The 57,671-nt window shown below is 63.3% G+C and carries 48 protein-coding genes (2 of these 48 running past the window's edge); 16 read left to right on the top strand and 32 right to left on the bottom strand.

Going from position 1 to position 57,671, the window contains the following annotated elements; genetic code table 11:
* Window positions 1-1,375: the 5' portion of a methyl-accepting chemotaxis protein gene (locus ACQKRQ_RS03290; RefSeq protein WP_132377835.1), read on the bottom strand. Its footprint begins 185 nt before the window's first position; 1,375 of the gene's 1,560 nt are visible here — the first part of the coding sequence; it begins with the start codon at window positions 1,373-1,375; the stop codon falls past the left edge of the window.
* A gap of 256 nt (window positions 1,376-1,631) precedes the next feature.
* The gene (locus tag ACQKRQ_RS03285) at window positions 1,632-2,171 is read right to left on the bottom strand and encodes a YbaK/EbsC family protein (protein WP_408175370.1); all 540 of its coding nucleotides are present in this window, start codon (window positions 2,169-2,171) and stop codon (window positions 1,632-1,634) included.
* A gap of 237 nt (window positions 2,172-2,408) precedes the next feature.
* Here ACQKRQ_RS03285 and ACQKRQ_RS03280 point away from each other — a divergent pair, with 237 nt between their 5' ends.
* Both ACQKRQ_RS03280 and ACQKRQ_RS03275 read left to right on the top strand, forming a co-directional pair.
* Window positions 2,409-3,740: a YihY/virulence factor BrkB family protein gene (locus tag ACQKRQ_RS03280; RefSeq protein ID WP_427475007.1), complete on the top strand. Its 1,332-nt coding sequence runs from the start codon at window positions 2,409-2,411 to the stop codon at window positions 3,738-3,740.
* 416 nt (window positions 3,741-4,156) lie between these two features.
* The gene (locus ACQKRQ_RS03275; protein WP_132377839.1) at window positions 4,157-5,338 is read left to right on the top strand and encodes a porin; all 1,182 of its coding nucleotides are present in this window, start codon (window positions 4,157-4,159) and stop codon (window positions 5,336-5,338) included.
* A 228-nt stretch (window positions 5,339-5,566) separates the two neighbouring features.
* Here the strand turns inward: ACQKRQ_RS03275 and ACQKRQ_RS03270 are convergent, their stop codons facing one another.
* The 9 genes from ACQKRQ_RS03270 to ACQKRQ_RS03230 all read right to left on the bottom strand — a co-directional run bounded on the left by ACQKRQ_RS03270 (window position 5,567) and on the right by ACQKRQ_RS03230 (window position 17,405).
* Window positions 5,567-6,439 (bottom strand): proteasome-type protease, encoded by an 873-nt coding sequence (locus ACQKRQ_RS03270; protein ID WP_132377841.1) that lies wholly within the window; start codon window positions 6,437-6,439, stop codon window positions 5,567-5,569.
* Between the two features lie 177 nt (window positions 6,440-6,616).
* Window positions 6,617-7,417: a transglutaminase family protein gene (locus tag ACQKRQ_RS03265; protein WP_427475004.1), complete on the bottom strand. Its 801-nt coding sequence runs from the start codon at window positions 7,415-7,417 to the stop codon at window positions 6,617-6,619.
* Window positions 7,418-7,429: 12 nt separating this feature from the next.
* Window positions 7,430-8,380 carry an alpha-E domain-containing protein gene (locus ACQKRQ_RS03260; RefSeq protein WP_132377845.1) on the bottom strand — a complete coding sequence of 317 codons (951 nt, stop codon included), beginning with the start codon at window positions 8,378-8,380 and terminating at the stop codon, window positions 7,430-7,432.
* A gap of 165 nt (window positions 8,381-8,545) precedes the next feature.
* Window positions 8,546-9,955 carry a circularly permuted type 2 ATP-grasp protein gene (locus ACQKRQ_RS03255; protein ID WP_132377847.1) on the bottom strand — a complete coding sequence of 470 codons (1,410 nt, stop codon included), beginning with the start codon at window positions 9,953-9,955 and terminating at the stop codon, window positions 8,546-8,548.
* Window positions 9,956-10,356: 401 nt separating this feature from the next.
* Window positions 10,357-10,809 carry an HU family DNA-binding protein gene (locus ACQKRQ_RS03250; RefSeq protein WP_007177969.1) on the bottom strand — a complete coding sequence of 151 codons (453 nt, stop codon included), beginning with the start codon at window positions 10,807-10,809 and terminating at the stop codon, window positions 10,357-10,359.
* A gap of 398 nt (window positions 10,810-11,207) precedes the next feature.
* Window positions 11,208-11,954 (bottom strand): tetratricopeptide repeat protein, encoded by a 747-nt coding sequence (locus ACQKRQ_RS03245; protein WP_132377849.1) that lies wholly within the window; start codon window positions 11,952-11,954, stop codon window positions 11,208-11,210.
* The gene (locus tag ACQKRQ_RS03240; RefSeq protein ID WP_427475001.1) at window positions 11,951-14,020 is read right to left on the bottom strand and encodes a bifunctional 2',3'-cyclic-nucleotide 2'-phosphodiesterase/3'-nucleotidase; all 2,070 of its coding nucleotides are present in this window, start codon (window positions 14,018-14,020) and stop codon (window positions 11,951-11,953) included. The genes ACQKRQ_RS03245 and ACQKRQ_RS03240 overlap by 4 nt, the downstream gene beginning before the upstream one ends.
* A gap of 158 nt (window positions 14,021-14,178) precedes the next feature.
* On the bottom strand, window positions 14,179-15,651 hold the full coding sequence (locus tag ACQKRQ_RS03235) for a PLP-dependent aminotransferase family protein (protein WP_427474999.1): 1,473 nt from the start codon (window positions 15,649-15,651) through the stop codon (window positions 14,179-14,181).
* 212 nt (window positions 15,652-15,863) lie between these two features.
* Window positions 15,864-17,405 carry a peptide MFS transporter gene (locus tag ACQKRQ_RS03230; RefSeq protein ID WP_427476066.1) on the bottom strand — a complete coding sequence of 514 codons (1,542 nt, stop codon included), beginning with the start codon at window positions 17,403-17,405 and terminating at the stop codon, window positions 15,864-15,866.
* A 928-nt stretch (window positions 17,406-18,333) separates the two neighbouring features.
* On the opposite strand from ACQKRQ_RS03230, the gene ACQKRQ_RS03225 reads away from it, so the two are divergent.
* From ACQKRQ_RS03225 to ACQKRQ_RS03200, 6 genes are all read left to right on the top strand, one after another.
* Entirely contained in the window at window positions 18,334-18,906 is a 573-nt protein-coding gene (locus ACQKRQ_RS03225) for a helix-turn-helix domain-containing protein (protein ID WP_132377855.1), read from the top strand.
* A gap of 181 nt (window positions 18,907-19,087) precedes the next feature.
* Entirely contained in the window at window positions 19,088-20,704 is a 1,617-nt protein-coding gene (locus tag ACQKRQ_RS03220) for a peptide ABC transporter substrate-binding protein (RefSeq protein WP_408281000.1), read from the top strand.
* A 16-nt stretch (window positions 20,705-20,720) separates the two neighbouring features.
* On the top strand, window positions 20,721-21,659 hold the full coding sequence (locus ACQKRQ_RS03215) for an ABC transporter permease subunit (protein WP_408312112.1): 939 nt from the start codon (window positions 20,721-20,723) through the stop codon (window positions 21,657-21,659).
* A 3-nt stretch (window positions 21,660-21,662) separates the two neighbouring features.
* The gene (locus tag ACQKRQ_RS03210) at window positions 21,663-22,577 is read left to right on the top strand and encodes an ABC transporter permease (RefSeq protein WP_408175037.1); all 915 of its coding nucleotides are present in this window, start codon (window positions 21,663-21,665) and stop codon (window positions 22,575-22,577) included.
* Window position 22,578: 1 nt separating this feature from the next.
* Window positions 22,579-23,577, top strand: a complete 999-nt coding sequence (locus ACQKRQ_RS03205; RefSeq protein ID WP_408175039.1) for an ABC transporter ATP-binding protein — start codon at window positions 22,579-22,581, stop codon at window positions 23,575-23,577.
* A complete protein-coding gene (locus ACQKRQ_RS03200; protein WP_427474996.1) occupies window positions 23,574-24,599 on the top strand; it encodes an ABC transporter ATP-binding protein in 1,026 nt (341 codons plus the stop codon). The genes ACQKRQ_RS03205 and ACQKRQ_RS03200 overlap by 4 nt, the downstream gene beginning before the upstream one ends.
* A gap of 16 nt (window positions 24,600-24,615) precedes the next feature.
* Here ACQKRQ_RS03200 and ACQKRQ_RS03195 read toward each other — a convergent pair whose 3' ends face one another.
* Window positions 24,616-24,852, bottom strand: coding sequence for a hypothetical protein (locus tag ACQKRQ_RS03195; RefSeq protein WP_427476114.1), 237 nt, complete (start codon window positions 24,850-24,852; stop codon window positions 24,616-24,618).
* Between ACQKRQ_RS03195 and ACQKRQ_RS03190 the strand changes: the two genes are divergently transcribed.
* A complete protein-coding gene (locus ACQKRQ_RS03190; protein WP_427474994.1) occupies window positions 24,786-26,366 on the top strand; it encodes an OprD family outer membrane porin in 1,581 nt (526 codons plus the stop codon). The genes ACQKRQ_RS03195 and ACQKRQ_RS03190 overlap by 67 nt on opposite strands.
* Before the next feature lie 62 nt (window positions 26,367-26,428).
* Here ACQKRQ_RS03190 and ACQKRQ_RS03185 read toward each other — a convergent pair whose 3' ends face one another.
* A complete protein-coding gene (locus tag ACQKRQ_RS03185; RefSeq protein WP_427474992.1) occupies window positions 26,429-27,310 on the bottom strand; it encodes an IclR family transcriptional regulator in 882 nt (293 codons plus the stop codon).
* Window positions 27,311-27,613: 303 nt separating this feature from the next.
* On the opposite strand from ACQKRQ_RS03185, the gene ACQKRQ_RS03180 reads away from it, so the two are divergent.
* The 7 genes from ACQKRQ_RS03180 to ACQKRQ_RS03150 are packed head-to-tail and all read left to right on the top strand — an operon-like array spanning window position 27,614 to window position 34,465.
* The gene (locus ACQKRQ_RS03180; protein ID WP_427474991.1) at window positions 27,614-28,705 is read left to right on the top strand and encodes an ABC transporter ATP-binding protein; all 1,092 of its coding nucleotides are present in this window, start codon (window positions 27,614-27,616) and stop codon (window positions 28,703-28,705) included.
* Window positions 28,698-29,612: an ABC transporter permease gene (locus ACQKRQ_RS03175; protein WP_408175044.1), complete on the top strand. Its 915-nt coding sequence runs from the start codon at window positions 28,698-28,700 to the stop codon at window positions 29,610-29,612. The genes ACQKRQ_RS03180 and ACQKRQ_RS03175 overlap by 8 nt, the downstream gene beginning before the upstream one ends.
* A gap of 37 nt (window positions 29,613-29,649) precedes the next feature.
* The gene (locus tag ACQKRQ_RS03170) at window positions 29,650-30,444 is read left to right on the top strand and encodes an ABC transporter permease (protein ID WP_427474990.1); all 795 of its coding nucleotides are present in this window, start codon (window positions 29,650-29,652) and stop codon (window positions 30,442-30,444) included.
* On the top strand, window positions 30,444-30,836 hold the full coding sequence (locus ACQKRQ_RS03165) for a (2Fe-2S)-binding protein (protein WP_427474989.1): 393 nt from the start codon (window positions 30,444-30,446) through the stop codon (window positions 30,834-30,836). Before ACQKRQ_RS03170 ends, ACQKRQ_RS03165 begins: the two co-directional genes overlap by 1 nt.
* A complete protein-coding gene (locus ACQKRQ_RS03160) occupies window positions 30,833-32,266 on the top strand; it encodes an FAD-dependent oxidoreductase (RefSeq protein ID WP_427474988.1) in 1,434 nt (477 codons plus the stop codon). Before ACQKRQ_RS03165 ends, ACQKRQ_RS03160 begins: the two co-directional genes overlap by 4 nt.
* Window positions 32,259-33,386, top strand: a complete 1,128-nt coding sequence (locus ACQKRQ_RS03155) for an NAD(P)/FAD-dependent oxidoreductase (protein ID WP_427474987.1) — start codon at window positions 32,259-32,261, stop codon at window positions 33,384-33,386. Before ACQKRQ_RS03160 ends, ACQKRQ_RS03155 begins: the two co-directional genes overlap by 8 nt.
* Window positions 33,387-33,418: 32 nt before the next feature.
* Window positions 33,419-34,465 (top strand): ABC transporter substrate-binding protein, encoded by a 1,047-nt coding sequence (locus ACQKRQ_RS03150; protein ID WP_408175050.1) that lies wholly within the window; start codon window positions 33,419-33,421, stop codon window positions 34,463-34,465.
* A gap of 94 nt (window positions 34,466-34,559) precedes the next feature.
* Here ACQKRQ_RS03150 and ACQKRQ_RS03145 read toward each other — a convergent pair whose 3' ends face one another.
* The 19 genes from ACQKRQ_RS03145 to ACQKRQ_RS03055 form a co-directional block, all read right to left on the bottom strand.
* Window positions 34,560-34,859, bottom strand: coding sequence for a hypothetical protein (locus ACQKRQ_RS03145; RefSeq protein WP_132377883.1), 300 nt, complete (start codon window positions 34,857-34,859; stop codon window positions 34,560-34,562).
* A 69-nt stretch (window positions 34,860-34,928) separates the two neighbouring features.
* Entirely contained in the window at window positions 34,929-35,864 is a 936-nt protein-coding gene (panE, locus tag ACQKRQ_RS03140; RefSeq protein WP_132377885.1) for a 2-dehydropantoate 2-reductase, read from the bottom strand.
* 213 nt (window positions 35,865-36,077) lie between these two features.
* Entirely contained in the window at window positions 36,078-37,043 is a 966-nt protein-coding gene (locus tag ACQKRQ_RS03135) for a nucleoside hydrolase (protein ID WP_427474986.1), read from the bottom strand.
* Window positions 37,040-37,429, bottom strand: coding sequence for a cytidine deaminase (locus ACQKRQ_RS03130; protein WP_408175053.1), 390 nt, complete (start codon window positions 37,427-37,429; stop codon window positions 37,040-37,042). Before ACQKRQ_RS03130 ends, ACQKRQ_RS03135 begins: the two co-directional genes overlap by 4 nt.
* A gap of 15 nt (window positions 37,430-37,444) precedes the next feature.
* Window positions 37,445-38,722, bottom strand: coding sequence for a NupC/NupG family nucleoside CNT transporter (locus tag ACQKRQ_RS03125; RefSeq protein ID WP_132377892.1), 1,278 nt, complete (start codon window positions 38,720-38,722; stop codon window positions 37,445-37,447).
* 196 nt (window positions 38,723-38,918) lie between these two features.
* Complete coding sequence (locus ACQKRQ_RS03120; RefSeq protein WP_427476064.1) at window positions 38,919-40,106, bottom strand: thiolase family protein; 1,188 nt, start codon at window positions 40,104-40,106, stop codon at window positions 38,919-38,921.
* A 54-nt stretch (window positions 40,107-40,160) separates the two neighbouring features.
* Window positions 40,161-41,594 (bottom strand): efflux transporter outer membrane subunit, encoded by a 1,434-nt coding sequence (locus ACQKRQ_RS03115; protein ID WP_427474985.1) that lies wholly within the window; start codon window positions 41,592-41,594, stop codon window positions 40,161-40,163.
* A gap of 10 nt (window positions 41,595-41,604) precedes the next feature.
* On the bottom strand, window positions 41,605-43,176 hold the full coding sequence (locus ACQKRQ_RS03110; RefSeq protein ID WP_132377898.1) for a DHA2 family efflux MFS transporter permease subunit: 1,572 nt from the start codon (window positions 43,174-43,176) through the stop codon (window positions 41,605-41,607).
* A 7-nt stretch (window positions 43,177-43,183) separates the two neighbouring features.
* Window positions 43,184-44,284 carry an HlyD family secretion protein gene (locus ACQKRQ_RS03105; RefSeq protein ID WP_427474984.1) on the bottom strand — a complete coding sequence of 367 codons (1,101 nt, stop codon included), beginning with the start codon at window positions 44,282-44,284 and terminating at the stop codon, window positions 43,184-43,186.
* An 85-nt stretch (window positions 44,285-44,369) separates the two neighbouring features.
* Window positions 44,370-44,792: a MarR family winged helix-turn-helix transcriptional regulator gene (locus tag ACQKRQ_RS03100; protein ID WP_427474983.1), complete on the bottom strand. Its 423-nt coding sequence runs from the start codon at window positions 44,790-44,792 to the stop codon at window positions 44,370-44,372.
* Between the two features lie 81 nt (window positions 44,793-44,873).
* On the bottom strand, window positions 44,874-45,296 hold the full coding sequence (locus tag ACQKRQ_RS03095) for a MarR family winged helix-turn-helix transcriptional regulator (protein WP_132377902.1): 423 nt from the start codon (window positions 45,294-45,296) through the stop codon (window positions 44,874-44,876).
* A 174-nt stretch (window positions 45,297-45,470) separates the two neighbouring features.
* Entirely contained in the window at window positions 45,471-46,775 is a 1,305-nt protein-coding gene (locus ACQKRQ_RS03090; RefSeq protein WP_427474982.1) for a TolC family outer membrane protein, read from the bottom strand.
* The gene (locus ACQKRQ_RS03085) at window positions 46,768-48,876 is read right to left on the bottom strand and encodes a peptidase domain-containing ABC transporter (RefSeq protein ID WP_427474981.1); all 2,109 of its coding nucleotides are present in this window, start codon (window positions 48,874-48,876) and stop codon (window positions 46,768-46,770) included. The genes ACQKRQ_RS03090 and ACQKRQ_RS03085 overlap by 8 nt, the downstream gene beginning before the upstream one ends.
* An 11-nt stretch (window positions 48,877-48,887) precedes the next feature.
* Entirely contained in the window at window positions 48,888-50,093 is a 1,206-nt protein-coding gene (locus ACQKRQ_RS03080) for an HlyD family efflux transporter periplasmic adaptor subunit (protein ID WP_427474980.1), read from the bottom strand.
* A gap of 60 nt (window positions 50,094-50,153) precedes the next feature.
* Window positions 50,154-51,107: a hypothetical protein gene (locus ACQKRQ_RS03075; protein ID WP_165923927.1), complete on the bottom strand. Its 954-nt coding sequence runs from the start codon at window positions 51,105-51,107 to the stop codon at window positions 50,154-50,156.
* A 452-nt stretch (window positions 51,108-51,559) separates the two neighbouring features.
* Window positions 51,560-53,662 (bottom strand): fimbria/pilus outer membrane usher protein, encoded by a 2,103-nt coding sequence (locus ACQKRQ_RS03070; protein ID WP_427474979.1) that lies wholly within the window; start codon window positions 53,660-53,662, stop codon window positions 51,560-51,562.
* Window positions 53,663-54,044: 382 nt separating this feature from the next.
* On the bottom strand, window positions 54,045-54,935 hold the full coding sequence (locus tag ACQKRQ_RS03065; RefSeq protein ID WP_342960568.1) for a transglutaminase family protein: 891 nt from the start codon (window positions 54,933-54,935) through the stop codon (window positions 54,045-54,047).
* Window positions 54,932-57,586, bottom strand: coding sequence for a circularly permuted type 2 ATP-grasp protein (locus tag ACQKRQ_RS03060; RefSeq protein WP_427474978.1), 2,655 nt, complete (start codon window positions 57,584-57,586; stop codon window positions 54,932-54,934). Before ACQKRQ_RS03060 ends, ACQKRQ_RS03065 begins: the two co-directional genes overlap by 4 nt.
* A gap of 29 nt (window positions 57,587-57,615) precedes the next feature.
* A protein-coding gene (locus tag ACQKRQ_RS03055) for a DUF2126 domain-containing protein (protein ID WP_427474977.1) crosses the window boundary here: on the bottom strand, window positions 57,616-57,671 show its final stretch. It continues 3,418 nt past the right edge of the window; only the last 56 of its 3,474 coding nucleotides appear in the window; the start codon falls outside the window, past its right edge; it ends in the stop codon at window positions 57,616-57,618.

The following is a 57,671-nucleotide window of genomic DNA, read 5'->3' as shown; positions in this document are numbered from 1 at the left end:
CGCTGATCTCGCCCATGATGTCCGTCACGCGACGCACCGCCTGCACGACTTCCTGCATGGTTTCGCCGGCGCGGCTCACGTACTGCGAGCCGCCTTCGATCTGTGCCGCGGACTCTTCGATCAGCGTCTTGATCTCCTTCGCGGCCGCCGCGCTGCGCTGCGCGAGGCTGCGCACTTCGCCCGCCACCACGGCGAATCCGCGTCCTTCCTCGCCGGCGCGCGCCGCTTCGACCGCCGCGTTCAAAGCAAGAATGTTGGTCTGAAACGCGATCCCCTCGATCACACCGATGATGTCGCCGATCCGATGCGACGACTGCGAAATGCCGCGCATCGTCTCGACCACCTGGCCGACCACTTCGCCGCCGCGCGCCGCCGTTTCCGATGCGTTATGCGCCAACTGGCTCGCCTGCTTCGCGTTGTCGGCGTTCTGCTTCACGGTCGCGGTGATCTGCTCCATGCTCGACGCGGTTTCGCCGAGCGCGGTGGCCTGCTGCTCGGTACGGCGCGACAGGTCTGCATTGCCGGCGGCGATTTCGTTGGACACCGTCGAGATCAACGTCGCGCCGCCGCGAATCTGCGCGATCGCCTGCGCGAGGCGCTGCTGCATGCGCTGCATCGCGGCCAGCAGGCTCGTTTCGTCGCCGGCTTTCGTCTCCACCGTCACGTCGAGGTCGCCGTCGGCGATACGCGCGGCGATCTGTGCCGCGTACGCCGGTTCGCCGCCGAGTTGCCGCAAAATGCTGCGCAGAATCACGCCGATCACGAGCGACACCACCAGGCACAGCAGCAACGCGGCGCCCACATACTGGATGAGCGTCGTGTAGAACGCGGCGTCGATATCGTCGGTGAATACGCCGGTGACGATCGTCCAGTCCCACGGCTTGTACAGCCGCACGTAGTTGATCTTTGGCGCCATTTCGTTGGAGCCCGGCTTCAGGAACTGCAAGTGGATGAAGCCTTCGCCTTCGCGCTGGGCCAGATCGGAGCCGTCCTTGAATACATGGCGGCCTTGCGGGTCGGTGAAGCCGCTCATGTCCTTGCCTTCGAGGTCGGCGCGCACGCCGTGCATCAGCACGCGGGCATGCGCGTCCTCGATCACGAGGTAGCCGCCTGCACCGTCGTAGCGCATGGCGCGCAGATCGGCCATCGCCGTGCGCTGCGCGTCGGCGAGCGGCATGGTGCCCGCGGCGACCAGGCCGTTATAGCGATCGAGCACGCTGTACGCCACGCTGACCACGCTCTTCAGTTCGGCCTGGCGGTCGGCGATCATCGTGTCGCGTGTTTTGAAAGCGCCCCACAGGCCGATTGCCAGAATTCCCATGCACATGACTGCTAGTGCAAGCCAAAGCCGCACCTTCAGGCGAAACCGTTCCATCTCCGTATCCCTTGTACTTGTCGTCGACGCGCCGCCTCGCGGCGGACGCCGCGGCGGTTCATGTCACTCTTTGGATTAACGGCGGAGCGGGGGAAAACTTCAGGCTTTGCCGGTCGGCTTCGGACGCCGGGCCAGGACGTGGGTGTGGCAGGCTCCGGCCAGAGCGCGAACCCGGCTGGCTCTGTTTACTAAGAGACACGCGCGCGGCGGCGCCCTTCGCCTAATTTGATGTCGAACTTGCGGATCGCGCCGAGCCTCACTCCGCCGGCAGCGTCAGCGACGCAACTTCGCAGCGCGGCCATTGACGCAACACGTCGGGCGCCAGCAACAACTTGGCGGCTCGCACGCCCGCGCCCATGACGATCTGGGTCCGCTCCATGACGGCGGCATCGACGAGAATGCGCCAGTCGTCCGGCAAGCCGAAAGCCGTGATGCCGCCGAACTCCATGCCGCTATGCTCCACCGCCGCTTCCCGCTTGGCGAACGAAAGCCGCTGCGCGCCCAGCGCCGCTTTCACCGCGCCGTTGATGTCGAGTCGCAGCGAACCCAGCGAGACCACCGCCGCGTAATGCTCGGCGCCCTCTTTCTTGTAGCGGATCACGATCGTGTTCGCACAGTCTTCCAGACCGAAACCGTAGCGCGCGCTGAATGCGGCGGTATCCGACGCGTCGTCGGTGACGGAGAAAACCGTCACGCCATGCGCCGGCAATTGCTCGACCACATGCGCAGGCAAATGCGCGCCCAGTTGTTCCGCTGCAATGACGTCCAGCCGCTGTACGAGTTCGTGCGAGTGCATAGTGGGCAAAAGTGTAGAAGGATCCCTCGGCATTCTAACGGCACTCCTCGCCCGAGGTGTGCCGCCCGGCACGCAGGCGGCGCGCGCCGGTCGCGCTTGTTATAGTGACAGGCACAAGGTTTGCGAAAGGCTTTGACGCGAAGACCGTGTCCAAGTTGCTTGGACAGTCCGCCCCCGGTCCGCACCCGCCACGTCGTCTTGCCCGCGCGGCGCCAGCACCCATTGGGAAACACGACCATGGACATCGACACGCTTTCCGCCGAGAACCTCCAACTGGTGGCCCGCAAGCAGGCCAACTGGGCCATCGGCGCCTTCAAGCAGTTCTCCGAAGACCGCTGCGCGGCGATGGCCGCCAGCATCGCCTTCTATGCCGCGTTCTCGCTCGCGCCCACGCTGGTCATGGTGATCGCCGTGGCCGGCTGGTTCTTCGGCGCCGAAGCCGCGCGCGGCGAGTTGTTCGACCACATTCACGGCTTGCTCGGCGATCAGGCCGCCGCGGGCGTGCAAACCATTGTCGAGAACGCCCATCACAGCGGCAGCGCCGGCGGCGTAGCAGCGATCATTTCGCTCGCGACACTGGTGATCGGCGCTTCGGCCACCTTCTCGTCGCTCAACAGCGCACTCAATATAGTGTGGCCGTACACGGGACCGCGCTCGTCGAGCGTGATCGCGCTGGTGCGCGTGCGCCTGATCTCGTTCGGGCTGGTGCTGGGCGTGGCGTTCCTGCTGATCGTGTCGCTGGTGCTCGATACGGTCATTACCTTCATCGGCAAATGGCTGTGGGGCGACTCGCCGTATGTCGTGATCGGCAATCTTATGCAACTCGGCGTCGGTCTGCTGGTGCTGGCGTTCGCCTTCGCCGGCTTGCTCAAGTTCCTGCCGGATGCCCGCGTGCGCTGGCGGGATGCGCTCGTCGGCGGGATAGTCGCGGCCGTGCTGTTTTCGGCGGGCAAGAAGCTGTTCGCGCTGTATCTCGCGCACGCCGGCATGGCCACCTCGTTCGGCGCAGCCGGCTCGCTCGCCGTGCTGCTGATGTGGCTGTACTTCTCCGCCGCCGTGCTGCTGCTCGGCGCGGAATTTTCGGCGGCGCGCGGGCGCATGCACGATCCGCGTGGCGGCTGGGGCATGCAGGACGACACGCCGCCCGGCAGCCGCGCCAAGCTCGCCTCGGTTCTGGCGGCATCGACGATGGCGGCGGATGCCGTGCCGCACGCCGACGCGGAACCGGACGGACGCACCGCTTTGGGCGACGCCGCGCTCGCCCCCGCGATGCGCGACGCAAAGGCGGGCGCACTCAGCGGCGCAGCGCCGGTGGGGACTTTCCGGGTGCAATCCGGACACAGGCCGTCGGCGCGAGCGACGGCGCTCAAGGTCGGCCGCACGGTCGTGCTGGCCGAAGCGCAAGCGACGCGCATCGCGGCCGTCACGCTCATCGAGGCGAGCCGCAAAGCCGTTGCGGCTGATCGCTACGTGAGGCGCCATCCGTGGACGTCGGTGCTGTTCGCGGCGACCGCCGGGCTCGCCGCGGCAATGGTCGCGCGCCGAAATACCGACGACAGCAACCACTAAATCGCAAGTTGCAACCAGGCCAGTTACCAGGGCTGCACCCGTCAGCCCGGACGGTAGCACCTGCTCACAGCGCCGAAACCCTGTCTAACCGCGTCGTCAAGCGAATCCGTCTCGATTTTTATGGAAACGCTACAAAACGGGCAGGAAACTTAGACGACTTCATTACAAACTCCATTCAAATCAGTGTCGAAAGTACACGTATTGGAGCAGTCACTGTCAACAAAACAACAATAATGCTGAGTCAATGAATAAATGTTGCGGAAACAGAAATAATCGTTAACGCGCTTTAAATACAAGGCTTTGCGTGGTTTGTCAGTTTTTGGAGACACTCTTTTTTTTCCAGTTCTTGCCAATTGACCCTCTGAGCTATTCTCCTTTCCGCAACAAAGAAACTAATCATCTGCGTGGAGAAATGGATGAAACGAATCGCACTGTCTACCCTCTCGCTGGCGCTGCTCGGCGTCACTGGCGTGGCACATGCTCAAAGCAGCGTAACTCTGTACGGCTTGATCGACGAATCGATCCAGTACGTTCACAACACGGTGGATTCCGCTGGCCAGAACAAGAACCTGGTAGCCATGTTCGCCGGCAACCTTCAAGGTGACCGTTTCGGCTTGAAGGGCACGGAAGACCTGGGCGGTGGCCTGAAGGCAATCTTCCAGTTGGAAAACGGCTTTGACGTGAACAGCGGCAAGCTGGGTCAAGGCGGCCGGATGTTCGGTCGTCAAGCGTTCGTGGGCCTGACGGGCGATCAATGGGGTACGGTCACGCTGGGTCGTCAGTACGACCCGCTGGTCGATCTGGTCCAGCCGCTGACGGCTGACAACTACTTCGGTTCCACCTTCACCACGCCGGGCGACGTCGACAACAACGACAACTCCTCGCGCACGAACAACGCCATCAAGTACACCTCGCCGGTGTGGGGCGGCTTCCAGTTCGAAGGCATGTACGCTCTGGGCGGCGTGGCTGGCGCAACGGGTTCGGGCCAAACGTGGTCGGGTGCTGCAACGTACGCAACGGGTCCGTTCAGCGTCGCTGCCGGTTACTTCCGCGCAGACAACGGCAACACGCTGGCTAGCCGCACGGCGGCAGGCTCGGTGGGCTGGAACGGCAGCACGTCGGACGGCACGTTCGACAACCAGGTCAACGGCGCATACGCCGCGGCCAAGTCGATCGGCATCGCTTCGGTCGCTTTGCAATACGTCGCAGGCCCGTTCACGGCTAACCTGCGTTACAGCAACGCACAGTACAAGCCGGATGCGAATTCGGGCTTCGGTTCGACCGAGAAGTACAACATCGGCGGCGCATACCTGGGTTACCAGGCAACGCCGGCAATGCTGGTTGGCGTGGGCTACATCTACACCAAGGCTAGCGGCGATTCGAGCGCAACGTATCACCAGGTTTCCCTGGGCGGCGACTACAACCTGTCGAAGCGCACGGACATCTACCTGGTTGGCGCATATCAGCACGCAAGCGGCCAGCAACGCACGTCGGCCGGCACGCTGGTCGATGCAGGCGCAGCAATCGGTTCGTATAGCTACAACTCGGCTTCCAGCTCGCAAGAGATGGTCAGCCTGGGCATCCGCCACAAGTTCTAATCGAACTTTGACGGACTGCTGAAGCAACACGCAGTTGAAGACCAGCCACGGGCGAGAAGCCCATGGCTGGTTTTTTTTCGTCCTGAGTTCTTTGCTTCTTCGGGACGACACAAATGAAAAAGGCCGTCAGCAAGCCTGATTCAGGCTGCCGACGACCTTTGGTGTGATGCCTCGCGCGCTCGAAGCGCCGGAGCGCTGAAGCAAGCAAGCGCGGATACGCCGCTCAGCCTACTTTCGCTGCGCCTTGCCCCGCTCAGCCTGCGCCAACGTCTGCGCGGGCTTCGCATCGAGTTCATGCTCGATGCCGTCAGCGCCCACCGGCGCGCGATGCAGCACCAGCGCCCGCTCCCGCTGTAACAGCGGCACATTCGGCGATTCCTGCCAGTCCGGATCGGGGATCTCGCCGAACACCTGGCGCAGCCGCTCGCCCCAGGTGCGGTGAATCATCTCGAAGTAGGTATTGTCGTGATCGATCGAGACGAAGCGCGTGACGCGCAGCGTGTCCTTTTGATAAACCAGCAGATCGAGCGGCAAGCCGACCGACAGGTTCGAGCGCAGCGTCGAATCCATGGAGATCAGCGCGCACTTGGCGGCTTCGTCGAGCGGCGTGGACGGCGTCAGCACGCGGTCGATGATCGGCTTGCCGTACTTGGCCTCGCCGATCTGGAAATACGGATTCACCGCCGACGCCTCGATGAAATTGCCCGCCGCGTAGATCATGAACAGGCGCGGCCGGTTGCCCGCGATCTGCCCGCCGAGAATGAAGCTGCAATTGAAGTCGACGCCGAATTCCTGCAGCGCCTCCGCCTCGCGCTGATGCACGCAACGCACCGCGCGGCCGATCACGCGGGCCGCGTCGGCCATGGTAGGCGCGCTCCAGAGCGTGGGCTGGGAAGGATCCGTGGGCTCGGACAACTCGTGCAGCACCGCCTGGGTGAGCGACAGATTGCCCGCGCCCAGCAGCGTGAGCATGCGCTCGCCCGGCAGCTCGAACACCGACATCTTGCGCGCGGTGCTGATGTGATCGACGCCCGCATTGGTGCGCGTGTCCGAGAGGAACACGAGACCGTCGTCGACGGACATCGCTACACAGTAAGTCATAAGGAAAGGTACCCGCAAAAAACAACTGAACGCCGCTATTGTAATGCGGCGCGCATGCGCCTCTGTCGTGCTTTGTTCCTGTTTATCGGCCTTTGCGGGCCTCAGCTGAATAGATATGAGGGCTGGCGCGCGCTCGCGCCTCCAGGGCCCGCTCCGCGGACCGCCCTCCTTCTGCGTCTATTGTGACAGCTGCGAGCTGACCGTAACGGACACTTTGAGCTGTTCTTCCAGCCCGCCGATACGCCGGCCGCGCACCGGAGCAGCCGCTTCATAGTCTCGCGCGACGGCGAGGCGGCAGTAGATTTCGCTGGCAAACGCGGCATGCGTGACGTCGACGGAAATCCAGCCCTTGCCTTCGAGCCACACGTCCACCCACGCATGGCTCGCGCCGTGCGTCACCTCGCCGGGTTCGATATAGCCGCTCACGTAGCGCGCCGGGATGCCGCGCGCGCGGCAGCACGCGAGCATCAGATGCGCGTGGTCCTGGCACACGCCGTTGCCGAGCGCGAGCGCCTGGGCGGCCGTGCTGGTGACTTCGGTAATGCCGGGGTTGTACTTCACGCGCTGCAGGATCTGCTCGGACAGCGCGATCAGATTCGCCGAGCTCGTCAGGTTCGGCACCGATTCGGCCAGTTCACGGACCGCGCCATCGGCCTCGGTCAGCCGCGTGGAGCAGGTGAAATGCTCGAGCGGAATCGGGCCGACTGCGTCGGGCAAATGACCGTCGATCAGCGGAATCGTGTCCACTTCGCCGGCCACGTGCAGGCGAATCTCGCTATGCGGCTTGTTGATGACCAGCGTGTGCAGCACGTTGCCGTAGGCGTCGAAGGTCGCGTCGAGCTTGCCCGGCGCGTCGATGCTCCAGCGCCGCACGACCTGCGAGGCGCCGCTCGCCGGCGTCAGACGCAATTGCTGGATCGAATAATGGACAGTCGCTTCGTAGCGATAGGACGTGTCGTGGCGGATCGTCAGGTACATAAAAGAACTCCGTCAGGCGACTGGCAACATCAGATAGGTACGCGCAACCAGATTGCCCAGCTCGAACACGCGAGCGAGGAACTGTGTCAGATAGGCGTGCAGGCCGGCTTCGAAAATCTGCCGGATGTCGGAGTACACGAGTTCGGCGCGCAGCTTGCCGGCGAACCGTTCGCACTGGTTGGAGCCCGATGTGCGCAGCATCGCCAGATTCACGCAGACGCCTTCGAGCGACGCCAGCAGCGAACGCGGCATCTGCTGATTCAGGATCATCAGTTCGACCACGCGCGCCGGCGTGACGACGTCGCGATACACCTTGCGATAGATCTCCAGCGCCGACACCGAGCTCAGAATCGAGGTCCAGTAATAAAAGTCTTCGAGCTGGCGCGCGGCGTCGCGCGAATTCGGTTCGACGTCGGCAAAGCGCACGTCGAGAATCCGCGCGGTGTTGTCGGCGCGTTCGAGGAAGGTGCCCAACTGTGTGAAGAAGAACGCGTCGTCCTGCAGCGCGGTGCCGATCGTCACGCCGCGCGACAGGTGCGAGCGGAACTTGACCCATTCGAACAACGCGCCCGGATTGCTCGCGGCCTGGCCGGACGAAGCGCGCTCATTGAATTCGAGCCACGTATCGTTGATGGTTTCCCACCACTCGGTCGTCAGCGTGCCGCGCACGGCGCGGGCATTTTCGCGCGCGGCCTGCAGACACGAATGAATACTCGACGGATTGGTCGCATCGGCCACCATGAAATCGAGCACGTGTTCGCGGGTCGGTTCGTCGTAGCGCTGCGCGAACGCGGTTTCGAGTTCGGAGATGCGCAGCACCGAGCGTTGCGCGCGCGCCTCCTGGTCCGGCGTCTGCGGCAACAGCAGCGCCTTCAGGTTGATATCGAGCATGCGGGCGGTGTTCTCCGCGCGCTCCATGTAGCGGGCCATCCAGAAAAGGTGATCGGCGGTTCGGCTTAGCATGACGGCGTTCCGTATCTGATGACGCGAGGCCTCGTCGAAGTAAAAGGCCCGCGCTGGTTATCCGTGTGCGCCGGTGGCGTGCGAGTCGCGTATCGCGTGCTGCCCCGGCGCGTTGGGTTGCAGGCGCGGTTGCGTGAAGCCTGGGCAACCGCATCGGCAACCGCGTCAGTCGACCATCCACGTATCTTTGGTCCCGCCTCCCTGCGACGAATTGACGACCAGCGATCCCTCCTGCAGGGCTACGCGCGTGAGTCCGCCGGCGACCATCGTGACGGTCTTGCCGGACAGCACGAACGGACGCAAGTCGATATGGCGCGGCGCGATGCCGGCTTCGACAAAGGTCGGACACGCGGAAAGCGCCAGCGTGGGCTGTGCGATGTACCCCGCCGGACGCGCGATCAAGCGCTCACGGAATGCTTCGATTTCGGCTTTCGTCGAAGCCGGTCCGACGAGCATGCCGTAGCCGCCCGCGCCGTGCACTTCCTTGACGACCAGCTCCGGCAAATGCGCGAGCGTGTACGCCAGATCATCCGGCTTGCGGCACTGGAACGTGGGCACGTTATTGAGGATCGGCTTCTCGCCGAGGTAAAACTCGATCATTTCCGGCACGTACGGGTAGATCGATTTGTCGTCGGCGATGCCGGTGCCCATCGCATTCGCGAGCGCCACGCGGCCGGCGCGATACGCGGTCAGGAGACCGGGCACGCCGAGCGCCGAGTCGTTACGGAAGGCAAGCGGATCGAGAAAATCGTCGTCGACGCGGCGGTAGATCACATCGACGCGCTTCGGCCCTTGGGTGGTGCGCATGAACACATAGTTGTCGTCGACGAACAAATCCTTACCTTCCACCAGTTCCACGCCCATCTGCTGCGCGAGGAAGGTGTGCTCGAAATACGCGGAGTTGTACATGCCCGGCGTCAGCACCACCACGACCGGATCGTCGACGCCTTCCGGCGCGACCGAGCGCAGCGTATCGAGCAATAGATCGGGATAATGCGCGACCGGCGCAATGCGGTTCTGCACGAACAGTTCGGGGAAAAGCCGCATCATCATCTTGCGGTTTTCGAGCATATAGGAGACGCCCGACGGCACCCGCAGGTTGTCTTCGAGCACGTAGAACTCGCCTTCGTCGCCCGCGCGCACCACGTCGACGCCGGCGATATGCGCGTAAACACCGAGCGGCACATTCACGCCCTGCATTTCAGGCCGGTATTGCGCGTTGGTATAGACCTGCTCGGCCGGCACGATACCGGCGCGCACGATATTGCGGTCGTGATAGACGTCGTGGATGAACAGATTGAGCGCCTGCACGCGCTGGCGCAAACCAGCCTCCAGCGTCTGCCATTCACCGCGCGGAATGATGCGCGGAATCAGGTCGAATGGGATCAGCCGCTCGGTGCCCGACAGGTCGCCGTTCACCGCGAAGGTGATGCCGACCCGGCGAAACAGCAGGTCGGCTTCCGCACGCTTGCGTGCGATCGCCTCGTTGCCCTGCTTCACCAGCCACCGCTCAAAGCGCGCGTAGTGTGGCCGCACGGCATCGTCATGATGACGCATCTCGTCATAGCATCGCATGTCACGCCCCGCTCTTGTTGTCGGATAGAAGGCGAATGCGCTGCGCATTCGGTGTTCGACAATCGATCAAGCAAGCGCTATGCCATTGAGCTTTTCGCGTACTAAACAGGTTGCATGCACGCGAATAGCGCATCCCGGCCGGCATGGCTTCGATGCCATCGTACTGCGGCGGCCCATGATGCGCTAGTACGGTGCATTTGCGGCACCGCGGTGCGCCGCCGGGAAATCCCTGAGCCATCCAATGAAATCGCAACCCGCACTGAGCGCGCATAAAAAATCCCCGTGGATTTGCACCCACGGGGATTCGGACAACGCGCACTGCGGATCGTCCCCAAGGGGACTTCCTTCGAAGCGTCTCAAGCGTCAACCATTGTTAGACAACGGCAACGCGTGCAACGCGATCAGCCTGCAGCTGCGTCTTTCAGCTTCTTCAGCGGACGTGCCTTGATGCGCACGCTAGCCGGCTTGGCCGGGAACCAACGCTCTTCGCCCGAGAACGGGTCTTTGCCGAAGCGCTTCTTCTTCGCCGGCACAGCTTGCACGACGATCTTCAGAAGACCCGACAGCGTGAATTCGCCAGCGCCCTTCTTGTGCACGGCGCCGAGGATCGTGTCTTCGAGCGCGGCCAGAACAGCCTTGGCGGTCTTCGGTTCCACAGCAGCGCGTTCAGCGACGTGTGCAGCCAGCGAGGCCTTCGTGAAGGTGTCCTTGATCGGCGACGGAGCGCTGGACGCCTTCACGGCGACCTTCTTAGCTGCGACGGCCTTCTTCGCAGGAACTTTCTTTGCAGCAACCTTCTTGGTCGGTACCGGGGCAGCAGCCTTCTTGGCCACCTTTTTTGCGGAAGTCGGCATGTTTCTCCTACCTGTTGTGGTCAGTGAATTGCACGAAGCGCACACGGTATGTGCACGCTTCAACGCCGGATTCTACAAGCGCTAATACGATTTGCGCGACTCTTTTATGTATAACAGCGAAGGTTTGTTGCGCGGCGCAGACTGCGCAACACATTTTGATGCTTGTTTTAGCGGGTAAACGTGCGTCGAGGGGCCTGGCAACACCAACACGTAACGTACGTTACAAGCCATTTCGATGCATGAATAACGGCACTTTCTGCGTGGACGATGACCGGTGGCTCGCTCGTCGTCGCCTTCCATGCGGCGGAAAAACACGCCCCCTGCTGCGAAAAGCGCTGCAAGGGGCGGCCAATCTCGCCCTGCGACAGAAAATCGCGGGCGGCAGTCGAAACACTTTTTTACTGCCGGCTGACGTGTTTGAGATCGTGTTCGCTCTCCTTCACGTGAGCCCAATACTCGTTTTCGTCGCGCAGCAAGCCGAGCTCGCCGTTGCGATACGCCATCGCCAACGCGAGGTTGGCTTCGGGTAACTCCGCATTGGCCGCGCGCGTGAGCCATTGCAGCGCCAACGCGTCGTTGTGCGGCAGCGTCGCGCCGAAGCGATACTCGTTGGCGAGCTGGAACTGCGCGAGCGGCAGCCCCGCTTGCGCCGCCTGTTCGAGCCAGCGAATCGCCAGGCCTGCGTCACGCGGCACGCCGTAGCCGTTGCGATAGAGCGTCGCGAGATCGTAGGCGGCCTGGGCATCGCGCGAATCATGCGATGCCGCCAGCGTCAGCCAACGGCGGCTTTCCACGTAGTCCGGCACGACGCCGGGCAAGCCGCGCAACAGCAGATGCCCGAGCGTGGCTTGCGCGCGCGGCGCGCCGTCGAGTGCGAGTTGCCGGTAAAGCTCGACGCCTTCGCGTTGCTCGTCGATCTGTGGCGAACTCACCAGCACGTCCGCGAGCGCTTCACGCGCGGCCGCGTTGCCGAACGCCGAGGTCAGCCGCAACCGCCACAGCGGCCAGGCCGCATGCGTCGCCGTGCCCTGCATCTGCCAGTCGTCGATCTGCACGTTGGACACGCGCGTGGCCGCCACCGTGGCGAGCGCCCCCGCGCAGATGGCCACGGCCGCCGCCAGCGTCAAAGAGACGCGCGCGTTCATTGGTTGAGGTTCACGGAGTAGACCGCGAGACCCTTGCCGGTACCGTCATCGGCCTGGATCTGGACGACGTTGCTGATGCCGTTGGCCTGCGCGAGCGCTGTGAGGTTCGGCGCCGACAGGAAGGTCACCGGACCGGCTGTCGACACCTTCGTGAAGCGCCAGCTACGATCGCTGCCGTTGCTCGCCGCCTTGATGGCCTGCGCTTTCTTGATGTAGGCGATCAGCACGTCGCGGCTCGCATCCGGCGACGCGTAAATCGTCTTGCTGCCGTCGAGCCCCGGAAAATTTCCGCCGCCGCTCGCGCGATAGTTGTTGGTCGCGACGATGAACGACTGCGTATCCGAGATCGCCACGCCCTGATATTTCAGGTTGCGAATCCGGCTGCCGACCGCCTGCGTCACGTCGATTTCGTAGCTGAAGTCCTTCGACGTGATCATGTCGAAGTTATAGCCGGGATACGTGCTGACGAGTGCCTGCGCCGCCGTGTTGGCCGGATCGATCGTGTTGAAGCGCTTCGCCGCGGTTTCGAGCCACGCCTTCAGATCGGCGCCCGTCACCTTCACCGCGTAGATCGTGTTCGGGTACAGGTACAGGTCGGCGGCGTTGTTGATCGCCACGTTGCCCTGCGCGACGTCGGTGAAATCGTTACCGCCGCCAAAGCCGCTCTTGAACGGCGCGCTCACCGACAGCACCGGAATGCCCGCATATTGCGGCAGATTCGCGTTGATGTAGTCCTGCGTGTAGGCCGCTTGCGCCTGGTTGACGATCTCGATGGCCGACACGTCGCCCACATCGGCAAAGTAAGTGGTCATGCGGAAATCGGTCGTGCCGATCGGCGTTTTCACATAGTTGATGGTCGCGGCGTGTTCGGCGGCGATCGCCTGCGAGACTGCCGGGTCGACCGCCACGTAGCTGTTGTCCGCGTTCTGGATCGAGCGGGCTTGCGCGGTGCTCGCGTTGCGGTCCACCGTCCACGTGCCGTTCGTGTAGTTCAGCGCGAGCTTGATCACGCCGAGATGCTTGCCCCAGAAATTCGCCATCACGGACGGCACGCCGTTGACGGTGCCCTTCACCTTGTCGACACCCGGCAGGTTGAATTGCGTGACGGTGCTGTTTTTATCGGGGAAAACCTGGTGCGAGTGGCCGATCAGCATCGCGTCGATGCCGGCCACTTTCGAGAGATAGTAGCTGCCGTTTTCCATCGACGGCGAATACGTCGAGTTGTCGAGCCCGCCATGCGACATCGCCACGATGATCTGCGCGCCCTTCGCCTTCATTTCCGGCACGTACTTCGAGGCGCTTTCCACGAGCCCTTGCGTGTAGACGTTGCCGTCGAGCCAGCGCTTGTCCCACGCCATGATGGCGGGCGGCGTAAAGCCGATCACGCCGATCTTCACCGGCGCGCTGACGGTCTTGCCGTCGGGCGTCGTGGCCGTGATCGTGCGTTCGAGGATCGTGTATGGCTTGAAGATCGGCTGCTGCGATTTCGCGCCGAGCACGTTGGAGAGCACCAGCGGAAAGTTCGGCCCCGCGCAGGCCGGCTGCGACGCGACCGGGCTCATGTTCGGCACGTCGAACGCGCTGCCGGTCACTTGCGCGAGAAACGGCAGGCCGTAGTTGAACTCGTGATTGCCGATCGTGCCCGCGTCGTACTTCAGCAGATTCATGACCTTGTAGACGCCGAGCGTGGTCTTGCAATCGACCGGCGCGACCTGCGCCTGATAGTCGGCGAGCGCGGTGCCCTGGATCGTGTCGCCGTCGTCGAGCAACAGGGTGTTGGGGAATTCCTTGCGCGCCGCCGCGATCAGCGTCGCCGTGCGCTCGAGGCCGAGCGACTTGTCTTCCGCCAGCTTGTAGTAGTCGTAGCTGAGCAGATTGGTGTGGATGTCGGTGGTCTCCAGCAAGGCGAGCGTCGCGGTCGTGCCGTTCGCCACTTGCGGCGCAGGCGTGTCGACACTGCTGCTGCATGCTGTTATACCGATCGCGCTCAGCGCACCCACGGTACCCAATGCGCCGATCGCGCCACGCGCGCGCAGCCGCTTTCCTGCCATCAAGGTCACTCGCATCCTTACCGCCCTCCGGTTTTGTTGTGTTGTCATGCCGGACCATCGGGCCGGCTTTGCATTACAAACAATTACAGAGGCGCAAGAGTACGGTGGGTTTATGACACTGATTTGTATGGCATTAGATAGCCATAAGTAATCCGCATACGAGGATCACGGGCTTACCGCGCGAGCCGCGGCAGGATGCCGGCGAGCTTCGTGAGCGCGGCGTCGATGTGCTCGACCGCGATATTGCCGTAGCCGAACATCAGGCCCGGCTGCGCCTTCGCGCGTAGATGAAACGGCGCGAGTCCATACAGGCCGATCGATGCTTCACGCGCCGCGTTCACCACCGCTTCTTCCGTCAGCGGCGCTTTCAAACGCGCCGCCATGTGGATGCCGGCCGTCGGCACGATCGGTTCGAACCAGGGCGCGAGGCCGCCGCGCAGATGGTCGAGCAGCATCTCGCGGCGCGCCGCGTAAGTCTTGTGCATGCGCCGCAGATGCTTGGCGAAATCGCCGTTGAGCATGAAGGACGCGAGCGCGGTTTGCGTGAGCGTGCAGCCGTGCCAGTCGCCGATCTGACGCGCCTTGATGAGCGCACCATAGAGCGAGGCCGGCGGCACCACATAGCCGACTCGCAGTTCAGGAAAGATCGTCTTCGAAAACGTGCCGACGTAGGCGACGAGTCCGGCGCGATCGAGGCTTTTCAGCGGCTCCATCGGCCGGCCTTCGAAACGGTACTCGCAGTCGTAGTCGTCCTCGATGATCACCGCGCCGCGTTTCTGCGCCCATTCGAGCAACTCGACGCGGCGCTCGAGGCTCATCGGCATGCCGAGCGGGAACTGATGCGAAGGCGTCACGTAGACGAGCCGCGCCTTGTCCGGCAGCTTGCTGACGATCAGGCCTTCGGCATCCACCGGCACGGGCACCACGCGCGCGCCGGTGGCCTTCAGGCACGCATGCGCCGGCGTATATCCAGGGTCCTCGATCGCCGCGACTTCGCCGGCACGCAAAGTGATGCGCGCCAGCAGATCGAGCGCGTGCTGCGCGCCTTGCGTGACGATCACGTCGTCCCAGTTGCTGGCGACGGCGCGGTTGAAGGCCAGGTAGCGCGAGATCGCGAGGCGCAGTTCCTGCTCGCCGGCCGTGTCGCGATAGATGCCGGGGCCGCGCGCTTGCGCACGCAACGCGTGATTCACGCAGCGGCGCCAGACGTCGAAGGGAAACAGCGTCTTGTCGGTCGCGCCGCCGACGAAGTCCTGCGGCGACGCCACCGAAGGCCGCGGCAACGGCAAGCTCTCGGGCATCTCCTCCCACAGCGGCTGGGCGCGCGCGGCCGCCTTCACCTTGTGCCGCTCGCGCGACGACTCCGCCGCCCGCGCATGCGCGGAGCGCTCCACCGGCAGACGCTCCAGACCATCGGCGACGAAGGTGCCCGAGCCGCCACGCGCGCTCAGATAGCCCTCGGAGAGCAGCCGCTCGAACACGTCGAGCGTGGTCTTGCGCGACACGCCCAGTTGCGTGGCGAGATCGCGCGTGGACGGCAGGCGCGTGCCGCCCGCGAGACGCCCTTCGAGAATGCCGGCGCGCAACTGCCGATAGATCTGTCCGGAGAGATCGTGATGCCCTTCGACCGCGATATGGATTTCCATCCGGCTGGCTACCTTGCGTATCCGGGAAACGGTTATTTGAAAAGACCAATGGCAACCGTTAGCTTACCTCTGCCCGTGCTATCCGATGGCCCTCAAGCGCGTGCGCGGCGGCTCCAGATACAAAAATGGCGCGCCGTGCATTGCAAGGCGCGCCATTCAAGTTTTGCCAGCGCACGCCGTGACGTGCGCCGCGTTTGGCATCCGGAACGCGATTACTCCGCCACTACCCCATTCAATGCCGCGGTTTGCCGCGCGGTCGCACGCGCCTCATCGCTGCAACGTTGATGTTCGCGCGAAAGCTTGCGCATCAACGGCAGCAGCAGAACCGCCACCAGCGCACCCACTGCCGCGAGCCAGCCGAGGCCGGTAAACAGCTTCGTATAGAGCGGCAACGATTCGAGCGGATCCATATCGCCCGCCGGCATCTGCGCGAAATTCGCGACCACGCTGCCCAGATATTGCGACACGCCGGTCGCCACGAAGTAAGCGCCCATCATGAAACCGCTCATGCGCGCCGGTACGTAGCGCGCGATCATGGCGAGTCCCAGGCCGCTCACCAGCAGTTCACCGAGCGAATACAGACCGTAGCCGCCCACCATGAACCACGACGACACGCGCCCGTTCACCGCGTACTTACCGCTCGCCGCGTAGACGAAGAAGCCGGCCGCGACCACCGCAAAACCGAACGCATACTTCACCGCCACCGGCACGTCCTTGCCGCTCTTCGCGAGCTTCGTATAAAGCAGGGCGAGCAGCGGGCTCAGCAACATGATCCAGATCGGGTTGAGCGCCTGGAACTGCGCGGCGCTCCACGTGAACAAGGTTTCGCCCAACAGCGTGAAACGCGGGTCGACGTTGCGCAGCGCGAACAGCGTAAGCGACGTCGACATCTGCACGTAGAACACGAAGAACAGGATCACTTGCGCGGTCAGGATCAGCGCGGCGACCAGCCCCGAGCGCTCCGAGCGTTCGCACTTCATCAGCATGTAGCCGAAGATCGCCAGAATCGCGACGCCCGCCGTGTATACGCAGGCCACTGCGATCGCCTTGTGCTGCAGCACGAACATGGTCGCCGCGCCGAGCGCGAGGCCACCCAGCGCAACCGCGCCGACGCGCTTCCAGCGCACCGGTTGAACGTCCGGTGCGGAGCCGATATGCGCGAGCGTGCGGAACATGATGAAGTAGTTCAGCACCGACAGCAGCATCCCCGCGCAGCAGACGGCGAAAGCCGTATGCCAGCCCCAATGGTCCTTGATCCACGGCGTGGCGAGCATCGACACCGTCGAGCCGATGTTGACCGCCATGTAGTAGATCGTGAACGCGCTGTCGATGCGCGCGTCGTCGCCTTCATAGATGCGGCGCACGAGATTCGCGGCGTTGGCCTTGAAGAGACCGTTGCCGACCACGATCACGCCGAGCGACGCGTACATATAGGCAAGCTGGTCATTGGGCAACGCCAGCATGAAATAGCCGACGGACAGTACGCCGGCGCCGAATATCATCGTGCGGCGCGCGCCGAGAATCTTATCGCCGATCCAGCCGCCGATCGACGGCGACGCATACACCAGCGCCGTGAATGCGCCCCACGTGAGGGTGGCGTGGCTGTCGGTGAATTGCAGCTTGTCGATCATGAACAGCACGAGCAGCGCGGCCATGCCGTAGTAGCCGAAACGCTCCCACATCTCGATCAGAAAGACCGTCGAAAACGAACGGGTCTGCGAGACGCGTGCGCTGGGCGGATTGGATGAATTCATCATGTACCTCTTGTTCAAACGGTTGCGGCGTCGCGCGAACTGGCCGCGCGGCGCGTGAAACGGAATCTGGAAAGACAGTCGGCGAAGCGTGCGCGTCACCGGTGCGATAGGCACCACACGGCACCGCGCGGCCACAGCGCGTAGGCGCGCTCATCCGCGCGCTAGAGCGCCAAACCAGCAGATAAACCAGGGGATGGGATCGAGGCCCGCCTCGCGAAATGCCCCGCAGGAAGTCCCCTTGAGGGAACCTGCGCCACACCGGGCTCGGACTTCGGCATGCGGAGCGGGCTCAATGATAAAGCATCGCGACGAACGGGGATTTCGAGGCCGACAGAGAGCGGCGTTGCCACGCGGTGGCAGGCGCAAAGCCCGCGGCGGGAAAAATCGGCAGTGATGGTCATGTCCTTACGCCGGCTGCCGTTCGGTTGGAACGTGCCGGACAGTGCTCCACCGCGCAGGATCGCCGCGGGCGGAATGAAAAACAGCGGCCGGGTTCGCGTGTGGTGTGCACATGCGCGCCCTTCCGCAAGCGGGGCTGATTCTGCAAACAGAAACATCCTGAGTCACTCAGGGAATTCACTGATCCGGCGTCAATAACCTGTCGTTACACGCCATACGCCTTGGCCGCAGCGGCGCTTGCCATCGAAAATAGTCTTTCGTGTCATACGTTTAATCTTCCTGATACTCATATTGCATAACCGCGGTTAGCGGCGGGCAATACTGCAGCCGTTACTGCGTTTGTTTGCTATTTCTCGAAATAACCAGTCAATTTGGCTGGGATTAGTTTCGGTTCTGGCAACATAGAGTGTCGTCTCGAAATGTGGTCTCTCGCAGCACCGGGGCTAAAAGACCCGAAGCCCGGCCTGGACGCAATCAAACCATATTTACTTATATCAAACAAATTTTGACGGGCTAATTTCCTCCTGCTATGGTCACGACAATTCAAAAAAGCAATCCGGCACTAGAAATCGGCAGCAAGATCCGCGCACTGCGCCAACGGCTCAAGCGGACGCTGGATGACACGGCAACCGCGGCGGGGATTTCCAAGCCGTTTTTGTCGCAAGTCGAGCGCGGGCTGGCGTCACCGTCCATCACTTCGTTGGCCGGTATCGCCCACGCACTCGGGGTCACGGTGCAGTATTTCGTCGACACGCCCAGCGAAGAACGCAGCGTGAGTCGTGGCGATCAGTTGAAGTTTTTCGGTTTTGCGGACTCGGCCAATCTGTTTGCGCGGCTGACCAACGTGACGGGCGGCCGTCAGCTCGAAGCGATCCTCGTGAGGATGCCGCCCGGGCAGAAGCGCTCCGAAGTCACCACGCATGCCGGGGAAGAGTTTGTGTATGTGATCGACGGCGAAGTGTCGTTGACGCTGGAAGGCAAGACGTTCGTGTTGCACGCGGGAGACAGCGCGCATTACGAATCGACGGTGCCGCACAGCTGGGTGAACACCGCGCGCATCGAGTCGGTGGTCGTCTGGGTGGGCACACCAAGACTGTTCTAAAGAGCAGGCACCTTATCCGGTTGAGCCGGCCGGGGATTGCCTGCATTACGAAATGTAAGGAATCCTGCATGTCGCGCTACCACCACGAGCAACAAGGGCCGCCCTGGCCCGAGCAACGCAGCTAAACGGGCGCCTTGGCGCCAGCGCGTTTCTCTCTCGACCTTTCCTGCGATCTCAACCGATGAAAACCCCGTTCGTCTACGCGACGGCGCTGACTGCGCTCGTCCTCACGTTTGCTCCTTCCGCTTTCGCCATCACGGTGCCCGCGGGCGTCACGCTCGCCGCCAGCCAGGAAATGACCCGCCAGGTGCCTGGCGAAACCGAATCGCTCGACCCCGCGCATATCGAATCATGGACCGGCAATACGATCGGGCTCGACCTGTTCGAAGGCCTGACGCGCATGGATGCGAGCGGCGCGATCGTGCCGGGCGTCGCCGAATCGTGGTCGCGCACCGGGCCGAATACGTGGGTCTTCAAGCTGCGCCACGATGCGCGCTGGAGCAACGGCCAGCCGGTCACGGCGTCCGACTTCGTCTACTCGTGGCAACGCGTGCTCGATCCGAAGACGGGTTCAAAATACACGGTGCTGGTTGAATTCGTGAAGAACGCCAAGGCGATTCTCGCCGGCAAGGCGCCGCTCGCGAGCCTCGGCGTGCGCGCCGTCGATCCGTACACGCTCGAAGTCACGACCGAAGTGCCCGCCACGTTTTTCCCGCAGCTAACGGCGATGGCAACGATGACGCCGGTCAATCGCGCGGTCGTGACGAAGTTCGGCGGCGACTGGACCCGTCCGGGCAACTTCGTAGGTAACGGCCCGTATGCGCTGGCCGACTGGCAGCCGGGCAACCGCCTGGTGGCCACCAAAAGCCCGACGTACTGGAATACTGGCAAGGTCGTGATCACGAAAGTGACCTACCTGCCGATCGAGAACGACGAAACGGCGATGCGCATGTATCAGGCCGGCCAGTTCGACTACACCTACTCGGTGCCCTCGGGCATCTATGCACAGGTGAGCAAGCAGTTCGGTTCCGAGCTGAGAACCGGCCTGCAGATCGCCACGTACTATTACAGCCTGAATAACGACGACCCGGCCTTCAAGGACAAGCGCGTACGCCAGGCGCTGGCGATGGTGCTGGACCGCGACCTGCTGACCAAGCGTCTGACGGCCGACGGCGAAGTGCCGATGTACGGCCTGATCGCCAAAGGCACCGAAGGCTCGGGCGTGTTTACGCCGGAGTGGGCGAGCTGGCCGATGCCCAAGCGCATCGACTACGCGCGCAACCTGCTGAAGACCGCGGGCTATTCGGACGCGAAGCCGCTGACGTTCACGCTCACCTACAACACCAACGACCTGCACAAGAAGGTCGCGTTGTTCGCCACCTCCGAATGGCGCACCAAGCTCGGCGTGACCGCCAAGCTTGAAAACGTCGAATACAAGGTGCTGCTTAAGCAACGCCACGACGGCAAGGTGCAGGCCTCGCGCGACGGCTGGTTCGTCGACTACAACGATGCCAACTCGTTTTTCGATCTGATCCGCTGCAACAGCGTGCAGAACGACCAGCACTACTGCAACCCGCAAGTGGACAAGCTGATCGACGAAGGCAACCAGCAGCTCGACGACGCGAAGCGCACCGCGTTGTTCACGCAGGCACACGATCTGGCCATGAACGACTATCCCGTGGTATCGCTCTTCCAGTATTCGGCCGACCGGCTGGTCAAGTCGTACGTAGGCGGCTACAAACCGACCAACTACCTCGACCAGCGCGCCACGCAAGACATGTATCTGATCAAGCACTAAGCACGGGAGCACCGTCATGCTGGCCTATACGCTGCGCCGCACGCTCTGGGCGATCCCGACGATTCTCGCCGTGATCACCGCGTGCTATCTGCTGCTGCATCTCACCCCGGGCGGCCCGTTCGACACCGAGAAGCAACTCTCGGCGGCCGTGCTGGCGAACCTGAACGCCAAGTATCACCTCGACGAACCGTTGTGGTTGCAGTACTTCCACTACCTCGGTTCGCTGCTGCACGGCGACCTCGGGCCGTCGTTCCGCTACGCCGACTGGTCGGTCAACGACCTGGTGTGGAAAGCGCTGCCGGTCAGCCTCGGCGTGGGCGGCGTGTCGGTGCCGATCGCGGTCGTGATCGGCGTCGCGCTCGGCACGGTGGCCGCGGTGCGGCGCGATCGTTTCGTGGATCACTTCGTGATGGTGCTCGGCAATATCGGCAACGTGGTGCCGCCCTTCGTGCTGGGTCCGGTGCTCGTGTGGATCTTCGCGATCCTGCTGAAAACTTCCGAAGGACACGGCTGGCTGCCCGCCGGTGGCTGGGGCGACGGCGAGTGGCGTTATCGCGTGCTGCCGATCGTGCTGCTCACCATCATCAACGTCGCCGCGATTGCCCGCGTGATGCGCGGCAGCATGATCGAAGTGCTGTCGGGCAACTTCATCCGCACGGCGCGCGCCAAGGGTTTGCCTGGCCGCACGATTGTCCTGCGCCACGCCATGAAGCCCGCGCTGATGCCGGTCGTCTCGCTGCTCGGCTCGATCTGCATCTCGTCAATCACCGCGGCAGTGGTCACCGAATCGGTGTTCGCGCTGCCGGGCCTCGGTCAACTGGTCGTCAACGGCGCGATCAACCGCGACTACACCCTCGTGCTCGGCCTCGTCGTGCTGACTACCGCCGTCGCTGTGCTGTTCAATCTGCTGGTCGACCTCGCGTATGCGTGGCTCGATCCGCGCATCCGGTACTGATCCATGCCCCGCTCTCTTCAATCGACTGCCGCGGCGCTCGACCCGCTCGCGGCCATCGCGAAGGCGCCGCGCTCGCGCGGCCCGCTCGCCACCGCCGCGTGGCGCTTCGTGCGCAACCGCGCCGCTTTTACCGGTTTCGTCGTGCTGATGCTGATCGTGCTCGCCTGCGTGGCGGGTCCGTGGTTCCTGCCGAACAACCCGATCGATAGCGACTGGAGCGCGATCAGCCTGCCGCCCACGCTGCAAAACATGCACTGGTTCGGCACCGACGAACTCGGCCGCGATCTGCTCGCGCGTGCGCTGCAAGGCGGGCGCGTGTCGCTCGAAGTCGGCCTGCTCGGCACGCTGGTGTCGGGGCTGATCGGCGTCGCGTACGGTGCGACCGCGGGCTATCTGGGCGGACGCGTCGACGCCGTGATGATGCGTATCGTCGACATGATGTACGCGATTCCGTACATGCTGATCGCAATCCTCATGATGACGATGTTCGGCCGCGCCTTCTATCTGGTCGTGCTCACCATCAGCGCGTTTTCATGGCTCGACATGGCGCGCGTGGTGCGCGGCCAGACGCTGTCGCTGCGCTCGCGCGAATTCATCGACGCCGCGAAGGCGATCGGCGTGAGCTCGCGTTCGATCATCGCGCGTCACATCGTGCCGAATCTGTTCGGCGTGGTCGTGGTGTATGCGAGCGTGACCGTGCCGAACATCGTCCTGACGGAATCGGTGCTCTCGTTTCTCGGCCTCGGCGTTCAGGAGCCGATGACGAGCTGGGGCGTGCTGATTCAGGACGGCGCGCAGAAGCTCGAATCGATGCCCTGGCTGCTGCTGTGCCCGGCCGTGATGCTGTGCGTGACGCTGTATTGCGTGAATTTCGTCGGCGATGGTTTGCGCGACGCATTCGATCCGAAGGACCGTTGACATGCCGCTACTCGAAGTCAAAGACCTCAGCGTGCGCTTTACGCGCCGCGAAGGCGCACCCGTCGACGCGGTGCAAGGCGTGTCGTTTTCGCTCGAAGCGGGGCGCACGCTCGGCATCGTCGGCGAATCGGGCTCCGGCAAGAGCCAGACGGTGATGGCGTTGCTGGGCCTTCTGGCCGGCAACGGCAAGGTGTCGGGCGCCGCGACCTATCGCGGCGAGAACCTGCTGAGCATGAACGAAGCGGCGCTGAACAAGGTTCGCGGCGACCGCATCGGCATGATCTTTCAGGACCCGATGACCTCGCTCAATCCGTTCCTGACGATCGAACGGCAGATGACCGAGACGCTGCAACTGCATCGCAAGATGTCGCGCCGCGAAGCGCGCCGCCGCGCGATCGAAACGCTCGAATCGGTGCGCATTCCCGATGCCGCACGGCGTATCAACATGTATCCGCACGAGTTTTCCGGCGGCATGCGCCAGCGCGTGATGATCGCGATGGCGCTGCTCTCCGAACCGGAAATTCTGATCGCCGACGAACCCACCACCGCACTCGACGTGACCGTGCAGGCGCAGATCATCGAACTGCTGCGCGAACTGAATCGCGAACGCGGTACGGCGATCATCCTGATCACGCACGACATGGGCGTGGTGGCCGGGCTGTGCGACGACGTGATGGTGATGTACGCCGGCCAGACCGTCGAGCAGGCGAGCGCCGCCGCGCTATTCGCCGCGCCGACGCATCCGTACACGCTCGGCCTTCTGAACGCGCTGCCGCGTCTGACCGACGATGACGACGACCGTCCGTTGCAAACCATTCCGGGCAATCCGCCCCTGCCCGGCGAAGTCGGCGCGGGTTGCGCATTCGCGCCGCGTTGCGGATATTGCACCGACCGTTGCCGCGAATCGCGCCCGCCCCTTTCCGCCGCCGCGGGCCACGCCGACGCGCTGCGCGCGTGCCACCGGCCGGTCGGGGAAATTCTCGAGGCACAACACGTATGAACACCACTCCTCTGGCAAACCAGGACGCGGCCACGCTGTTGCGCGTCGACAATCTCAAGGTGCAATTCGGCGTGCCGCGCGGCGGCTATCCGTGGTCCGGCAAAGCGACGCTGCGCGCCGTGGACGGCGTGTCGTTCAACGTGCGGCGCGGCGAAACCGTGGGGCTCGTCGGCGAATCGGGTTGCGGCAAGTCGACGCTCGCGCGCGCGATCATCGGACTCGCGCCGGTGGCGAGCGGCAGCGTGCGCTGGCTCGGCGACGAAACCGTGCTGCCGGGCGCGCGCCGCGATACCTCGCGTTTGCGCCGCGACGCGCAGATGATTTTCCAGGACCCGCTCGCCTCGCTCGACCCGCGCATGACGATCGAACAGATCGTCGCCGAGCCGCTTCTCACGCACGGCCAGGACATTGCGCGTGCCGACGTGCAGCGGCGCGTGCTGACCATGCTCGAACGCGTGGGTCTCAACGCGCAGCATCTGCGCCGTTATCCGCATGAGTTTTCTGGTGGCCAGTGTCAGCGCGTCGGCATTGCGCGCGCGCTGATCGGCGAGCCGCAACTGGTGATCTGCGACGAGCCGGTGTCCGCGCTCGACGTGTCGATCCAGGCGCAGATCGTCAACCTGCTGCGCGATCTGCAACGCGAACTGTCGCTCTCGCTGCTGTTCGTCGCGCACGATCTGGCCGTCGTCAAAGCAATCAGTCACCGCGTGCTGGTGATGTATCTGGGACGTGTGATGGAGTTCGGCGACAAGCGCGAGGTTTACGGCACGCCCCGTCATCCGTACACGCGGGCGTTGCTCTCGGCCGTGCCGGTGCCCGATCCGGTCGTGGAGCGCGCGCGCCGTCATCTGCTGTTGCGCGGCGAGATTGCCTCGCCGCTCAGCCCCCCCTCCGGTTGCGCGTTTCGCACGCGCTGCCCGGATGCGATCGAAGCCTGTGCCCGCGAGATTCCGCAGCCCGTCACGCACGGGGCCAAGGCGACACGCGTCGCTTGCATTCGCGTGGGAGACACCGCGAAGTAAATGCCCTCGGGCAAAGCTACAGCAAAGAACCTGAGAGGCTAAACCAGAAAGTTAAAACCGTATTCCCGGCGCGGCGGGCCGTCGCGCCGTTGGATTCGTTCGTCCTGCCAATCGCGGAACGAACGATAAACGTGGACTGGCTAACCGCCAGCCAAAGATTCACCACAATAATCAGAGACGTACTCAATGAAAGATAGCCGATCAAAAAACCGGTCAAAAAAAACCGGAGCAGCAACCTTCTTTTACTGCGCATTCACGCTTCCCGCACTGACACTAGCCGCTAACGCGTATGCCGACGACGGCGTCACGGAGCCCGCCTCCGAGGCGTCTAAAACTCAAACGCTCGCGCAAACGTTGTCGTCCCCCGCGCAACTCGCGCAGGCCACACCGACGCAGCAAAACGATACGTCCGGCAAGCGCCGCGCGGAGCAAGGCGGCCAGGTGCGCAACGATCAGCCCGACACCACCAACGCCATCGTCAACGCCGAGGCCAATCAGACGGTCACGCCGCCCGCGCCGTTGTCGAGCCAGGCGGCGAGCAAGGGTTTCATCGCCGACAGCCATCTGAATCTGCAGTTTCGCAATTACTCCGACTACTTCCAGGCGCCCAACACGATCTACCGTCACGCGTGGGTCCAGGGCATGCAGGCCAACTACGAATCCGGCTACACGCAAGGGCTGGTCGGCTTCGGCGTCGATGCATCGCTGTTCGGCGCGCTCAAACTCGACGGTGGCAACGGCGCGGGCAACATGGTGCACGTGGGCAAGGACGGCGGCGGGTCGGAGCAGCTCGCGTGGGCTTATCCCGGCATGTACGACATCAAGGGACGCATTTCGGAAACGGTCGTGAAATACGGTTTGCAGATCGTCACCAACCCGTTCCTCGAACCACACGACAACCGCGCGCTGCCGCCGACCTTCCTCGGCGTCTCGATGGTCAGCAACGATCTCGTGCACACCACGCTCGAGGCCGGCAGCTTCACCAAAGTCGACGCGCGCGGCCACACGAACCTGAGCAATCTCACCACCTCGTATGGCGGCACGCGGATCGATCGCCTCACGTATGTGGGCGGCACGTGGCACTACGCGAAGAACGGCGAGATGGCCCTGTATGTCGATCAGGCCGACGACGTCTGGCGTCAGTACTACGGTTCGGTCGCGCAGTCGTTCGGCGATCCGACCACCATCAAGTGGAGCGGCCTCGCCAACATCTACTCGACGCACGACACCGGCGCGTCGCGTCAGGGGCACATCAACAGCAATGCGTACAGCGTGTCGGTCTCCGCGCAGCACGGCCCGCATGCGCTGCTGCTCGGCTACCAGCAGGTACTCGGCGACCAGTTCTTCGACTACGTCAACGAGACCAATGGTATCTATCTGACCAACTCGATGGACGTGGACTATAACGCGCCGCACGAGCAATCGCTGCAATTGCGCTATACGTTCGACGGCAAGTACGCCGGCGTGCCGGGACTCAAGGCGATGCTCTGGGGGCAATACGGCTGGGGCGCGGATGCATCGGCGGGCGCGGCGGAAAACGCCTCGCCTTCCGCGCCGCTGCATGATCTGTACTGGAAGAACGGCGAGCCGGTGCATGGCCATCATCACGAGTTCGGCTTCATTCCGAGCTACACGCTGCAAAGCGGACGCTTCAAGGATACGAAGATCACGTTCATCGCGATGTGGCACAACAGCCAGTACCACTACTCGGATGGCAACAACATGGAATACCGGCTGGTGGTGAATGTGCCGGTGAAGGTGTTCTAAGCGCTTCCAGCGCGATTCGGGGCGGCGCGGTTTGCGCGCTGCCTCGGTGATCGCGCTTAGGCTCAGCCCGTGATCCGTTCAGTCGTCATCGCGCGCGACAAGCCGTGCATTGGCCGGCGCAACGCGACATCGAACGGATTGGTTTGCGGGCCGATCGCATCGGCCTGCCGACGCAGCAATTCGACCACCATCGGCAGACGGTCGTCGCCCAGACGCGCGGCCAGCGTGCCGACGCTCAACGCCGCCACCGCCACGCCGGTGCGATCCAGAATCGGCACCGCCACGCCCGCCATGCCGTCGAGCACGCCGCTATTGCGCCCCGCGTAGCCCAACTGGCGCACACGCTCGATCTCAGTGCGCAAATACACTTCGTCGAGCACGCCGTAGCCGCGAATGCGCGGCACGTTGAAGCGGATGATCTCCTCGCGCTCGGCCTCGGGCAAAAACGCGAGAATCGCCAGACTGCCCTGCCCGACACCCAACGCCACGCGCCCGCCAATATCGCCGGTGAACGAGCGGATCGGAAACGGCCCTTCGCAGATGTCGAGGCACACTGCGTCGAAACTGCTTTTGACGAGCAGAAAGATCGTGTCGCCCAGACTCGCGCACAAGCGCAGCAACGCGGGACGGCACAGCGTGCGCATGCCGCTCGGATTGCCGGCCTGCGCCGCGAGCGCGAAGAAATCGACACTCAGCCGGTACAGCTTGGAGTTCTCGTCCTGTTCGACGATGCCTTCCGCGATCAACGCATGCAGGATGCGATGCACGGTGCCCTGCGTCAGCCCGACTGCTTTCGCCAGACGCGTGACGCGGCCGCCATCGGGTTGCGCTTCGGACAACGCGCGGATTACCGCGAACGCACGTTCCAGCATGCCGGTGCCGGGCGCGCCGCCGGTCTCGTCGGCGGCGGCTGGGTCGGTATCTCGTTTGGCGGCAGCATTCATCTTTATGGTTCGCAATTATTTCACTGATCGGAACACTATAAAGTGTTTTATCCGCAAGTGGAATCCGGCCCGTCGTTCTCTGTATTGCCGCTGCGTTAATGATTCATAGGGATTTTCCGGACGTCACGCAGCGGAACGTTTTACTATCGATCTACCGAATACATTCCATCAAATGGAATTTTTTCCAATCTTATACCGGCAAACGGAATTTGAAATTGACTGACGGTAATTTGGCTAGCTAGAGTCGGCGTCATCGAGGCAGTAGTCGATTGAACCGGTGTCGCAACATCCAAAGGCCAGATCATGTCGTTCCTTACACTCACGGACGTAACGAAATCGTTCGGCGATCTGCAGGCAGTCGCCGACGTGAACCTGTCGGTGGAAAAAGGCGAGTTCGTTTCGTTGCTCGGACCGTCCGGCTGCGGCAAGACCACCACCTTGCAGATGATCGCGGGCTTCGTCGAAACGACGCGCGGATGCATCACGCTCGACGGCCGCGACATCACGCACATGAAACCGAACAAGCGCGGTCTCGGCATCGTATTCCAGAGCTATGCGCTGTTTCCGCACATGAGCGTCGCTGACAACGTCGGCTTCGGGCTGGAGATGCGCAACATCGACAAGGCCGAGCGCAAGGAGCGCATCCGCGAAGCGCTGGCGCTGGTGCGCCTCGACGCGCTCGCGCATCGCTTTCCGCGCGAACTCTCCGGCGGTCAACGGCAGCGTGTGGCGATTGCCCGTGCCATCGTGATCGCGCCACCGGTGCTGCTGCTCGACGAACCGATGTCGAACCTCGACGCCAAGCTGCGCGAAGACATGCAGTTCGAACTGCGCGGCATTCAACGCAAGATCGGCACGACCACCATCATGGTGACGCACGATCAATCCGAAGCATTATCGATCAGCGATCGCGTGGTGGTGATGGAAGCCGGCCGCATCACGCAGATCGACACGCCGTACGAAGCGTACGAGCGCCCGGAGAATCGCTTCGTCTCGCAGTTCATCGGCAAGGCCAACATGCTGCCCGGCATCGTGGTGGCGCGCGACGGCGACGCGATCCGCATCGACCTCGGCCACGATCTCGCCGAGACGGGGCACACGGCGCAGTTGTCGGCGCGCGAGCGCGTGGTCGGCGTCGGCGACGCGGTGACCTTGTGCATCCGCCCGGAAAAGCTGCGCCTGTGCGCACCGAACGCCGGACGTGTGCCGGCCACCGTGACGAGCCGCTTCTTCCTCGGCAGCCAGTGGCTGTACCGGCTGGACAGCCGGCTCGGCGAAGTGCTGGTGTGCTGCCAGAACGAAGGCACGGAGCCGCTCGCCGAAGGCGCGGCGGTCGGCGTCGACTGGAACAGCGAGGCAATCCGCTTCATTCAACGGGACGCGCATCATGGCTAGTACGCTGCCCGCCACCGACGACCGCGACATGAAATCCGGCAACAGCCGCCGCGCGCCCTGGCATGCGTTTTTGCCGCTCTGGCTGATGTGCGCGCCGGCCTTTCTGCTGTTCGTGGCGCTCGTGCTGGTGCCGCTATTGATGACGCTAGTGCTGACGTTCTATCGCTTCGATCCGGCCAGCGGGCCGATCGCCGCATTCCAGTTCGGCAATTACGCGGAAGTGCTGAGCTCGTCGTATTACCACACCATCTTTTTGCGGACCTTCGGCATTGCGTTTCTGGTCACGCTGCTGTGTATCGTGATCGGCACGCCGGAAGCGTACGTGCTCTCTCGCATGCGCGATCCGTATCGCTCGATGTTCCTGCTGGTGATTCTCGCGCCGCTGCTGGTCTCAGTGGTGGTGCGGGCGTTCGGCTGGAGCATGCTGCTCAACACCAACGGCCTCGTGAACCAGGCGTTCGGTCTGGTCGGACTCGGGCCGTACAAACTCGAGTACACCACCTTCGCGATCGTCATTGCACTCGTTCACGTGATGCTGCCGTTCATGGTGATTCCGGTATGGACCGCCTTGCAGAAGCTCGACCCGCAAACGGAAAACGCCGCGCTTTCGCTGATGGCGTCGCCGGCCACCACCCTGCGCCGCATCGTCCTGCCGCAACTGACGCCGGGCATTCTGTCGGGCAGCCTGATGGTGTTCGGTCTGTCGGCGAGCGCCTTCGCGATTCCGGGCCTGCTCGGCGGACGACGCCTGAAGGTCGCCGCCACCGCCGTCTACGACGAATTCCTCGGCTCGCTGAACTGGCCGCTCGGCGCAACCATCGCGCTCCTTTTGCTGGTCGCGAATCTGATCGTGATGCTCACGTACTACCGGGTTCTGGAACGCAAGTACACCAGAAGCCTCGGCTAATTCATCGGCATACATTGGCTCACTCAGTGAAAACATCATGAGAAAAAACGGCCCCATCGCACTGATTTTCCACACGCTCGTGATCGCGTTCGTGCTCGCCCCGCTCGTGATCGTCGTGCTGGTCGCCTTCACGCCCGACGAAACGCTCACGTTGCCCACGCACGGCGTCTCGCTACGCTGGTTTCGCGCGATCCTCAATTACCCGGATTTCATCGGCGCGTTTCTCAACAGTCTGAAGCTGGCATTCGCTTCGGCGACGCTATCGCTGATCGTGGCGCTCCCCGCCGCGCTCGCCATCGGCCGCGCGCGCTTTCCGGGGCGCAGCTTCCTTAACGGGCTGTTGCTGTCGCCACTCGTGATTCCCGGCCTCGTACTCGGCATCGCGCTGCTGCGCTTCTTCGCGCTGATCGGCGCGACCGGCTCGTTCGCATGGCTCGTGCTCGCGCACATGATCATCATCACGCCGTTCGTCATGCGGCTCGTGCTGGCTTCGGTGAGCGGCCTCGATCGCAGCGTCGAGCACGCCGCGCACTCGCTCGGCGCCGACCCGTGGACCACGTTTCGCCGCATCACCTTTCCGATGATTCTGCCGGGCATCACCGGCGGCTGGCTGCTGGCCTTCATCAACAGCTTCGACGAGTTGACCATGTCGATCTTCGTCACCTCGCCGCAAACCGTCACGCTGCCGGTGCGCATGTACATGTACGCGACCGAATCGATCGATCCGATGATGGCCTCCGTCTCGGCGCTGGTGATCTTCATCACCGGTGGCGCGATGCTGCTGCTCGACCGCGTGTACGGCCTGAACCGCATTCTGATCGGCCAGCACTGATGTCCTCTTCCGACCACGCTCTCATGCCGTCCACCTTGCCGTCTACTCACGCTCCCGCGTCACGCCGCGAGCCTCAGTTCATCCGCGTGGCGGAAACGCGGCGCGAACCGCTGCACTTCTTTCTCGACGGCCAGGAAGTCGCCGCACTGCAAGGCGATACGCTGCTGACGGCCGTGCTGATGCAACAACGCCGCGTGCGCGAAAGCGAATTCAGCGGCGCGCCGCGCGCGGGTTTCTGCCTGATCGGCGCATGCCAGGACTGCTGGATGCGCACCGAAGACGGCAAGCGCGTGCGCGCGTGCTCGACGCTCGTGAGCGAAGGCATGCGTGTGCTCACGCGACTCGCCGCTGTGGAAGCCGGCGCCGCGGATGAAACCGGAGACGCCCGATGAGCGACGAACGCCGCATCGTGATCGTCGGCGCGGGCCCGGCCGGCGTACGCGCTGCCGAGACGCTGGTCGCGGCCGGCGTGAAGCCGATCGTGATCGATGAAAACGCGCGCTGGGGCGGCCAGATTTATCGGCAACCGCCCGCGAACGGCGGCTTCGAGCGTTCGAAAAAAACGCTCTACGGTTTCGAAGCGCACAAGGCCGAAGCCCTGCATTCGACCATGGCCGCACTTCTGCCTCATCTCGACTATCGCCCCGACACGCTCGCGTGGGCCTGCGAAGCGTGCCGCCTCGATACCTTGCACGCGGGGCGCGAGCTGCGCGTGCCGTTCTCGCATCTGATCATCGCCAGCGGCGCGACCGACCGAGTGCTGCCGGTGCCGGGCTGGACGTTGCCGGGTGTCTACACGCTCGGCGCGGCCCAGGTCGCGCTGAAGGCGCAAGGCTGCGCGATCGGCCGGCGCGTCGTGCTGGCCGGCACCGGACCGCTGTTGTATCTGGTGGCGTACCAGTACGTGAAAGCCGGCGCGCAAGTCGTGGCCGTGCTCGACACGAGTCCGCTCTCGCAGCAGATCGCCGCAGCGCCGAAACTCGCGCGCCTGCCGTCTACTTTCGCGAAAGGACTGTATTACGTCGGCTGGCTGAAAACGCATGGCGTGCGGATCGAGCGCAATGTGACGCTGGTCGGCATTCGCGGCGTCGATGGTGTGCAAGCGCTCGAATGGCGCGCGTCGCGTGAAGATTCGCCGACCGAAACCATTGCATGCGATGCGGTCGGCGTGAGCTTCGGCCTGAAACCGGAAACGCAGCTGGCCGATCTCGCGGGCTGCCGCTTCCGTTTCGACGCGACCAACCGTTGCTGGCTCCCCGAAGTGGACCCGGCGGGACGCAGTTCCGTGCGCGGCCTTTATCTCGCCGGCGACGGCGCGGGCATCGCCGGCGCGGACGCCGCCGAACTGGCCGGCCGCCGCGCCGCATTGGCCTTGCTCGACGATCTCGGCATCGCGCATCCACGCGGTCCGGGCATGCCCGACGCCGAATCGATCGAGCGCAGCCTGAAACGTATCGCGGTATTTCGCGAGGGCATCGAAACGGCCTTCGCGCCGCCGGCCAAATGCGCGTCGCAATGGCCCGACGACATGACCGTGTGCCGCTGCGAAGAGGTCGACGCGGGCACGTTGCGGCGCTGCATCCGCGACGGCGAAGCGAATGAGATCAACCGGCTGAAGGCGCTCACGCGCGTCGGCATGGGCCGCTGTCAGGGACGCATGTGCGGCGAAGCCGCGCTGACCCTGCTCGCCGAGGAAACCGGCCAATCGGTCGACGCGGTGGGCCGCCTGCGCAGCCAGCCGCCCGTCAAACCGATTCCGCTCTCGCCGGAGATGGTTGCCGACGACATCGCCGACATCCCCGTGGAGGCGCGCGATGAGTGACGCATTGCACTACGACGTCGCGATCGCGGGCGGCGGCCTGGTCGGTTCATCGGCTGCGCTGGCGTTGGCGAAGCGAGGCTTGCGCGTCGGCCTGTTCGAGCGGCGCTATTGCGGCGCGCAAGCAAGCGGCGTGAACTACGGCGGCGTGCGCTGCCAGGGACGCCCTGTCGAACAGATGCCGCTCGCGATCCGCGCGCGGCGTATCTGGGACCGCTTGCCGGAGCTGATCGGCATCGACGGCGAATTCACGGTGTCCGGACACTTGCGCCTGGCTCGCAGCGAAAGCGATCTGGTCGCGCTGCAAACGTGGGCCGACATGGCGCGCGATTATGGACTGCACGCGCAACTGATCAGCGGCGCGGCGTTCCGCCAACGCTATCCGTGGCTCGGGCCAGCGGCCGTCGGCGGCTCGCTGTGCGCGACGGACGGTCATGCGAATCCGCGGCTGGTGTCGCCCGCATTCGCGCGAGCCGCGCGGGCCGCCGGCGCGGACGTGCGCGAGCAAACCGAACTCACCGACATTCATCACGACGGCACGCGCTTTCAACTGCGCGCCGGCGACCTGCGCATCAGCGCCGACTGGCTCATCAATTCCGCAGGCGCGTGGGCGAATACGGTGGCGGGCTACTTCGGCGAGACCGTGCCGATGAAACCGATCTACCCGAACATGTGGGTCACCGAACCGCTGCCGCTCTTCATCACGCACAACCTGGGCGTGTATGGCGGCGGCATCTACGCGCGGCAAGTGGCGCGCGGCAATTGCGTGATCGGCGGCGGACGCGGACATGGCGACGGCGAATACGGCCAGCCGTCGACGGACACCACGCGCGCCGTGATGCGCGACGCGTGCGCGCTGCTGCCCGCGTTGCGCGAGGCGCTGCTGATCCGCACATGGAGCGGCGTGGAAGGCGAAACGCCCGACAGCAATCCGATCATCGGTGCGAGCCGTACCGTGCCGCGTCTGTTGCATGCATTCGGTTTTTCAGGCGGCGGCTTCCTGCTCGCGCCGGGTGTCGGTGACGTGCTCGCCGATCTCGTCGTCGACGGCGCCACCGCCACGCCACTCGACGCTTTTTCGATTGGCCGCTTTGCTGCTGTCGCGACCTCGCCGGTCGCTTAAGTCCTCGTTTAGTGAATCTCAGGAGCCCCTCAATGAAACTGTTCAAGACGCTCGCGGCGCTGGCCGCAATGTGTGCATTCGGCGCGGCCGCGCCGGCGTGGTCGCAAACCAAGACGATCTACATCGGCATGAACGGCGGTCCGATGGAGAAGGCTTATACGAGCCAGGTGCTGCCCGACTTCGAGAAAGCCAACAATGTGAAGGTGGTGGTGGTGCCGGGCACGTCGTCGGACATTCTCGCCAAGCTGCTCGCCAACAAGGCCAGCCCGCAGATTCACGTGGTGTTTCTCGACGACGGCGTGATGGCGCGCGCGGTCAGCATGGGCGTGTGCAAGAAGCTCGACGACGCGCCCGTGCTCAAGGAACTCTATCCGTTCGCGCGCATGAAGGACGATATGGGCGCGGGCGTGCAGCTCGGCATGACCGGCATTGCCTACAACAAGAAGCTGTTCGCTGAAAAAGGCTGGGCCCCGCCCACATCGTGGATGGATTTCGCCGATCCGAAATACAAGGGCAAGGTGGTGTTCCAGTCGGCGTCGAGCAGCACCTTCGGGCTGCACGGCTTTCTCGCCATCAACCGCTTGATGGGCGGCAGCGAACAGAACGTGGAGCCGGGCTTCACGAAATGGGCGAGCACGGTGGGACCGAACGTGGTCGAGTACGTGCCGAACTCGGCGAAGATTTCCGAAATGGTCCAGACCGGCGAAGCGGGCCTGTTCCCGTTGACGCCGACCGCCGTGGGCGATCTGGCGGACAAGGGCATTCCGGTCGGCTATGTGAATCCGAAGGAAGGTCCGGTGCTGTTGCTGGTCGACCTGTGCGTGGTCAACAACAACCCCGATCCGCAACTGGCGCAGAAGCTCGCGCAATTCCTCTTGTCGGCGCCGGCACAAACCAGGGCCGCCGAGGCCGGCCGCCAGATTCCCACCAACCATCTTGCGAAGATGACGCCGCCCATGCAGCAGAGCCTCGGCAACGTCGACGATCTGGTGCGCAAGGTGACGGTGGTGGATTGGGATACGATCAACGCGCACCGCGCGCAGTGGGATACGCGCTGGAATCGGCAGATCGAGCGTTAAGCGCTGATTGGTTGCGCTTCAACGAAAACGCGCGCCTTGCAAAGCTGCAAGGCGCGCGTTTTTTTGTGCGTGAGCGTGGTGTTGCGTGGTTGCGCTAGAAGATCACCGACATCGCCACCGCAAGCCAGATTCCCACCACGCCGACAAGAAACAGATGCCGCGCAATGCGAATCCGGCTATCGCTGGATTCGGGTTCGACCGGACTCGTCGCGACCCACGGCACGAGCCCGAGACACCCGAAACCGATCAGCGCTGACACGAAGACGAAGACGTCGGCAACTCGCCATGTGGTCGGTTCATACAAACCCCAGTAGCCGAGAAAGACGATGCCGATCGAGAAGATCGTGGCCGAAGCGGCACTGAGTGCGGGCACTGATCCGATTGGACTCGGCATGCTTCACCTCTGATCGTTAGGCTGTTTTGGCCATGCCAGCGGAGTCCCGATTCGTGCCCGTGGTATCGCTCAGGACGTGCGGGCCTGCCTCGCTTCATACGTCTTCAGATGACTATAGGCGATACGCAGCAACGACAAGCCGTGCTCGCCCTTTTGCGCGTCGCCGCCGCGCGAAATCAGATCGCCGAGAATATGATCCGCCTCGGTATGCGAGTGGTTTTCCACGTCCCGCAACATGGACGCGGTGAGCGGCGATGGCGTGAAGAGCGTTTGCGTGGCGCGCGCGTCGAAGTCCGGGCCCATCGTGAAACCGTTGTGCTCCGCCACCGCGCGGCATTCGCCCAACAGATTCTCGATCACGCGCTTGCCGTCCGGCGCAGCCAGAATATCGCCCACCGAACCGCGCATCAAGCACGTGCCGGCTGCCAATGTGGCCAGGAACACCCACTTCTCCCACATGCGCAGCAAAATGTTGTCGCTGACCAGCGCGTCGAAATTCGCGCCGGCCATCGCGTCGGCGATCGCCTGGACACGCTCCGACGTGCCGCCGGCCGGTTCGCCGAAAGTGATCGCGTGGGTGTCGTTCAGATGCACGATGTGCTGCTCGGCATTGAGCGTCGCGGCAATCACGCATTGACCGCCCAGCACGCGCGCGGCGCCGAACTTTTCGTTGAGCACGTCGATATGGCGCATGCCGTTGAGCATCGGCAGAATCAGCGTCGACTCGCCGACCAGCGGCGCGAAGGAATCGATGGCGTCGTCGAGACTGAAGGCTTTGCAGCTCAACAGTACGAGATCGAACGGCTCGGCGCTGACGCCGGCGAGAATCGTTTGCGGATCGGGCAGCTTGAGATCGCCACGCACGCTGCTGATGACGAGTCCGTCACGCTTGAGCTTTTCCGCCCGGCCGGGACGCACGAGGAAGGTCACGTCCTGGCCCGCCGCTGCGAGACGCCCGCCGAAGTAGCCGCCCACGGCGCCCGCCCCTACTACTAGAATTCGCATCTTTGGCCTCTTGATAGATTTCGGTCACGCACCGGCGTCCATGAGCCACGGCTTCATGAGGCGCTTATGCAGTGCGTGTGCAGAAATGTAGCAAAGATTGAAGATCGGCACCGGCCAGGATTGCCGTGGTCCGGCGTGTTGCATTGCACAGCGGCTTACGTCAGATCAATCCGCGCCTGCCGCATGCGAGTCTGTCATACGAGCGCGTCATTCTCAAAGCGTGCCGCAAATGGTGCGCTCGTAAAGCGCCAGCATGCCTGGCACATCCACCTCGACACATACTTTGCAGTTGGGGCGGCTATCCCAGGCAGGCGCGGGCACGGGCATGGCCGACGGCTTCTGGATGGTTTGGCCCACCGCGATGCCGTCCGTCAACACGCGCACCGGACCGCTGCGCGTCGTATAGAGTTGCGGCGCCAGCACATAGGCCACCGCCGACGAATCGTGCACGTAGATGCCCTCAAGCTGCGCGCTTTGCTCGTGAAACGCCTCGTAATGCCGCGACACTTCCCACACGAACTGACCGGCCGCGCCGCCGCGCTCGCGCAGCGAAGCCAGATACTCGTGGCTCATGATGGTGCGCTGCGTGACGTCCAGCCCGACAATCGCAACCGGCCACGCCGCGCCGAACACGATGTCGGCGGCATCAGGGTCGCCCAGGATATTGGCTTCCGCCGCGGGCGTGACGTTGCCGAGCACGCCGTCCGTGCCGAACGCGCCGCCCATGATCACCACCTGCTTGACGAGGGAGGCGATCTGCGGATCGTCGGCAAGCGCGAGCGCAAGGTTCGTGAGCGGACCCACGGCAAGCAGCGTCACTTCGCCAGGATGCGCGCGCACCGTCTCGATGATGAAGCGATGCGCGGGGCGCGCATCGAGCGCGGCCGCGTCCGTTGTATCCAATGTGATATTGCCGACCCCGTTGTCGCCGTGAATCCAGGCGAGCGGTTCAGGTGCGCTGCGCTCGAGCGGAGCCGCCGCACCCTGCGCGACCGGCACGCCGGCGGCGAACCGTCCGGCGAGAACGCGCGCGTTGCGCGTGGTTGTTTCGATCGTCGCGTTGCCGAATACGCTCGTCAGACCGAGCAGTTCGATATCCGGATGCAGCGCCTGAAACACGAGCGCCATTGCATCGTCCACACCTGGGTCGGTGTCGTAGATGACCTTGTGCCTGCTCATAGATAGAACGCGTCCGGCAATTGTTCGCGTGCGGTGGTGTCGCGCGTGGCGCCATGCAGATTGCCGAGGCGAATCGGCAGTTCAGGGCCGCCCAATTCGATGATCACCTGGCGGCACGCGCCGCATGGCGCAATCGGGCCGTCCGTATCGCCGATCACCGCAAGCGCGGCGAACTGGTCGCGCCGATAACCCGCCGCAATGGCGCTGAAAAACGCGGTACGTTCCGCGCAATTGCACAAACCGTACGAGGCGTTCTCGACGTTGCAGCCGTCGAACACCCGGCCGTCTTTGGTCAGCAGCGCCGCGCCGACCTTGAATTTCGAATAAGGCGCATAGGCCTTTTCTCGCGCGACGCCCGCGCGTTCCAACAGTTGTTCCATATTCATCCAGCAATCCTCGATTCAATTCAGCGTAATGAACATGCCCGCAATCGTGGCGCTCATCAGGTTCGAGAGCGTCGCGGCGAGCACGACACGCAGGCCGTAACGCGCGACTTCGGCACGGCGTCCGGGCGCGACGGCGCTAAAGCCGCCCGTCAGCACCGCGATCGACGAAAAGTTCGCGAAGCCGCACAACGCAAACGACAGGATAGCAATGGTACGCGGATCGAGCGCCTGCAGACCGGCCGCGGTCACGCTCGCGGCGTCTTTCAGATACGGCGACAGCGACGCATACGCGACGAACTCGTTGAGAATGACCTTCTGGCCGAGGAAATTGCCGGCGATCGTGGCCTCGTTCCACGGCACGCCGATCAGATAGGCGAGCGGCGCGAAGATGACGCCGAGCACCGATTGCATCGACAGTTGCGGATGGCCGAACCAGCCGCCCACGCCGCCCACGATCCCGTTGAGTAATGCAATCAGCCCGACGAACGCGATCAGCATCGCGCCGACCATCACCGCGATTTTCAGGCCCACGGTCGCGCCGGAACTCGCGGCCTCGATGATATTGGCGGGACGCTTCTCGTCGAAGTTGAGGTTGTCCAGATGTACCCGGCTCGGTTCGGTGGACGGATGAATGATCTTCGCGAACAGCAAGCCGCCCGGCACCGCCATGAACGACGCCGCCAGCAGATACTCGATGCGCACGCCGAGCCCCGCATAGCCCGCCAGCACCGACCCGGCGACGGCCGCCATGCCGCTCGACATCACCGCGAACAATTCAGCGCCGGTCATGTCGCGCGTAAACGGTTTGACCACGGCGGGCATTTCGCTTTGACCCAGGAAGATCGTGGTGACTGCCGAGAACGACTCGAGCTTCGACACGCCGAGCAGCTTCTGAAATACCGTGCCGAGCACGATCACGATCCAGCGCATCACGCCCAGGTAGTACAGCACGGAGATCAACGCCGTGACGAAGATGATGGCCGGCAACACGCGCACGGCGAACACGAAACCGCCGTCGCCGAAGACCTGGAACATCTTCGCTTGCACGAGGCCGCCGAACAGGAACTCGATGCCCGCGTTGCCGTAGCCGAGCACGTTATTGACGGCGGACGCCGCGCCCGAAAGTATCGACTTGCCGAACGGCACGAACAGAATGAATGCGCCGATACCGATCTGCGCCAGCAGCGCGCTGATTACAGTCCGTAAGCGGATAGCGCGCCGGTTGGTGGAAAAGATCAACGCGATGAAAAGCAGTACGGCAATACCGAGGATATTTCGAGCGATCAGTGCCATGTCTCGTGATGTTCTTGTGAAAATGGCAATGATGCTAAACGAAACTGATGCCGGAACAAAAACTTTAAATATGGGACGGCACTCTAGTGCCGAAGAATGCATCACGGTTGATGCGAGACGCATCTGCGAAACTTCGACGAGGGTGCGTCGACATGTATTTCGCATGCCGACGCACCCTGCAGCTATCGACTCAAAGTCACAGCATTTCCAATGCCAGCGCGATGCCCTGGCCACCGCCAATACAAAGCGTCACGATGCCGCGTTTGAGGCCGTCGCGTCGCATCGAATGAAGCAGGCGTGTCGTCAGCACGGCACCGGTCGCCCCGATCGGATGGCCATGCGCGATCGCGCCGCCTTGCACGTTGATCAGTTCGTCCGCAATGCCGAGTTTGCGCGCAACCGCGATCGGCACGGCGGCAAACGCCTCATTGATTTCGAAGCGCTCGACATCGAGCAATTGCCAACCGGCTCGCGCCAGCGCCATCTCCACGGCCGGCACGGGACCGAGGCCGAACATGCCGGGCTCGACCGCGGCAACGCCATAAGACACGAGACGCGCGAACGGCGCGATACCGTGTGCTTCCGCGAAACCACGCTCGGCCACGAGCATTGCGGCCGCGCCACTGTTCAATCCGGGCGCGTTGCCTGCGGTGATCGTGCCGTCCGGACGAAATGCCGGACGTAGTTTGGCCAGCGTTTCCACGGTGGTGTCGGGACGCGGCTGTTCATCGCGCGTGAAATGCTGCGGGCCTTTGCGCCCTGCTATTTCCACGCCAACCAGTTCGGCGTCGAAATCGCCGCGCGCTTGGGCTTCGCTAAATCGCTGCTGCGAACGCGCGGCCCAACGGTCCTGAGTTTCGCGCGTGATGTCGAATTGCGCGACGAGGTCTTCGGTGTGCCAGCCGGAATGCTCGCCGGAAAACGCGTCGTTCAGGCCATCGCGCAACAGGCTGTCGTGGATCTGCGCGTTGCCCATGCGGTAGCCCCAACGGCCTCCGTCGAGCAGATACGGCGCGCGGTCCATGTTTTCCATGCCGCCCGCCACGGCCGCATCGCCGAGACCTAGCAGGATTTCCTGGGCCGCCGATGCGATTGCCTGCGCGCCCGAGCCGCACACGCGATTGACCGTCAATGCCGGCACGGCCACTGGCACACCGCCGCCGATCGATGCCTGGCGCGCGGGATTCATCTTGTTGCCGGCCTGGATCACATTGCCCATCACCACCGACGCCAACTCAGCCGCGTCGAGTCCACTGCGGCGCAATGTCTCACGCACGGTGACCGCGCCGATTTCGGTTGCCGGCACGTCCTTCAACGATCCGCCGAATGCGCCGATCGGCGTTCTCACCGGATTGCAGATCACTACTTCTCGCTGGTTCGCCATCATTTCTCTCCAGTTGGTTCAACACCTCATTGGCCATGCGCGTGCATCGTTCGATCAGTTGTTCGCCGATACCGCCGTGACCGCGTCAGGCGCATCCCAGCCGCCGCCGAGCGACCGGTACAACGCGACAGCCGAAAGCGCATGCTCGCGCTTGGCCTGGTTCAACGACTCCGCGTCACGCAGATACGCCTCCTGCGCGGTCAGCACATCGAGAAAATCCGCCGCGCCGCCCTTGTACAGTTCGCTCGACAGACGCAGCGCCTGGTTCGACGCATCGAGCGCGCCGCCAAGACGTTGCACCTGCACGGCGCCGCTCACCAGATCGCTGCGGTTGTCCTCGATTTCCTTCAGCGCTTGCAGCATGGTTTGCTGCAAGCCGAGTTGCGATTCGCGCATGCGGCTTTCGCTCGCGTCGATATTCGCGGTGATGCGGCCCGCGTTGAAGATCGGGCTCGTCGCGTTCAAGGCGGCGCTGAAGAGGTTGTCGGTCAGCGTCGGCAAGCCGAGATAGGACGAGGCCAGTAAGCCGTCGGCGAGATTGAGGCGGAACTGCGGATAGCGCTGCGCTTTCGACACGCCCACTTCCGCCGCGCGCTGTTCGACCGTCGCGTAGGCGGTGCGCACGTCGGGACGCTGCAGAAGCGCTTCCGAGGGCAGCATCTGCGGCACGCTTTGCGCGGGCACCGGAATGTTGCGTGCATTGGCGAGCAGCAAGCTGTCGACGCTCTCCGGCGTGCGGCCCGAGTACACCGCGATCAGACTCAATTGATGCTGCACCGCCGATTGCACGCGCGGGATCTGCGCCTGCAAATCCTCGAGCTGGTTCTGTGCGCGCGCGACGTCGAGTTGCGTCGACAGGCCGTAGTGCAGACGCTGCTGCGTGAGCTTCAGCGCGCGTGCGCGGATCTGCTCGTTGTCGCTCAGAATCTGCAACTGCGATTGCGCCCAGCGCAGATCGATATACGCTGCCGCGGTATTCGCCGCGAGCGCGAGGCGCACCTCATTCAATGCGGACTGACGTCCCGACACTTGCGCCTGCGCCGCTAATACCGCGAGACGCTCGCCACCAAACACATCCGGCGTCCAGCTCGCGGTCAAGCCAACACCGGCCTGACGCACATAGCCGAGCGGCGGCGGCGTGTTCTGACGCGAGTTGGACGCGGTCGCGCTCGCATTCAACTCCGGCAGCAGCGCCGCGCGATTCTGCTTCGCCAGATCCTGCGCCTGCCTGACGCGCTCCACTGCCGCCTGCACGTCGAGGTTGCCGGTCAACACGGATTCGACCAGTCGATGCATGACCGGGTCGCCGAACTGCGCCCACCACGCGTTGGCGCTCACGCTGTCTTGCGGCGCGTCGACATTCCATGCGGCAGGCGCGACGGTCTTCACGGTTTGCGGCAAATCCGCGTGCGTTGCCGGTTGCACCGCGCACGCCGCGAGCGTCAGCAAAGCGGCGCTCGCCAGTACTTTGACAAGGATCGGTTTCATGTTGAATTCCTCAATGAGCATCGGGCGGCGGTGCGGTGTTGCCGAACGGGCGCGAGAACAGCACGCTCAGCAGGCCAACCAGGAAACAGAGCGACAGGGCGTAAAACGTGTCGGAGAACGTGAGCACGAGTGCTTCGCGCATCAGCAGCGCGTGCAGTTGGCCGAGCCCGGCGTTGGCCGCGTTCAGCGCGTTGCCGCCCACCGCCGCAAAATGCGCGCTTTGCTGCTGCAAGATCGATTCGACCACCGGACGGCCCACGTTCAGATGTTCATCGAGCCGCTCGTAGTGCAGGTTCAGGCGGTCGTTGAGCATCGTGCTGCTCACCGCAATGCCGATTGCGCCGCCCAGGTTACGCATCAGGTTGAACAGACCGCTTGCGGAGCGAAGCCTCGACATCGGCAATGAACCGAGCGCCATCGTGACGATGGGCGGAATGCAGAACTGCTGGCCGATGCCGCGCAACGCTTGTGGGATCAGCAACTCCTGCCAGCCCCACTGATTGGTCAGCGGCACATACAGATAACAGCCGACCCCGAACAGCACCAGGCCGAACACCAGCAGGATCCGCATGTCGATGAAGCGCGCGACCACCGAATACGCCACCATCGCGACCAATTGAAAACAGCCGACCGACAGCAACGCCACGCCGATCTGCAACGAATCGAAGCCACGCACACGGGACAGGAACACCGGCGTCAGGAACACCGCGCAGAAAATCCCGATCCCGGTGATGAACGACAGCAGACTGCCAATGCCGAAGTTGCGGATCGCCAACGCGCGCAAATCGACGATCGGCTCTTTCGCGGTGAACGCATGCACGATGAACAGGAATCCGCAGATCGCCGTTATCCACGCGCACGTCAGGATCACGTCGTCGCCGAACCAGTTCTTGCGCGGCCCCTCCTCCAGCACGTATTCGAGGCAACCGAGAAAACCGGACATCAGAAGGATGCCCAGGTAATCGCCTTTCTTCAGCAGCGACAGTTCGACGTTGTCGAAATGCACGTACTTCGGCACCATCAGCGCGACGGCCAGACCCGGCACCAGGTTCAGATAGAACAGCCAGTGCCACGACCATTGCGACGTGATCCAGCCGCCGATCACCGGACCAATGGTCGGCGCGAGCGTGGCGAGCGCGCTGATAGTGGTGGATGCAATCAGCCGCTGCTTGCCGGGAAACAGCACGAAGGCCGTGGTGAACACCGTCGGGATCATCGCGGCGCCGAGCGCGCCCTGCAAACCGCGGAAGAGGATCATCGAGTTGATGTCCCACGCGAGACCGCACAACATGCTGGTGATCGTGAAGCCGAGCGCGGAAAACGCGAACACCCAGCGCGTGGAGAACACGCGGGTGAGCCAGCCGGACATCGGAATCACCAGAATCTCAGCGATCAGATACGAGGTTTGCACCCACGAGAGTTCGTCCTGGCTCGCGGACAAACCGCCGCCGATATCCTTGAGCGACGACGCCACGATCTGGATATCGAGCGTCGCCATGAAAAACCCCACGCACATCAGCGTGAACGCCAGGACTTTGGTTCGCGTCGGCAGGTCGGCGGGGTTGGCGAGAACTTGGGTCATGATCGGCTCATCCGCGCACCGGCGCGTTGCCGGAACTCACATGCACTTTCACCGTGGCCGACAGACCGGGGCGCAGCACGCCTTGCATTTCCTTCGGCACATTCAGCCGCACACGCACCGGCACGCGCTGCACGATCTTCGTGAAGTTGCCCGTGGCGTTCTCGGCAGGCAGCACGCTGAACGTCGCGCCGGTGGCCGGGGCCAGACTTTCCACCACACCGTGAATCGCAGTGCTCGATGCGTCGAGATCGACATCGACGCTGTCGCCGACGCGCATCTTCTTCAACTGGTCTTCCTTGAAGTTGGCGTCGATCCACAATCCGCTCGACGGCACCACGGTCAGCAGCGACACGCCGGTGTTCGCCAGCAGCCCGACACGCGCCGTGCGATTGCCGATATAGCCGTCGATCGGCGAGCGAATCGTCGTGTACTCCACATTCAGCGCCGCGACACGCTGGGCGGCTTGCGCCGTCGCGATACGCGCCTCGGCGTCGCCGATTTGCGCGTCGAGCACCGCAATCTGACGTTGCGCCGCGATCAGCGCGGCGCCGCTGCGATCGACCGCCGCACGCGCTTTGGTCAGATCGGCATCCGCGCGTTCGACCACCTGGTTCGATACCGCGTCGTCCTTCACCAGTTCGCGGTAGCGCGTCTGGTCCGCGGCGCTGCGCGTCAATTCGGCGCCGGACGCGCGCACCTCGGCGGCCTGCTCGTTGATGGTGGCGAGTTGCAAGGATTTCTTCGCCTGCAGTTCGATCACCGCGGCTTGCGCGCTCTGCACTTCCGCCGTGGCCTGGGCGAGCCGCGCGTCGTAGTCGCGCGCATCGAGCCGGATCAGCACCTCGTTCGCGTGGACGAACTGGTTGTCGTGCACGAGCACATCCGTAACGAAGCCGTTCACCTTCGGCGCCATCACGGTGACATCGCCGCCCACGTAGGCATCGTCAGTCGTTTCGACGAAGCGGCCGACGAAGAACCAGTACGACGCAGCAAGCGCCAGCACGGCAATCACTGTGATGACCGCGAGCAGCATCCACGGAATGCGCCGTGCCGGTTTGGCGGTCTGCGCCGCGCTCGGCGGGGCGATAGTCGATGGAGTAGTGGACATGGTGTCGATATGTGCGTATGCACTCGTTACGTTAAGAAAAACGGCGCGTGGATTGCGCCGGCTGTACGTCGCCGTATCCGCGACTTCAGATTGAATCCCGTGTGATGGCGAGCAATTCGCCTCGCAATGCAGCCGCGCGCCGTTCGCCGAAACGATGCTCGAATTCGGCTTGCGCGGCATGCCAATGTTCGCCCCCTGCCTTGAGACGCGCCTCGCCTGCAGGCGTGAGCGTGATCGTCAGCGCCCGCGCGTCGGCACCGAGCGCCTCGCTCGACACGAGGCCGTTGCGGCGCAGCGGCTGAATCGTGCGGACCAGGGTGGTGCGTTCCATGCGCATGACTTCAGCCATTTGCTTCATCGTCATGGGGCCGGTGCGTTTGAGCCGTCCCAGCAGCGAAAACTGCGTAATGGTCAGCCCGACATTCGCCAGGTGCCGGTCGTATATCTGCGAGACATAACGCGCGGCCTGGCGGATGGCAAAGCAGTCGTCGTCGAAGAGCCCTTCCATTGCTGCACTTCCTCGTTTGTGAGTGCGTATGCACATAAACAGACGAACCGATGCTCGTCGGAACGAGCAGGCGCGCCTCAACTAGCCGGTGATGCTGAAGAGTTCGGCGCGCAGCGTTTTGGCGCGCGCATGGCCGAACTTCTTTTCAAACTCGTCCTGTGCGGCGCGCCACGCAATGGCCGCCTGATCGAACGTGGCTTCGCCCTTGTCCGTCAGGCTGAACAGAAGCGTGCGGCCGTCATGTTCCGCCGATTCGGCCACCACCAGCCCGTCGCGCTGCAGGGGCTTCATAGCGCGGACCAGCGTGGTGCGCTCCATCACCATGGCGTCGGCCAGATCCACCATGGGCAGATTCGGCATGCGCGCGAGCTTGGCGAGAATCGTGAACTGCGCAGCCGTCAGGCCCACTTCGCCGAGGTGGCGTTCGTAGATTTGCGTGACGTGCCGGGCCGCCTGGCGCAGCGCGAAGCAGTTGCATTCGTCGTAAGAGATGGGACGGTTCATGAGGTGGAGTCTATATGTGCATACGCACAGAGTCAAGTTTGGCTATTTTGAACACAGTGTTGCTGAATTTGGGCAACGGCCTCATCCATGCTGCTTCCCGCTATATGGGGTTACCCACGCGAAAGTGTTATTTTTAGCACGTCTGCCATATCAACGGGCCAAATCACTGTCCCTTCAGTGCACCAGCACATTGTTGATCTGGACCACGTCGGCAATGCTCAGGGCGGCTGTGTCGCCCTTGAGTTGCATCAACGCGACGATGGCGTCATAACGAGCCGCCAGCAAATCGCGTTGCGCAGAATAGAGTGCGTCGATCGCTCTGAGCACGTCGCTGGCCGTCCGGCTGCCCACGCGGAAGCCGACTCGGGTGGCCGCCAGCACTTCTCGCGATGACGCCACCAGATGCGTGAGCAGGTCGATTCGCGTGCGCCCGTACTGATAGCGGCTGTAATCGTCGCGTGCCGCGGCTTCGGCGTCCCGCGTGGCGCCCGTGAAGCCCTCTTGCGCCTTGTCTTCCAGCGCCGATGACGCCTCCACCTTTGCCTGTGTCTCACCTCCGGAAAAAATCGGTATCGACACGGCGAGCATGCCCGTCGTGGTGGTTGTCGGACGCGAATAGCCGGATGCCGCGCCGGCCGGGGTATAGCTTCCGGTCAGGTAAACCGAGGGCAAGTGCGCCGATTGCGCCTTGCTCACTTCCATCCGGGCAATCTGCCAGTCCAGTTGTTTCAGTTGTACGTCAAACGCGTGATTCTTTGCCTGGGCGGCCCATGCCTCGACGTCCTCAGGTTGCAGGCGCGGCATGGGCAGCGAGTCAGGCAATCGCGCGAGCGTCTCGAACGGCACGCCCGTGGCTTGCTCGAACGCCCGGCGCTTTGCAAGCAAGGTGTTTTCAGCATCCATCCGCTCGAGCGCAACCTTTTCACGCGCGGTCTGGGCGTCGCGCAGATCGATCAGCGTTGCTTCACCCGCCGCTTTGCCCCGATTGATCAACTGCAGGTGCTGATCGACCGCGGCCGCGTATTCGCTCACGCGCCTCAGTTCATCCTCGGCGACAAGCGCTTCGAAATAGATACGCACGGCGCGCAGAATCGCCGCCTGTTGCGCGGCATTCAGTTCGACAGCGCCGCGCGCTTCGACAAAATCCGCCTGCTTGTAATTGCTCCATTTCGTCCAGTCGAACAACGGCTGCGCGATATTGACGGTCCAGCCCGATTGCCAGTAGGTCGTGGTCGGAAAACCATCTGTCGCAAGGCGATTGTAGGTGCGCCCCCAGCCTGCGGAAATCTGCGGCAGTAATCCCGCACGCGCCAGCGGAACGGCCTGCTGCGCGGCCGCGTAGCCCGCACGTGTCTGCGCGAGGCTGGAGTCGCGGCCGAGCGTCTGCTGCGTGACGGTGAGGAGGTCAGCCGCAAATGCGGGACTCGCCATGGCGCAAAACAGGTGCACCGCAACGCGCGCGACACGGAACTTAAGCATGGATCGGCTCCGGCAGAGGATGTAAGTGCTCGGGCACCAGTGCACCGTCTACAAGGCGATACCGAACGTCGAACGCGGCTGCCAGTGACCGGTCGTGGGTGATCACGACAACCGTGCAGTTCAGCCGGCGCAGCAAGGCAGCCACGTGTTGCACCGAAGCCGGATCCAGATTGGACGTGGGCTCGTCGAGCAGCAGCAGACTTCGGCCCTGATAGAGCGCACGCGCCAACAGCAGGCGTTGCCGCTGGCCAGCGGAGATGTTCGCAATCGTGTCGCTAATCACGGTTCGGGTGCGCATCGGCAGACGCATGACGTCCTGCATCAATCCGACGTCTTCGAGCAGCGCGTGTACGCGGTCTTCGTCGATACTGGCTGCAAATAACGTGATGTTTTCGGCAATCGAGCCGTGCAGAATCAGATCGCCCTGACGCATGTGGGCCGCATGTCGGCGGATTTCGTCGATAGTCAGATTGGGCCATGCGATGCCGTTGAGCATGATCTGACCTTCCTGAAGCGGCTCGGCAGCCGACAGCAGTTTGAATAACGTCGATTTCCCCGCGCCCGACGGACCCGTAATGGCGATCTTGTCGCCATGCCGGATATCGATGCTCACGTCCCGCAGAACCGGCTGGTCGGACACGCCGTAGCGAAACGTGACGTTGCGCACCTCGATACGCTCGAACATACGTATCTCCGTCACACGGTTGCGCTCGGCAAGCGGCGTATATCGCTCTTCCTCGCACTCGACGATATCCGCCACGCGCGCGGTCGGCACGCTCAGCATGAAATACGCGAACGCGCCATTGACGGCATGGGCAAAGCGCTCGGACATCAACGACTTGTAGATCAGAAACGAATAGAACACGCCCACGGAAACGCTGCCGGCCAGCATCAGCCGCGCGGCGAACCAGGTGATCGCAATCGTGTCCGCGTACTGGACCAGTTTGAGGATCGCGTCGCGCGCGCTGTTCAACCTGTTACTCGTCAGCAGTGCGCCCACATATTCCTTGTACTTGATCATGTAGAGCGCCGTACGGCGCGTCTCGCCCTGCGCGAGCTTGATCAGGCTCGCAGCCCGGATCGTTTCGATCAATGCGTCGTCGCAGCGCGCCGACGTTTCCAGCACAAGCGCGTGGTTGTCCCGCATGCGCGCGAACATGCCCAGCGCGACGGCAAGATAGAGGATGAACATGGCCACGGCGACGGCCGTCAGCATGCGGCTCTGCACCAGCATCAGACCCAGCGCCAGAGATCCCACCGCGATGTCGATGCACATGGACGTGACGGTTCGGGTCGCATAGACGCTGATCTCGTCCTGCGCCTTGACGCGTGCGAAGACATCGCCGACATGACGCTTTTCGAACCACGACATCGGGTTGCGCAGGAGATGGCCGAGCAATCCCTCGGTCATGTTGACCTGCGTAAGCTGATGCAGCAGTTCGACAAGGCGCGACTCCACATACTGGCTCAGCGCCCCGACCGCGAAAATGCCGGCAAATGTCAGCACTAACACGCTCAGCAAATTCAGGTTGTCCGCGGAGACCACGTAGTCGAGCACGAGGTTGCCGAGATAAGGCATGGCGAGAATCGCAAACTGGCTTCCCAGTGCGACGAACATGACTTTCGCCAGTTGTCTGCGCAGTGCGGGATTCAATGCCCGCACGCGTGCAAGCGCACCGGGCACCGGCGATTTCGCGCGAATACGCGGCATGGAAGGCGTTGCCGAACATTCCAGCAGATAACCGGACACGCTCGCCATAAATGTACCCATCGAGACCCGCCGCCGCCCGTTGGCCGGATCGAGGACCTGAACGTAGCCATGCCCGCACTTCTCGAACACCACGAAATGCGCGCCGCCGAAGTGAAGAATCGAGCCTCGCTTGACCGAATGAAGATCCGCCATGTCGAACCGGTAGGCCTGTACGGCCAGGCCGAAGTCGGTCGCCACGTCGTAGAGATCCATCAAAGTCAGGCCATTTGCCGAGATTGGCCTGAACGCGGACAACTCGCGCACTTCAGTCGCGCGGCCGAGATGTGAAAGCACCATTGCCAGGCAGGCATAGCCGCATTCCGCGACTTCGTTCTGATAGATCGTTCGCACCGGGTCTCCTGTTAGCCTCTGATCATGCGGAAAAGCGGCGCCAGCACCCATTCGGCGATCGTCCTGCGCTCGACGACGATGCTCGCCGTTGCCCGCATGCCCGGCAAGATGTCGAAATGTTGCTTGCCGTAGTCGAACGTCTTGCCCCGCAGCGTTGCCCACGCCAGATAGTCGCCGTCTCCACCGCCTTGAGCGGCCAGCGAGGCGGGAACGCCAGGAGGCGCCGCGGAGGCCTGCATCGTCGTGTCGGAAATAGCGTCGATGCGGGCTTCGTAGCTGCCGAATTTCGCGTACGGAAACGCATCGAATTTAAGCCGCACGGTCTGACCTTTTTCGACGAACCCGCGACGCCGCGACGGAATGCGCAGCGCGGCCCGCAACGCGCCCTTCTCGTCCGTCGCGATGACGAGCGCGACGTCGGATGCCTCCAGCGTGTGACCCGGCACGAGTTTCGAAAACGTGACGACTCCCGCCCGCGGTGCCGAGATCGTTGCGTCGAGGCGCGACTGCTCGAAGCGCATCTGGATTTCCTGAATGCTTTGTTCGTGCCTGGCGTCGTTCTCTTTCAGTTGCGCATCGAGGTCGATCAGCGTGCCGCTGAGCGTCGATATCTCGCCCAGCAACTGTTCGCGGCGTGCAATGCCCTGAGCAATGGAGACCTTGACCTGATGCTCGTCCGCACTGGCCTGCTCGATACGATCGGCGGTGACGTAGTCCGACACCGATTTGAGGCGTGCGAGCTTCTGCTGCGATTCGTCGGAAAGCTGACGGTTCTGCGTGATCTGTTCGTTCAGCGCGCCGAGTTCCGCTCTACGGCTCGCGCCGGTCAGCGACGACGCATCTCGCTGCGCGGCGAGTTGCGCCTTGCGTTGGGCATACTGCTCGTCCGCGACACGAATCTGCTCGTCCCGCATTTGCGCGTCGAAAACATTGCGCTGGCGGCCGTCGCTCGACAACGACAGATCGCGCTGCAGCGTGAACAGGCGCGCACCCGACGCCACGCGTTCCGACGGGCGCACATATACCGACGTCACGAGTCCGGCCAAGCCCCGCACCTTCACTTCGGATGGCGATACGATTTCGCACTGCACGTCCTGCTTGAGCTCGACTTCATGCAGAAAGCCGAAGCCAATCGCCACCACCACGATTGCCGACGCGGCATAGGCGATCCAGCGCCAGGAAATGTCCTTGAACTGCGGAATACTGGTTGGTTCCATTACTGTCCTGCCGCCTCTCTTCTGAGACGAGATGTGTCTTTCCAACGCTGCTCGTGTGGCTTATCTGGCCGGCGCAAATGCGTACATTGAAGGATGTCCGGCGGCCAGTGAGCGCGCATAGTTCTCTCTCAGCGCTTTCTCGATGCAGTCGGCGACACGTTGAGGTGCGTCGCTTTGCGCGAGCTCGATCGGCTCCAGCACGACGGCACTGAAACGCCCACGTTCGAAGCGCAGATAGAACGGCAGCAGCAGCGCGTCGAGCGGCGCGCCCATACGGAATACGCCGTTATGAATACGCGCCGAACGGCCGAACATGGACACGCCGACCGTCTCCATCGGATAGCCGCTCAACGCGAATGGCGGCGCGTCGGAAAACAGCACGACGACGCCGTTGCGTCTGAGCGAACGCGCCGCGCGCAATCCCAATCCGCCGCGGTTCGTTTCGCTATAGGTGTGAAGGATGTCGATGTGCGGAATCATCGCCTCATCGCTTCCGTAAATGTCTTGCGGCACGCCCGATACGACACCGATCGATGCGAGACCGAGTTGCTTGCGCAGTTCGTCGATCAGATAAATATTGGCGTATTGCGAAAGGTAGTGAAACGGCGAAACGATGACCGCCCGCTCCGGCGTCGCTGTTTTCACTTTCCTGATGATCTGCGCGAGGACGCCAGCCGCGCGTTGCAAATCCGGCCAGGCTTCCGCGCGATTGCGCTGGCGGCCGAAATGAAGCCGCTGATCGATCAGTTTCTCGAGCACCCTGCCCGACAGGACGCGATGGTCGTCAATCTGTTCGAGCTTCAACACGTCGCGCCCGACATCCCGCCGCTCAATACCGCTCCAGCGTAGCCGAGCGTTGAAACGACTCCCCACGTACCACGCGAAAATTGCAAGCGGTTCGATCGCACGCAGAGGTATGCGCGCGAGACAGGCGCCTTGCACCCAGGCGCGGCCGCGCCTCGCACCGCGCCTGACGGCAACGGGCAACGCGCGCAACGCTTTTAACAACCCCATGCTGGCTCCTTCGTCACGGTGACATAGCCGTTCCGCGGGAACGCCATCATTCGTCATCTGAACGCGAAGGCCGATCGCGAACGATCGGGCTTCGCGAGACTGCGGGCGGGTAATCAGCCCGCCCTTACACCCTTAACGCTGCTTAGTTACGCCCCCCGTGGCAATTCGGTGCCGGTGCCGGTGCCGGAGCCGGCTTCGCCGGTGCACAGTAGCCCTTGCAGCAGCCACCGGCGATTTTCGATTGAGCCAGCGCGTTACGATCGATCTTTTGCATTTTCTTGCCTTTTTTGTGAAATAAAGTGAGTACAGCTATAACTACAGACTACGACCTACAAAACATGGCTTTGCCTCCAGGGAGACTCGGCCAATTCTCGAATCTTTATCCATCTGGGCCACGCAGATTTTCGGACAGCCCCGAGTCGGGACATCGCGCGTGAGCGCCCCCGGCTATTTCAGTGATGCCCGTTCCCGCGCTCGACGTCCGACCACAAAACAACCGAATTACGTGCATACACTTTCATCGGCATGATGTTCGTGAACAGCATCAGACGCTCGGCGCCTTCCGTCTGGTCCGCAGTGGCGACATTCGCAGCGACGTTGTCGCCAACCGTCTCCTGCTTGATGACCCACTCATTCCATCGCGACGCAGTCTCCGGATCCGTCGGCTCGGCGCTGCCGTTGGCCAAGTCGCGCCGGACGCCGATGTCAATCGGATCCGTGCCGGCCGGCCCCAGATGCGGCACCGGCACATAACCGGGACTGCTCGCGTTCGGGCCAACAGAGTCCGGCGCGCTGACACTCATGCCGTTCTTCGGCAAAACAATGTCCGCTGCGACTCCAGGTTCGTTGCTCAGCGCGATGCCTCGCTGACGAACAAACACCGAACCCCGAATATTCGCCGACGCCTGCGAGTAGCCCGAACCGCCGCTCGCACTCCCACCGAAAGTCGCGTAGGCACTCTGGTACTGCGCATTGCCACCACCTATAGTCGACCGTTCCGAATGCGTTCCGTATATGCCGTAACGCAGTTCATCCGCGGTGCCGGCGGAGCCCGCGAGCATGGCCTGCTCGGACCAGCCGGCACGACTGTCATGCATCAGGCCCGCCGACAGCGACGAAGCGCGCTCTACCTTGCCTAGCGGCACCGAGACGCTTGCGAACACCTGATTGCTCATTGGCCCTGCCAGCCCGTTGCGCTGACGGGAAACCGATACGGTGTAGTTCAGATTCGTTTCGGCCACACGTAACGCGCCGGTGTATCCGATCTGAAACTGCGTATCGGAGCCCGAACGGTTCCAGGCATTCGATGTCGAGCCGACCACATAAAGCGAACCGTCACCGGCGCCGACGCGCTGGTTCAGGGTGATCTGCAACTGGTTGCGCCGGCGTTTGATGCCGTCTGCGCCAGAACCCGCTTGCATTGCGTCCCGCCCCAGCATCGCGTCGCGCAGCGTGAAGAAGCCACCGGATGAGTAGCCGTACGCCGCGACGGACACGTTCGTATCCGTCTGCTCGATGAACTCGCTATAGCCGATGCGCAGACTTGTGCCGCGCATACTCCGTGCATGCGATACATCGGCCTGAGCCTCCGAGACATCGGCCGACAGTGCGCCGATCGGCGTACGGAGCGCCGCGCCGATCAGGCCGGACAGATAGCCGTCGGCGACGATCGCCCCGCCATAGCCCGTCATCACGCTGTTGATAGCGTGCTGAACCGCGCCTTGCAGCAAAGCGCCGTGATGCCTGATCTGCGCGTCACGGGTCGCGCCACCGACGATGCTGAAGCGCGTCGAGCCTGGCCGCACAAGCGGTACGACAGATGAATACGGCACGGTGAAACTGTGCCGACTTCCATCCGCCTCCGTCACGGTAACGAGCAGATTGCCGCCGTACCCTGTTGGGGCAACGTCATCAATCTCAAACGGCCCTGGCGCAACTGTCGCTTCGTATAAACGGTTGCCGTTCTGCGTAACGGTGACCAGCGCATTGGACATCGCCACGCCGCGCACCACAGGTGCGTAACCGGGCAGCGACCCAGACACCGCGCTATCGACACTCTCCATCTTTACGCCACGCACGCCGATGCTGTCGAACACAGCGCCGTCCGTGAACTGGTCCCCCAGCACGAGCTGGCTCTTCAACGAGGGGATGTCACGCTGCAAATAAGCCGCGACATTCTGGTAGGACGTGCCCCGCCCCGTATTGGACTGCAACACACCCCGCTCGCGCACTCGCCAGCTGCCGATATTGACGCCGGCAGTTAAGCCAAGATAACTCTGTGTGTCCGCTGCTCCTTCGCTGGACGTATGGAACGTATTGAACGCGTAGCCGAGCGCCGCCGACGGACTCTCAGCGTACGGATTCACGACAGGTTCGCTTGTGGGCGGAGGCACTTCAGGCACTGTTACCGAAGCATCGACGCGATCGTCGTTGCGCTGGCCGCTGAACACGCTACCAACGCCGGCAAGCGCCTGCGCGTGCCCGGACGCCGGCACGCAAGCGCCGAGCGCGCCGAACATCAGCGCATGGGTATGCCTGAACGCACGCCTATTCAATCCCCGCGCGAATTCGGACTGTCTTTTCCCCGCCATTTCAACCGTCAGTGTTCGTTATGCGTGTAGCGATGTGCACGTTGCTCTGCGTGGTCGCGTTTCTAACAAAAGTATCGGCGTTGGCGCTCGCGCCCGCTAGACGATTTCACTGAGAGAAGGCCGGAACTTTCCCAAACGGGCCGCAAGTTTTACGCGCGGCAAAAGCGTTGAGCGGCATTGCTGCATTGTCGAGTGCAGACGTCTGTCAGGGAGAGATCCGCGCATGCGGGAAAGGAAAAGGGAGGGTAACCGTGACCGTGGCAGCCTCGACACACGGGTCGCGGTCTGAACCTTATCCAGGCCGGGAAAGCAATGTGAAATAGATCGGGAATGCGCGGCGCGGCCCCTACAGCGCAAGCACCGTCACACCCACTTCCACCCGATGCGCGCCGCCGCCGAGAATCATCCCGCGCAGCAAGGACACGTCGCTGTAATCGCGGCCGATGGCGAGCGTCACGTGATCCATATCGGCCAGCACGTCATTGGTCGGATCGAGATCGATCCAGCCGCTGCCGGGGCAATACACCGACACCCACGCGTGCGACGCATCCGCACCGATCAGTCTCGGCTGTCCCGGCGGCGGATCGTTGCGCAGATAGCCGCTCACGTAACGCGCGGGCAAACCCAGCGAGCGCAAGCAGCCGATCATCACCTGCGCGAAGTCCTGACACACGCCGCTCTTCAATTCGAAGGCGCGTTCGGCGGGCGTATCGAACATCGTCGCGGAAGGCTTATAGGCGAAGTCTTCGTGAATGCGGTGCATCAGATCGATCGCACCCGCGGCGATGGGCATGCCGGGCGGAAAACTCGGCAACGCATAGTCGCGCAAGGACGGACGCGGCACGATATTCGGCGACGCGAAACAGAACTCCACCTCGGGCCGGAACTGGCCGCCGACGCGAAAGCGCAGCGCATCGGCCACGTCGTCCCATTCGGGCGTCGCTTCCGGATCGAGATCAGTCCAACGCGGCATGAGCGCCACGGTCGTTTCGCTGACGAGTTGCAAGCGCTCGTGCGGCGCATCCAGCGCGAAATACAGCACGTCGTTGCCGAATGCGTCGATCCGGCTATTCAGATACGACGGTTCGGGTTCGATCTTTTCGCTGTGCGAGACCACCCGTTGCCACGAACAGGCAATCGGCCGGATTGTCGCGAGATGCTGCGCGGTCTCCACATACGTGGAGTAGCGATAGGTCGTGCGATGCGAGACGGACAGCACGGTCGGCGTGTGCTTCATGACCACACCTGCGAGGCGACCGTGCTGGCATGACTGAAATAGCGCGCGCTGATTTCATGCGCGGCCGCGCCGACGAAGCCGCCGATCTGATCGCACACCGCAATCAGATTGACGTACGTGCCGTTTTCGTCCACCTCGCACAGCGATTCGAGCGTCGGCAACAGATCGGTCGGCGCCATCAATTCAGCGAACGGACGATGCCGCGTGCTGCCCGCCGCCACGGCGATCTCGTCGAGCTTTTTGCGCAGGCGCTCGTACACGCCGTAGATGCCGCGCGGATTGGTCGGCTCGATGACCAGCAGGTCAAGCAAGGCCGGCACTTCGAAGCGGCCGGGATAGAGCGAGCGGTACGTCAGCGTGCTGTCGAACAACTGCAGCAGCAGATCGAAACCGGCGGGCGTAGAAAGCTGGCCTTTGTCGGCGACCACGCGCAGAAACGAGGTCATCGCCGATACGCGTTCGATGTGGCGGCCCACGAACAGCAAACGCCATGCTTCGTCGCGTGTCATGCGATCGCCCTGCGCGCCGCTGATCGCCGACAACTGCACCGACAGGTGTTCGAGCGCGTTCATCAGCGTCACGCGGTCGTAACGGTCGTAACGGTCGTAACGGTCGTAGCGTTCGCCACGGCCGTTACCGTTACCTTGTGATGAAGATGAACCATTACCGTAACCCGGTGCAGGCATCAACATCTGCAACGCGTCGCGGAAGTCGTTGCGCGCCGCGAGAATCGTGCGCCAGTGATCGTTCGACAGACGCCCGCGCACTTCCCCATTCGAGCGCGCCTGCGAGGTCAGGTTCTGGCCGATGCTCGCAGCGCCGGTGCTCTCGCTCAGATTGGCGACCAGCGCGCGCTCGAAAGCTTGCGGCGAATGCGGCGCGAACATGTCGCCGGATTGCACAAGCCCGCAGTGCATGGCGAGTTCGACCAGAGTCGGAAACATCGCGTCGGCATCATTGCCTTCCAGCGAGCCGAGGATAAGGCGCAACAGCCGCACGTTGTTTTCAGCGCGTTCGCCGTAACGTCCGGCCCAGAACAGGTTTTCCGCCGCGCGGCTCGACACGGTGCGATGCTTGCGCGCGAGGTCGGCGGGCTGCATCGGCGAAGGCAGCAGCGTGAAGGTCGAGGTCGGCTGACTCGACAGCACCCACGTATCGACGCTGCTGCCGCCGTACTGCATCGACACGGTGGCCTGGCGTTCGGCGGCCATGCGGGTGAAGCCGCCCGGCATCACATGCCAGCCGCCGTTGACGTCCGCAATCGCATAGACGCGCAGCACCGACGGACGGCGGCCGATGGTGCCTTCCTCGTAACGCGGCGTGCAGGAAAAGCGCTGCGCCTGCTGGATCGTATAGGTGTCGGGCATGGCCTCGATCCGCTCGCGCCACGTCGATAAGCGCTGCCGGCCTTGCTCCACGCCGGGCGGCGCATCGCGTCCGGTGACCGGCCACGTCGGCACGACGAACGCTTCGTCGAGACGCGCGAACGCATGATCGCGCGCCGCTTCTTCGCCGCACCACCACGTCGCCACGCTCGGCAACACGAGGTCTTCATCGAGCAGCACTTCGGCAATGCCGGGCAGAAAACCATGCAACGCCGGCGATTCGACGAAGCCCGAGCCCGGCACGTTCGAGACGATCACGTTGCCCGCGCGCATCACCTGCAACAAGCCGGGCACGCCGATGCTCGAATCGGCGCGCAGTTCGACCGGGTCGCAGAACGCATCGTCCAGACGCCGCAGCACCACATGCACGCGTTCGAGACCGGCGAGCGTCTTCAGATAGAGCTTGTCGTCGCGCACGGTCAGGTCCTTGCCCTCGACCAGCGTCACGCCGAGATAGCGCGCCAGAAACACGTGCTCGAAGTAGGTTTCGCTGAACGGCCCCGGCGTGAGCAAGGCAATATGCGGCGAATGCTCGGCGTCTTCGCTGTCGTGCCGAATCGTGGCCTGCGCCGCCTGCACGAGTGTCGCGATCAGTTGCGAGTAGGTCGGCGCGAGCCGGCTCACATGCATGGCGCGAAACGGATCGGCGAACAGCGTCGACACGATCAGGCGGTTTTCCAGCGCGTAACCGAGGCCGGAGGGCGCCTCGGTGCGATGCGCCATCACGGTCCAGTCGCCGTTGGGCGTGCGCGCCAGGTCGACCGCGACCACTTGCAGAAACTGGCCGCCCGGCGGCGCGTAGCCCTTCACCGAGCGCAGATAGCCCGGGTGGCCGAAGACCAGCGCGGGCGGCAATTGACCGCGCTCCAGCAAGGTTTGCGGCCCGTAAATGTCCGCGACGATCGCGTTGAGCAGATGCGCGCGCTGCGTCACGCCATGCTCGATATGCGCCCACTCGTCCTCGCTGATCAGGAACGGCAGCAGGTCGAGCGCCCACGGCCTCGGCTCGCCGTTATCCGCGTAGACGTTGTAGCTGATGTCGTTGTCGCGAATCTGCTGCGCGACCGAGGCGAGGTGATCGTCGAGCCGCGCAATGCCGTCTTCGCCGAGCCGCTCGAAGAATTGCCGCCACGGTTCGCGTAACGCGCCCGATGTGTCGCGTAACTCGTCCCAATGTCCCTCGTGGGCCGGCAGCAGGCGCAACAGGGACGAAGCGTCCGCGCGCGCCGCGGACGTTTCGAAGGGAAAAGTCGATTGAAAGGCCAAGGTCGTGTCGTTTTAAGAGTGTGCTGGTTTCACCAGTAGCGCAGATCGAGTGTGAACGGAAACTCCAGACTGCGATGCGGCGCAT

The sequence above is a fragment of the Paraburkholderia sp. NPDC080076 genome (assembly GCF_050281145.1).
Taxonomy (GTDB): Bacteria; Pseudomonadota; Gammaproteobacteria; order Burkholderiales; family Burkholderiaceae; genus Paraburkholderia.
This window is presented reverse-complemented; position numbering and strand designations above follow the sequence as displayed.

What these genes read in the sequence shown, in the direction of transcription:
- ACQKRQ_RS03230 (WP_427476066.1), bottom strand. Translation starts at nt 17,405, where the DNA reads ATGAATTCATCCAATCCGCCCAGCGCACGCGTCTCGCAGACCCGTTCG.
- ACQKRQ_RS03090 (WP_427474982.1), bottom strand. Translation starts at nt 46,775, where the DNA reads ATGCTTAAGTTCCGTGTCGCGCGCGTTGCGGTGCACCTGTTTTGCGCC.
- ACQKRQ_RS03135 (WP_427474986.1), bottom strand. Translation starts at nt 37,043, where the DNA reads ATGAGCAGGCACAAGGTCATCTACGACACCGACCCAGGTGTGGACGAT.
- ACQKRQ_RS03220 (WP_408281000.1), top strand. Translation starts at nt 19,088, where the DNA reads ATGAAAACCCCGTTCGTCTACGCGACGGCGCTGACTGCGCTCGTCCTC.
- ACQKRQ_RS03175 (WP_408175044.1), top strand. Translation starts at nt 28,698, where the DNA reads ATGGCTAGTACGCTGCCCGCCACCGACGACCGCGACATGAAATCCGGC.
- ACQKRQ_RS03255 (WP_132377847.1), bottom strand. Translation starts at nt 9,955, where the DNA reads ATGCGATGCTATGACGAGATGCGTCATCATGACGATGCCGTGCGGCCA.
- ACQKRQ_RS03285 (WP_408175370.1), bottom strand. Translation starts at nt 2,171, where the DNA reads ATGCACTCGCACGAACTCGTACAGCGGCTGGACGTCATTGCAGCGGAA.
- ACQKRQ_RS03180 (WP_427474991.1), top strand. Translation starts at nt 27,614, where the DNA reads ATGTCGTTCCTTACACTCACGGACGTAACGAAATCGTTCGGCGATCTG.
- ACQKRQ_RS03225 (WP_132377855.1), top strand. Translation starts at nt 18,334, where the DNA reads ATGGTCACGACAATTCAAAAAAGCAATCCGGCACTAGAAATCGGCAGC.
- ACQKRQ_RS03185 (WP_427474992.1), bottom strand. Translation starts at nt 27,310, where the DNA reads ATGAATGCTGCCGCCAAACGAGATACCGACCCAGCCGCCGCCGACGAG.
- ACQKRQ_RS03210 (WP_408175037.1), top strand. Translation starts at nt 21,663, where the DNA reads ATGCCCCGCTCTCTTCAATCGACTGCCGCGGCGCTCGACCCGCTCGCG.
- ACQKRQ_RS03110 (WP_132377898.1), bottom strand. Translation starts at nt 43,176, where the DNA reads ATGACCCAAGTTCTCGCCAACCCCGCCGACCTGCCGACGCGAACCAAA.
- ACQKRQ_RS03095 (WP_132377902.1), bottom strand. Translation starts at nt 45,296, where the DNA reads ATGAACCGTCCCATCTCTTACGACGAATGCAACTGCTTCGCGCTGCGC.
- ACQKRQ_RS03100 (WP_427474983.1), bottom strand. Translation starts at nt 44,792, where the DNA reads ATGGAAGGGCTCTTCGACGACGACTGCTTTGCCATCCGCCAGGCCGCG.
- ACQKRQ_RS03240 (WP_427475001.1), bottom strand. Translation starts at nt 14,020, where the DNA reads ATGCGAGTGACCTTGATGGCAGGAAAGCGGCTGCGCGCGCGTGGCGCG.
- panE (WP_132377885.1), bottom strand. Translation starts at nt 35,864, where the DNA reads ATGCGAATTCTAGTAGTAGGGGCGGGCGCCGTGGGCGGCTACTTCGGC.
- ACQKRQ_RS03160 (WP_427474988.1), top strand. Translation starts at nt 30,833, where the DNA reads ATGAGCGACGAACGCCGCATCGTGATCGTCGGCGCGGGCCCGGCCGGC.
- ACQKRQ_RS03200 (WP_427474996.1), top strand. Translation starts at nt 23,574, where the DNA reads ATGAACACCACTCCTCTGGCAAACCAGGACGCGGCCACGCTGTTGCGC.
- ACQKRQ_RS03245 (WP_132377849.1), bottom strand. Translation starts at nt 11,954, where the DNA reads ATGAACGCGCGCGTCTCTTTGACGCTGGCGGCGGCCGTGGCCATCTGC.
- ACQKRQ_RS03250 (WP_007177969.1), bottom strand. Translation starts at nt 10,809, where the DNA reads ATGCCGACTTCCGCAAAAAAGGTGGCCAAGAAGGCTGCTGCCCCGGTA.
- ACQKRQ_RS03115 (WP_427474985.1), bottom strand. Translation starts at nt 41,594, where the DNA reads ATGAAACCGATCCTTGTCAAAGTACTGGCGAGCGCCGCTTTGCTGACG.
- ACQKRQ_RS03205 (WP_408175039.1), top strand. Translation starts at nt 22,579, where the DNA reads ATGCCGCTACTCGAAGTCAAAGACCTCAGCGTGCGCTTTACGCGCCGC.
- ACQKRQ_RS03270 (WP_132377841.1), bottom strand. Translation starts at nt 6,439, where the DNA reads ATGACTTACTGTGTAGCGATGTCCGTCGACGACGGTCTCGTGTTCCTC.
- ACQKRQ_RS03275 (WP_132377839.1), top strand. Translation starts at nt 4,157, where the DNA reads ATGAAACGAATCGCACTGTCTACCCTCTCGCTGGCGCTGCTCGGCGTC.
- ACQKRQ_RS03065 (WP_342960568.1), bottom strand. Translation starts at nt 54,935, where the DNA reads ATGAAGCACACGCCGACCGTGCTGTCCGTCTCGCATCGCACGACCTAT.
- ACQKRQ_RS03105 (WP_427474984.1), bottom strand. Translation starts at nt 44,284, where the DNA reads ATGTCCACTACTCCATCGACTATCGCCCCGCCGAGCGCGGCGCAGACC.
- ACQKRQ_RS03125 (WP_132377892.1), bottom strand. Translation starts at nt 38,722, where the DNA reads ATGGCACTGATCGCTCGAAATATCCTCGGTATTGCCGTACTGCTTTTC.
- ACQKRQ_RS03120 (WP_427476064.1), bottom strand. Translation starts at nt 40,106, where the DNA reads ATGGCGAACCAGCGAGAAGTAGTGATCTGCAATCCGGTGAGAACGCCG.
- ACQKRQ_RS03235 (WP_427474999.1), bottom strand. Translation starts at nt 15,651, where the DNA reads ATGGAAATCCATATCGCGGTCGAAGGGCATCACGATCTCTCCGGACAG.
- ACQKRQ_RS03195 (WP_427476114.1), bottom strand. Translation starts at nt 24,852, where the DNA reads ATGCGCAGTAAAAGAAGGTTGCTGCTCCGGTTTTTTTTGACCGGTTTT.
- ACQKRQ_RS03190 (WP_427474994.1), top strand. Translation starts at nt 24,786, where the DNA reads ATGAAAGATAGCCGATCAAAAAACCGGTCAAAAAAAACCGGAGCAGCA.
- ACQKRQ_RS03215 (WP_408312112.1), top strand. Translation starts at nt 20,721, where the DNA reads ATGCTGGCCTATACGCTGCGCCGCACGCTCTGGGCGATCCCGACGATT.
- ACQKRQ_RS03280 (WP_427475007.1), top strand. Translation starts at nt 2,409, where the DNA reads ATGGACATCGACACGCTTTCCGCCGAGAACCTCCAACTGGTGGCCCGC.
- ACQKRQ_RS03155 (WP_427474987.1), top strand. Translation starts at nt 32,259, where the DNA reads ATGAGTGACGCATTGCACTACGACGTCGCGATCGCGGGCGGCGGCCTG.
- ACQKRQ_RS03165 (WP_427474989.1), top strand. Translation starts at nt 30,444, where the DNA reads ATGTCCTCTTCCGACCACGCTCTCATGCCGTCCACCTTGCCGTCTACT.
- ACQKRQ_RS03260 (WP_132377845.1), bottom strand. Translation starts at nt 8,380, where the DNA reads ATGCTAAGCCGAACCGCCGATCACCTTTTCTGGATGGCCCGCTACATG.
- ACQKRQ_RS03170 (WP_427474990.1), top strand. Translation starts at nt 29,650, where the DNA reads ATGAGAAAAAACGGCCCCATCGCACTGATTTTCCACACGCTCGTGATC.
- ACQKRQ_RS03145 (WP_132377883.1), bottom strand. Translation starts at nt 34,859, where the DNA reads ATGCCGAGTCCAATCGGATCAGTGCCCGCACTCAGTGCCGCTTCGGCC.
- ACQKRQ_RS03075 (WP_165923927.1), bottom strand. Translation starts at nt 51,107, where the DNA reads ATGGGGTTGTTAAAAGCGTTGCGCGCGTTGCCCGTTGCCGTCAGGCGC.
- ACQKRQ_RS03130 (WP_408175053.1), bottom strand. Translation starts at nt 37,429, where the DNA reads ATGAATATGGAACAACTGTTGGAACGCGCGGGCGTCGCGCGAGAAAAG.
- ACQKRQ_RS03265 (WP_427475004.1), bottom strand. Translation starts at nt 7,417, where the DNA reads ATGTACCTGACGATCCGCCACGACACGTCCTATCGCTACGAAGCGACT.
- ACQKRQ_RS03150 (WP_408175050.1), top strand. Translation starts at nt 33,419, where the DNA reads ATGAAACTGTTCAAGACGCTCGCGGCGCTGGCCGCAATGTGTGCATTC.
- ACQKRQ_RS03080 (WP_427474980.1), bottom strand. Translation starts at nt 50,093, where the DNA reads ATGGAACCAACCAGTATTCCGCAGTTCAAGGACATTTCCTGGCGCTGG.